General features: G+C 43.8%; 48 protein-coding genes (2 of these 48 cut by a window edge). 15 read left to right on the plus strand and 33 right to left on the minus strand.

The annotated features are described in order from the left end of the window. From D8791_RS03825 to D8791_RS03875, 10 genes are all read right to left on the minus strand, one after another. Positions 1 to 277, minus strand: the 5' portion of a protein-coding gene (locus D8791_RS03825) for a GNAT family N-acetyltransferase (RefSeq protein WP_125446335.1). 128 nt of this gene lie to the left of the window's left edge; only the first 277 of its 405 coding nucleotides appear in the window; its start codon is at positions 275 to 277; its stop codon lies beyond the left edge, outside the window. 48 nt (positions 278 to 325) lie between these two features. After that, a complete protein-coding gene (dnaJ, locus tag D8791_RS03830) occupies positions 326 to 1459 on the minus strand; it encodes a molecular chaperone DnaJ (protein ID WP_045497925.1) in 1134 nt (377 codons plus the stop codon). Between the two features lie 19 nt (positions 1460 to 1478). After that, positions 1479 to 2327 (minus strand): hypothetical protein, encoded by an 849-nt coding sequence (locus D8791_RS03835; protein ID WP_125446336.1) that lies wholly within the window; start codon positions 2325 to 2327, stop codon positions 1479 to 1481. A gap of 228 nt (positions 2328 to 2555) precedes the next feature. Next, positions 2556 to 4379 (minus strand): molecular chaperone DnaK, encoded by a 1824-nt coding sequence (gene dnaK / locus D8791_RS03840; protein WP_125446337.1) that lies wholly within the window; start codon positions 4377 to 4379, stop codon positions 2556 to 2558. Positions 4380 to 4718: 339 nt separating this feature from the next. After that, complete coding sequence (grpE, locus tag D8791_RS03845; RefSeq protein ID WP_185760549.1) at positions 4719 to 5285, minus strand: nucleotide exchange factor GrpE; 567 nt, start codon at positions 5283 to 5285, stop codon at positions 4719 to 4721. Between the two features lie 38 nt (positions 5286 to 5323). Further along, positions 5324 to 6358, minus strand: a complete 1035-nt coding sequence (hrcA, locus tag D8791_RS03850) for a heat-inducible transcriptional repressor HrcA (protein WP_125446339.1) — start codon at positions 6356 to 6358, stop codon at positions 5324 to 5326. Positions 6359 to 6550: 192 nt separating this feature from the next. Then, a complete protein-coding gene (locus D8791_RS03855) occupies positions 6551 to 7102 on the minus strand; it encodes a ClbS/DfsB family four-helix bundle protein (RefSeq protein WP_125446340.1) in 552 nt (183 codons plus the stop codon). A gap of 12 nt (positions 7103 to 7114) precedes the next feature. Then, positions 7115 to 7729 carry a GyrI-like domain-containing protein gene (locus D8791_RS03860; RefSeq protein ID WP_125446341.1) on the minus strand — a complete coding sequence of 205 codons (615 nt, stop codon included), beginning with the start codon at positions 7727 to 7729 and terminating at the stop codon, positions 7115 to 7117. Positions 7730 to 7789: 60 nt separating this feature from the next. Continuing rightward, entirely contained in the window at positions 7790 to 8689 is a 900-nt protein-coding gene (locus D8791_RS03865; RefSeq protein ID WP_125446342.1) for a helix-turn-helix transcriptional regulator, read from the minus strand. Positions 8690 to 9017: 328 nt separating this feature from the next. After that, positions 9018 to 9890 (minus strand): mechanosensitive ion channel family protein, encoded by an 873-nt coding sequence (locus D8791_RS03875; protein ID WP_125446343.1) that lies wholly within the window; start codon positions 9888 to 9890, stop codon positions 9018 to 9020. A gap of 227 nt (positions 9891 to 10117) precedes the next feature. Here D8791_RS03875 and sstT point away from each other — a divergent pair, with 227 nt between their 5' ends. From sstT to D8791_RS03900, 4 genes are all read left to right on the plus strand, one after another. Further along, positions 10118 to 11251 (plus strand): serine/threonine transporter SstT, encoded by a 1134-nt coding sequence (gene sstT / locus D8791_RS03880; RefSeq protein WP_223368424.1) that lies wholly within the window; start codon positions 10118 to 10120, stop codon positions 11249 to 11251. Positions 11252 to 11595: 344 nt separating this feature from the next. Continuing rightward, positions 11596 to 12645: a bifunctional glycosyltransferase family 2/GtrA family protein gene (locus D8791_RS03890; protein ID WP_125446344.1), complete on the plus strand. Its 1050-nt coding sequence runs from the start codon at positions 11596 to 11598 to the stop codon at positions 12643 to 12645. Next, the gene (locus tag D8791_RS03895; protein WP_125446345.1) at positions 12642 to 13550 is read left to right on the plus strand and encodes a phosphodiester glycosidase family protein; all 909 of its coding nucleotides are present in this window, start codon (positions 12642 to 12644) and stop codon (positions 13548 to 13550) included. The genes D8791_RS03890 and D8791_RS03895 overlap by 4 nt, the downstream gene beginning before the upstream one ends. Beyond that, positions 13531 to 13953 (plus strand): hypothetical protein, encoded by a 423-nt coding sequence (locus tag D8791_RS03900; RefSeq protein WP_185760557.1) that lies wholly within the window; start codon positions 13531 to 13533, stop codon positions 13951 to 13953. Before D8791_RS03895 ends, D8791_RS03900 begins: the two co-directional genes overlap by 20 nt. 134 nt (positions 13954 to 14087) lie before the next feature. Here D8791_RS03900 and hutI read toward each other — a convergent pair whose 3' ends face one another. Beyond that, positions 14088 to 15353, minus strand: a complete 1266-nt coding sequence (hutI, locus tag D8791_RS03905; RefSeq protein WP_002932190.1) for an imidazolonepropionase — start codon at positions 15351 to 15353, stop codon at positions 14088 to 14090. A gap of 199 nt (positions 15354 to 15552) precedes the next feature. On the opposite strand from hutI, the gene hutU reads away from it, so the two are divergent. The 8 genes from hutU (at position 15553) to hutG (ending at position 25696) form a co-directional block, all read left to right on the plus strand. After that, complete coding sequence (gene hutU / locus D8791_RS03910; RefSeq protein WP_125446347.1) at positions 15553 to 17583, plus strand: urocanate hydratase; 2031 nt, start codon at positions 15553 to 15555, stop codon at positions 17581 to 17583. 114 nt (positions 17584 to 17697) lie between these two features. After that, complete coding sequence (ftcD, locus tag D8791_RS03915; RefSeq protein WP_011836511.1) at positions 17698 to 18597, plus strand: glutamate formimidoyltransferase; 900 nt, start codon at positions 17698 to 17700, stop codon at positions 18595 to 18597. Between the two features lie 14 nt (positions 18598 to 18611). Further along, on the plus strand, positions 18612 to 19238 hold the full coding sequence (locus D8791_RS03920; RefSeq protein WP_125446348.1) for a cyclodeaminase/cyclohydrolase family protein: 627 nt from the start codon (positions 18612 to 18614) through the stop codon (positions 19236 to 19238). Positions 19239 to 19304: 66 nt separating this feature from the next. Next, entirely contained in the window at positions 19305 to 20978 is a 1674-nt protein-coding gene (locus D8791_RS03925) for a formate--tetrahydrofolate ligase (RefSeq protein WP_032915390.1), read from the plus strand. 12 nt (positions 20979 to 20990) lie between these two features. Then, positions 20991 to 21590, plus strand: a complete 600-nt coding sequence (locus D8791_RS03930) for a HutD/Ves family protein (protein WP_125446349.1) — start codon at positions 20991 to 20993, stop codon at positions 21588 to 21590. Positions 21591 to 21665: 75 nt separating this feature from the next. After that, on the plus strand, positions 21666 to 23018 hold the full coding sequence (locus D8791_RS03935) for an APC family permease (RefSeq protein WP_125446350.1): 1353 nt from the start codon (positions 21666 to 21668) through the stop codon (positions 23016 to 23018). A 5-nt stretch (positions 23019 to 23023) separates the two neighbouring features. Then, positions 23024 to 24565 (plus strand): histidine ammonia-lyase, encoded by a 1542-nt coding sequence (hutH, locus tag D8791_RS03940; protein ID WP_185760550.1) that lies wholly within the window; start codon positions 23024 to 23026, stop codon positions 24563 to 24565. 141 nt (positions 24566 to 24706) lie between these two features. Continuing rightward, positions 24707 to 25696 (plus strand): formimidoylglutamase, encoded by a 990-nt coding sequence (gene hutG, locus D8791_RS03945; RefSeq protein WP_125446415.1) that lies wholly within the window; start codon positions 24707 to 24709, stop codon positions 25694 to 25696. Between the two features lie 78 nt (positions 25697 to 25774). On the opposite strand, the gene D8791_RS03950 is transcribed toward hutG, so the two are convergent. From D8791_RS03950 to D8791_RS04005, 12 genes are all read right to left on the minus strand, one after another. Then, entirely contained in the window at positions 25775 to 28804 is a 3030-nt protein-coding gene (locus tag D8791_RS03950; RefSeq protein ID WP_125446352.1) for an ATP-binding protein, read from the minus strand. Between the two features lie 166 nt (positions 28805 to 28970). Further along, positions 28971 to 29849, minus strand: coding sequence for a methylenetetrahydrofolate reductase [NAD(P)H] (gene metF, locus D8791_RS03955; RefSeq protein WP_125446353.1), 879 nt, complete (start codon positions 29847 to 29849; stop codon positions 28971 to 28973). Positions 29850 to 29952: 103 nt separating this feature from the next. Next, positions 29953 to 32205: a 5-methyltetrahydropteroyltriglutamate--homocysteine S-methyltransferase gene (gene metE / locus D8791_RS03960; RefSeq protein ID WP_125446354.1), complete on the minus strand. Its 2253-nt coding sequence runs from the start codon at positions 32203 to 32205 to the stop codon at positions 29953 to 29955. A 377-nt stretch (positions 32206 to 32582) separates the two neighbouring features. Next, a complete protein-coding gene (locus D8791_RS03965) occupies positions 32583 to 33668 on the minus strand; it encodes a HigA family addiction module antitoxin (protein ID WP_125446355.1) in 1086 nt (361 codons plus the stop codon). After that, positions 33661 to 33999 carry a type II toxin-antitoxin system RelE/ParE family toxin gene (locus D8791_RS03970; protein WP_125446356.1) on the minus strand — a complete coding sequence of 113 codons (339 nt, stop codon included), beginning with the start codon at positions 33997 to 33999 and terminating at the stop codon, positions 33661 to 33663. Before D8791_RS03970 ends, D8791_RS03965 begins: the two co-directional genes overlap by 8 nt. 155 nt (positions 34000 to 34154) lie before the next feature. Then, positions 34155 to 34568 carry a hypothetical protein gene (locus D8791_RS03975; RefSeq protein WP_005591211.1) on the minus strand — a complete coding sequence of 138 codons (414 nt, stop codon included), beginning with the start codon at positions 34566 to 34568 and terminating at the stop codon, positions 34155 to 34157. Then, the gene (locus tag D8791_RS03980) at positions 34543 to 35376 is read right to left on the minus strand and encodes a hypothetical protein (protein WP_005591212.1); all 834 of its coding nucleotides are present in this window, start codon (positions 35374 to 35376) and stop codon (positions 34543 to 34545) included. The genes D8791_RS03975 and D8791_RS03980 overlap by 26 nt, the downstream gene beginning before the upstream one ends. A gap of 50 nt (positions 35377 to 35426) precedes the next feature. Beyond that, positions 35427 to 36644, minus strand: coding sequence for a restriction endonuclease subunit S (locus tag D8791_RS03985; protein WP_125446357.1), 1218 nt, complete (start codon positions 36642 to 36644; stop codon positions 35427 to 35429). Then, complete coding sequence (locus D8791_RS03990; protein ID WP_125446358.1) at positions 36637 to 38241, minus strand: HsdM family class I SAM-dependent methyltransferase; 1605 nt, start codon at positions 38239 to 38241, stop codon at positions 36637 to 36639. The genes D8791_RS03985 and D8791_RS03990 overlap by 8 nt, the downstream gene beginning before the upstream one ends. Continuing rightward, entirely contained in the window at positions 38241 to 41303 is a 3063-nt protein-coding gene (locus D8791_RS03995; protein WP_125446359.1) for a DEAD/DEAH box helicase family protein, read from the minus strand. The genes D8791_RS03990 and D8791_RS03995 overlap by 1 nt, the downstream gene beginning before the upstream one ends. A 576-nt stretch (positions 41304 to 41879) precedes the next feature. Beyond that, the gene (locus tag D8791_RS04000; RefSeq protein ID WP_125446360.1) at positions 41880 to 42980 is read right to left on the minus strand and encodes an AI-2E family transporter; all 1101 of its coding nucleotides are present in this window, start codon (positions 42978 to 42980) and stop codon (positions 41880 to 41882) included. Positions 42981 to 43087: 107 nt separating this feature from the next. Beyond that, entirely contained in the window at positions 43088 to 43429 is a 342-nt protein-coding gene (locus tag D8791_RS04005) for an insulin activator factor (protein WP_185760552.1), read from the minus strand. A gap of 131 nt (positions 43430 to 43560) precedes the next feature. Between D8791_RS04005 and pabB the strand changes: the two genes are divergently transcribed. The 3 genes from pabB (at position 43561) to D8791_RS04025 (ending at position 47306) form a co-directional block, all read left to right on the plus strand. Continuing rightward, positions 43561 to 45282 carry an aminodeoxychorismate synthase component I gene (gene pabB / locus D8791_RS04010; protein WP_125446362.1) on the plus strand — a complete coding sequence of 574 codons (1722 nt, stop codon included), beginning with the start codon at positions 43561 to 43563 and terminating at the stop codon, positions 45280 to 45282. 333 nt (positions 45283 to 45615) lie between these two features. Next, complete coding sequence (locus tag D8791_RS04020) at positions 45616 to 46545, plus strand: ATP-binding cassette domain-containing protein (RefSeq protein WP_125446363.1); 930 nt, start codon at positions 45616 to 45618, stop codon at positions 46543 to 46545. Next, positions 46542 to 47306 (plus strand): ABC-2 transporter permease family protein, encoded by a 765-nt coding sequence (locus D8791_RS04025; RefSeq protein ID WP_125446364.1) that lies wholly within the window; start codon positions 46542 to 46544, stop codon positions 47304 to 47306. The genes D8791_RS04020 and D8791_RS04025 overlap by 4 nt, the downstream gene beginning before the upstream one ends. Positions 47307 to 47347: 41 nt before the next feature. On the opposite strand, the gene D8791_RS04030 is transcribed toward D8791_RS04025, so the two are convergent. The 10 genes from D8791_RS04030 to D8791_RS04080 all read right to left on the minus strand — a co-directional run. Beyond that, positions 47348 to 48223 carry a sensor histidine kinase gene (locus D8791_RS04030; protein ID WP_125446365.1) on the minus strand — a complete coding sequence of 292 codons (876 nt, stop codon included), beginning with the start codon at positions 48221 to 48223 and terminating at the stop codon, positions 47348 to 47350. Positions 48224 to 48225: 2 nt separating this feature from the next. Further along, the gene (locus tag D8791_RS04035) at positions 48226 to 48906 is read right to left on the minus strand and encodes a response regulator transcription factor (protein ID WP_125446366.1); all 681 of its coding nucleotides are present in this window, start codon (positions 48904 to 48906) and stop codon (positions 48226 to 48228) included. A gap of 264 nt (positions 48907 to 49170) precedes the next feature. Beyond that, positions 49171 to 50610, minus strand: a complete 1440-nt coding sequence (locus D8791_RS04045) for a 6-phospho-beta-glucosidase (RefSeq protein WP_125446367.1) — start codon at positions 50608 to 50610, stop codon at positions 49171 to 49173. A 227-nt stretch (positions 50611 to 50837) separates the two neighbouring features. Further along, the gene (locus D8791_RS04050; RefSeq protein WP_001291471.1) at positions 50838 to 51098 is read right to left on the minus strand and encodes a SemiSWEET family transporter; all 261 of its coding nucleotides are present in this window, start codon (positions 51096 to 51098) and stop codon (positions 50838 to 50840) included. A gap of 168 nt (positions 51099 to 51266) precedes the next feature. Then, positions 51267 to 53042: a pyruvate oxidase gene (spxB, locus tag D8791_RS04055; RefSeq protein ID WP_000191806.1), complete on the minus strand. Its 1776-nt coding sequence runs from the start codon at positions 53040 to 53042 to the stop codon at positions 51267 to 51269. A gap of 350 nt (positions 53043 to 53392) precedes the next feature. Beyond that, the gene (locus tag D8791_RS04060) at positions 53393 to 55615 is read right to left on the minus strand and encodes a heavy metal translocating P-type ATPase (RefSeq protein WP_125446368.1); all 2223 of its coding nucleotides are present in this window, start codon (positions 55613 to 55615) and stop codon (positions 53393 to 53395) included. A 10-nt stretch (positions 55616 to 55625) separates the two neighbouring features. After that, complete coding sequence (locus tag D8791_RS04065) at positions 55626 to 55997, minus strand: cupredoxin domain-containing protein (protein ID WP_045498039.1); 372 nt, start codon at positions 55995 to 55997, stop codon at positions 55626 to 55628. An 18-nt stretch (positions 55998 to 56015) separates the two neighbouring features. Beyond that, positions 56016 to 56411 (minus strand): CopY/TcrY family copper transport repressor, encoded by a 396-nt coding sequence (locus tag D8791_RS04070; RefSeq protein WP_045498041.1) that lies wholly within the window; start codon positions 56409 to 56411, stop codon positions 56016 to 56018. Positions 56412 to 56558: 147 nt separating this feature from the next. Continuing rightward, complete coding sequence (locus D8791_RS04075; RefSeq protein WP_125446369.1) at positions 56559 to 57191, minus strand: SGNH/GDSL hydrolase family protein; 633 nt, start codon at positions 57189 to 57191, stop codon at positions 56559 to 56561. Beyond that, positions 57192 to 57671: the 3' portion of a Cof-type HAD-IIB family hydrolase gene (locus D8791_RS04080; RefSeq protein WP_125446370.1), read on the minus strand. 348 nt of this gene lie beyond the right edge of the window; 480 of the gene's 828 nt are visible here — the last part of the coding sequence; the start codon falls outside the window, past its right edge; it ends in the stop codon at positions 57192 to 57194.

Genomic DNA, 57671 nt, shown 5'->3' on the forward strand with positions numbered 1-57671 from the left:
TGATGCTGCTGACTCCCGCTTTCTCAGCCTTTTCTTCTAATTCTGCCAGCAGACTGGCTCCCAAACCTTTTTTCTGATGTTCTTTATCCACCACCAAAGCCTTGATATGGATGTTTTCCAACACCTGCTGAGCATGGAGCAAGGCGATTAAGTTTCCTTCCTCTTCCCGTGTCAGATAATAATCCTTGGGCTCCAGTTCTTCAAGCCTAGCTGACCCAAAAGAAGCCTCATATTGCTCCTTGAAAACTTGCTCGATAAAGTCTTGAAATTCTGTCATTTTTGCTCCTAACGAAAAAGCAGAATAATAACTCTGCTTTTTCCTTCTTTATTCCCCTTCAAAGACATCTTTCATCTTATCAAAGAAGCCTTTCTTCTTAGGGCTCACTGTGATGTCTCCAGCCGCCGCAAAATCCTTAAGAGCCGCCTTTTGACGGTCATTGAGGCCTGTTGGCGTTACGACATTGACAGTGACATATTGGTCACCTACACTTCCATCGCGCAGATTTGGTGCTCCCTTACCACGCAGACGGAAACGTTTGCCAGTCTGGGTTCCCTCTGGGATCGTCAATTCAACATTTCCATGCACAGTTGGGATTTCCACACTGTCACCCAGAGCTGCTTGCACAAAGTTGAGGTTGAGCTTGTAGTAAATGGTAGAACCGTCACGTTCAAATTTATCGCTTGGCTCAACGTTCACCACTACATATAGGTCTCCGTAGGGACCGCCATTAAAGCCTGCCTCACCTTGACCCGCCAAGCGAACTCGTTGACCTGTTTCCACGCCAGCAGGAATTTTTACATGAACGCTATGCGCTTGCTTTTCATGTCCCGTTCCATGGCAGGTTTCGCACGGACTTTTGATTTCTTGTCCGCGACCATGACAGACATCACAGGTTACTTGACGACGCATCATGCCTAGTGGTGTCTGAGTATCGACGTTAATAACACCAGAGCCATGACAGCGGCCACAAGTTACTGGGCTAGTTCCTGGCTTAGCACCTGAACCATGACAAGTCCGACAGCTAGCCTCACGATTGTATTTAACTTCTTTTTCTGTACCGAAAATAGCCTCTTCAAAGCGGAGATTTACCCGATACTGGAGATCGTCTCCTTGACGCGGAGCGTTTGGATTACGAGTCGCACCACCGCCAAAGAAGCTAGAAAAGATATCTTCGAAGCCACCAAAACCGGATCCATCAAAGCCTCCGAAACCGCCCGCACCGCCGCCAAAGCCACCATTGGCACCCGCTGCGCCGTATTGGTCATAGGCCGCCCGCTTTTGCTCATCGCTCAGCGTTTCATAAGCCTCCTGGACTTCCTTATATTTATCTTCCGCCCCAGGCTCTTTATTGATATCTGGGTGATATTTTTTAGATAATTTCCGATAGGCTCTCTTAATCTCATCCTGAGAAGCATTCTTAGAAACACCTAAACGGTCATAAAATTCTGTATTGTTCATGATTTAATACCTTGCTTTTTTACAATTTTTTAATATTATATTTCTGCAAATTAATCTTGGGTCTTCCTTCAAAAAACTTTCCTTTAGAATCTCCTCCAAAGAAAAAGTCATAGACTTCAACGTTTTCATCTCCACGTTTTTGTTCGCGAGGACTGCGCTCTTTAATAATAGCTTTCAAATCCTTCCCTAAAATTTGAAACTTAATATATTCACCATTAACAGAAGTTATAAAAATTTGTCTATCCTCATTTTTCAAATTGTCTATAGTATTCTTTTCGATAGTAAACCAAGTTGTCCACTTTAAATTGTCTCTCTTGGCATCATTTTCATAATTTTTACTATATCGAATATTCTTTTTATTAACATTTAGTTCTGTAGAAAGTTTTGTTTTAATAGCTGATATGTTGATACGCGATTCTGGATTTGGACTGACTTTATCACTTAGAAAACGATAATAGATATCTAAAAATCTATCTCTTGACTCCGAATCACTTCCTTTTCTATATTCTTTGTCTAATTCTTTTAGAAAGCTTCGTAATTCCCCACCAATTGCTCGTTCCTCACCTTTATTTCTATATACCTCTAAAAGTTCATCTATATTTTGTAATAAGTGCAAATCGCTGTTATATTTTGCATCTTTAATCTCTAAATCCGATATTTTCTTATGATGCATCCAAGAATAGACTGCAGCAACACCAACTATCATTGCCACAAAAAATTCAGCTGAAAATATTATAGACAATATCGTAACATTTTGTATTAGATGCCTATCAATACAAATAGAAAAACCAACGTATAGCACTATGAAAACTAATTCAAAAAGAAGGATTTTCCAATGATTTTTAAAAAGAAGTTTAATTTTTTCCATAATATCACATTCCCTAGTTTACCGAAAAACAGAGGCTGGGTTGCAACCTCTGGATTTCTTCCTATTATTACGACGTGAGATTTTCGAAACGATACTTTTTGAAAAACCTTTGACGCGGTAGCTGATTGGATTTTGGGTTCGTCTTTCAGACTCCCAAAAATCCTAATCATCCTCGCGGGGGTTCGACTACGAACTAAAAACTTTCAATTTTTAGTTCTGTCTCACCGCCTATTTCTCCGTAAACTCCCCGTCTACGACGTCATCGCCTGCGTTTCCTGTTGCTTGTGCGCCTTCTGCTCCTGCTTGAGCTTGTTGGGCTGCTGCGGCTTGTTCGTAGAGTTTCACTGCCAAAGCTTGAGCTTTTTCGTTCAACGCTTCGAGTTTTGCTTTCATGTCGTCCAAATTGTTGTCTTCTTGGGCTTTCTTAAGGTCATCAAGGGCAGCTTGGGCAGCATCACGTTCTGCATCAAAGCCTTTGCCTTCAGTTTCCTTGATAGTCTTTTCAGTTGCAAAGATAGCTTGGTCTACTTCGTTACGAAGGTCAACTTCTTCTTTACGTTTCTTATCTGCTTCAGCGTTTGCTTCTGCATCTTTCATCATGCGGTCGATTTCTTCGTCTGTCAAACCTGAGTTTGATTGGATAACAATTGTTTGTTCTTTTTGAGTTCCAAGATCTTTCGCTTTAACAGATACGATACCGTTCTTGTCGATGTCAAATGTTACTTCGATTTGAGGAATTCCACGAGGTGCAGCTGGGATATCAGTCAATTGGAAACGTCCAAGAGTCTTGTTATCCGCTGCCATTGGGCGTTCACCTTGAAGAACGTGGATATCAACGGCCGGTTGGTTGTCTGCTGCAGTTGAGAAGACTTGTGATTTAGATGTTGGAATCGTAGTGTTGCGATCGATAAGTTTTGTGAAGACACCACCCATTGTTTCGATACCAAGTGACAATGGCGTTACGTCAAGAAGGACAACGTCTTTCACATCACCAGTAATGACACCACCTTGGATCGCAGCACCCATGGCAACTACTTCATCAGGGTTTACTGATTTGTTTGGCTCTTTACCAGTTTCAGCCTTAACAGCTTCTACAACTGCTGGGATACGAGTTGAACCACCAACAAGGATAACTTCGTCGATTTCTGACAAGCTCAAACCTGCATCTGAAAGAGCTTGACGAACTGGAACTTTTGTACGTTCTACAAGATCACGAGTCAAATCGTCGAATTTGGCACGAGTTAAGGTCATTTCCAAGTGAAGAGGGCCAGCCTCACCAGCAGTGATAAATGGCAAGCTGATTTGAGTTGAAGTCACACCAGAAAGGTCTTTCTTAGCTTTTTCAGCTGCATCTTTCAAACGTTGCACCGCCATCTTGTCAGTTGACAAATCAATGCCATTTTCTTTCTTGAATTCTGCTACCAAGTGGTCGATAATCTTCTGGTCAAAGTCATCACCACCAAGTTTGTTGTCCCCTGCAGTTGACAATACATCGAAGACACCGTCACCCAATTCAAGGATAGATACGTCGAATGTACCACCACCAAGGTCGAATACCAAGATTTTTTCTTCTTTGTCAGTCTTGTCCAAACCGTAAGCAAGTGCTGCTGCAGTTGGTTCGTTAACGATACGTTCTACTTCAAGACCAGCGATTTTACCAGCGTCTTTTGTTGCTTGACGTTGAGCATCGTTGAAGTAAGCTGGAACTGTGATAACTGCTTTGGTTACTTTTTCACCAAGGTAGTCTTCAGCGTAGCCTTTCAAGTATTGAAGGATCATAGCTGAGATTTCTTGTGGAGTGTATTCTTTTCCGTTTGCAGAAACTTTTTCAGAAGTTCCCATCTTAGATTTGATAGAGATTACTGTATCTGGATTTGTCACTGCTTGACGTTTTGCTGCATCACCAACGATGATTTCACCGTTTTTGAATGACACTACAGATGGAGTTGTGCGGTTTCCTTCTGGGTTTGCGATGATTTTGCTTTCAGTTCCTTCAAGAACTGCAACTGCTGAGTTTGTTGTACCTAAGTCAATACCGATAATTTTAGACATGTGTTTTTCTCCTTAAATTTTATTTTCTGTTTTTCTTTTTAATACTCTTCTTAGGTGGCGGCGCCGTCAGAGCTTGACTTCGTCAATCTCTTTGACTAAACTTTGAGCCTAAGTCTCAAAGTTTGCGCAATTAGCGCCACGGCGAAGAGTATCTACTTTGGTTCGCTTCGCTCACTATTGCAAAGCTGAACACATTTTATCTTTCTTTCATAGTTTAGTGTCATTTCGGACAAGGTTTACGCAGTAGCTGATTGGCAGTTCACTTCGCAAACGCTCGTGACCAGCCTAATCACCCTTGCGGGGGTGCGTCAACGAAATCACAGATTTCTGACTTACCGCCTAGTTATACACCACTACCATTGCTGGTCTTAGAATGCGGTCATGGAGTTTGTAGCCTTTTTGGAAGACTTGTGCAATGGTATCTGCTGGATGTTCATCGTCTGCTGGGAGAGTTTGGATGGCCATATGATAGTTATGGTCAAATGCTCCGTCAGCTACGATTTCTTCAATTCCTTCTTCTTTAAGGGCATGAATCAAGCTTTCTTGTACCATCTCCAAGCCTTTTTTGACATCGTCTGTCAATCCTTCAACGGCAAGCGCACGCTCAAGGTTGTCCAAAGAAGGGAGAATCGCTTTTGCCAAATCTTGGCTACGATAGCGTTGCAAGAGTTGACGTTCTTCATTGGCACGACGTTGGATATTTTGCATTTCTGCATGAGCGCGAAGATATTTATTTTCAAAGTCTTCCGCACGCTCATTGGCTAGCTCTAGTTCTGATTTTTCGGGAGTAGTTTCATCCGCTTCTTTAGCGGTTTCTACCTTTTCTTCTGTAGTTTCTACAGCTTCTTCAGCAGCTTCTACCACTTCCTCTTCTTTTACTTCTTCGTTTTTTGTTTCCTCAGACATTTTTCGCCTCCTTTTTAGGAATTTATGTAATTTCATGTTCAACTCACCTCATAATGATTGCTACTCAGATATCGGTAGAAATCTGTGAGTTTCATCGTCAAGACTCGATTGACAACATTGAGCTGACTGACCACCTTTTGGTAATCCAGATTGACTGGACCGACCACCGCCAGCATACCAAATCCTCGATAGGGAATTAAAAACTTGCTGGAAATCAAGGTTAGATTGGCCAGGCAGTCCTCTTGACTAGCTGCGACACGGACATTTTGCATCTGATCCTCAGCTAGACTATCACGGATTTCAAAAGCCACCTTCTGACGATCATCAAAGAACTGATAAGCCTCAAGATCCGCAAAACGTAGCAACTGGACTTTACCAGCTACAGCTACTTTTTCCGAAAACATCTGAGCAAAAATATGCTCAAAGAGATCGAGAACATTGTCCGTCGTCGTAAAGTAACGCTGGATAATCTGCGGAATCTCCGTCCGAATCTTGTAGTGAATATCTAAGACCGTCTGTCCCAAAAAGCGCTCCTGAATCATATCCCTCAAGCGCAGTAGGTCATCCTGGAGAAAATTCCTAGGAATCATGAACTGACTGGTCAGGGTATTAGACTCATCCAGAGTAAAGACAGCTAAGGCTGCATGCTGGCTAATAATAACGATATCAAAAGCTGTCAGTCGCTGCCGACTAGGCTCGACATCAAGAGCTACAACCGTACAAGCACTCAACTCTGCCAAGACGTCCGCTGCCCGCTGCAGGATATCCTCCAGCTTGAAGAACTCTTGGTCGAAAGCTTTGACGACCTCGTAGAGCTCATTTTCCGCCAGCTGATCAAAGGTCAAGGAATGACGGACAAAATACTGGAAACCTGCTACACTGGGCTTGCGACCACTCGATGTATGAGCCTTTTCTAGCAACCCTTCCTTTTCCAAGGCTGCCATATCATTTCGAATGGTGGCACTCGAGGACTGGATAGACTCTTGCAAGGCTTTAGAACCGACAGGCTCCTGCGTCTTGGTAAAGATATCAATAATTAGATTTAAAATCTCATTTTGGCGTTCTGTTACCAAGGACCTCACCTCTCTTTAGAAAATTCCAGCCACTGGCGAGATTTTATTTTTTATATTTAGCACTCTGATACCTCGAGTGCTAAATCATGATTCTATTATACACTCTTGAAAATGAAAGTCAAGACAAAAATCCAAAAAATTAGCACTCTTTTTACAAGAGTGCTAAAAATCAGTCTCAAGTCCTAGAAAACTTTATTGGACAGGATTCCTTTTACAATTCTTTTGGTGAGCTTTAAGCTTTTTCATAGCCCAATCATAGTGACTGGATGTTGCGCTGACAAAGTAAGAACCCAAGGTCGTTCCGCCCGTCCATTTATAAACTCCTTTAGAAAATAATTCTTCATTGGTCAAGGTTGCGGCTAGGTCTAGGACAGCTCTATGTGAACTAGCCAGCAAAGAACTTGCCTCCTCAAGAGAGGTTTGCTGGTGCTTTTCCCAAAATGTGGCATTCATATCCCCATAGGTTCTCCAATTGTAGGGAGCAGGCAGGAAGGACTTCTCTTCTCCCCTTTGATTGGCCTCTACCCAGTTGAGCAGCAATTGGTGCCATTCATAAAGATGGATTAAGACGTCCCTCAGATTCCGATCGCGCTTCCAGTGGGCTTCTTTCTTTTTCTCATCCTTTGAAAAATCAAAGGGCCTCACCAACTCGTCCGCTGTCATGTTCGAAATAAGCAGATTGAGTTTTTCGAAATTTTCTGTAGCTGCAGCCAGTAAATCGTTTTTTGTTGCAGGTCTTGGCATGTTACATTCCTCCTATCTGACAGCATACCTTAAGATAGTTTTCAACTTTTCTTCTGGTGTTCTATTTTTGTTGCTTAAGTAAATCTCTCTGTGAACTTGGTCGCATCTCTCCAGTCCCAAGCTGATTGCTAGCTCGTCCATTTTCTCAAAAGAGGCCGGCTCACTATCATAACTTCCTATATGTAGGATCTGAATAGCCCGCTCCTCTGGAAAGCTCTGTAAACGGATGTCATCGTAGAGGGGACTGGGCTTTTTCTTACGGACCTTCTCAAGCGCCACCGCAAACATGTCCTGAGTGATGACATTGGGCTGCTGAATCATGAGTTGATAGCGAAGCTGACTTTTATCGAAGCCTTCCCCAGCAGCTTTTTCCCAGAACCCTTCCAAAGGATAAACCGTAAAATCCGTCACCTTATCCTCCGCCTCATCTTTCATCATGGATTTAAAGAGCATTTTTATGGAATAGGCCAGTGAATAAAGGGCAGATACCCGCTCAGAGAAATCCGCTTCATTGGGGTCACCCTCTCCTTCGATCACAATGAACTGTTGACTCGGCACCTCTACTAGCTCTGGCTTTTGCTTGGCTCCATAAAGGACTTTCTCGCTCTTTCTCCATTCATATTTCATCTTGCTGCCTCCTTTTCTCTTCTTACCATTAGTATACAAGAAGATACCTGACACCCTATGTCAAGTTTTATATTTTTCTGCTAGCTTATGAATCATTTCTTTCATTTTCACTCGGATTTCGGGCGGATCTAAGACCTCCACAGCGTCTGCAAAGGACAGGATATAACTATATAGACGCTGGTCGTTGGGAATGTCGATTTCTGTATATAAATTTCCTTCGGCATCTGTCCGAATGTCTCCGCCTAATTCATCATAAACCCTGAAAGCCACTTTGCGATTAAACTTGACTGCCAGCTTAATGGTATTTTCATAGGTCAGTTCCTTTTCCAAGACGATATCTTCAAAGCTGTCCTCAAACCTTTCATCCAGCCGCTCCAGATTTTTCATCCGAGATAGCTTAAAATACCTGAATTCCTGTCGCAAGAGACAAAAGGCATAGAGATACCAATTCTGATTTTTAAAGAACAAGCGTACAGGCTTGACACGACGGCTTGTCTCCCGCTCATTACTAGCAAAGTAAGAAAAAGAAACAAGGTGCTTGCCTAGAATCGCAGTTTTTAATTGATGAAAGGTGTCTTCATATGCTTTATCATTTTGCCAGTGATTAAAATCGATTTCGATCCAGTTGGAATTTTTGACTTGAAATAGCGCCGAAAGCTTTGTAAGCAGGTCATTCTGGTAAAGCTGACTGGTGCTTTCCAGACCTTGCAGGGCCGCCATGATCTGCTCTTTCTCCTCCGCTGTCAGCAAGGACTTCCGCAAGACAAAATCCTCTGCGATTTCTATGCCGCCACCCTTTCCTTGCGTGGTATAAATCGGAATCCCAGCGCTACTTAAAGAGTCTACGTCTCGATAAATGGTCCGGACCGAGATCTCAAATTTCTCAGCCAGCTCCGTTGCAGTCACTTTCCCTCTCTCCAAAATGTAGTACAATATCCGAAATAGTCGATTATTCTGCATGCTTACCCCTTCTCCTCTTCCTATTATACAATACTTGCCATAGCATGTCATATTTAGGCAGGTTAGACCTAGGATAAGCTGTAATGAAAAAGAGAGTGGGACAGAAATCGGTAATTCGTTAGAATTCGATTTCGTCGTCCCACCTCCGCACAGTTGAGTAGGGCTGTAAAAGCTGATGAAATCAGCGTAGTAGAGCCCACTCAACCACTGCGTCTTGCTCGACAATCCAAAGACAATTGAGAGGCTAGGACTTTCGTCCCAGCCTCTTTTAGTAATTAGAACCTTTATTTTCAATAGGTATTGTTTACCTTTGTTCCCCTGACCACTACTAAGCTTTACCATTATTTCCTGTGACAGGGGCAAATGTTGGCAAAGCCACTCCCTCTTTTAACAGTGCCTCATGGTAGAGCTTGTAGAAAATATGGTACAGGCTCGCCTGCATACCGCTTGTGACGATTAAACTAATCCGAAAGTAAAACTGCCCACTCGCAGTCATTTGCGGTCCCAGAATATCAGGTTCCTTCAAAACTTCTGGATGTTCTGGCACAGCTTCCTGATTGACAGCAGCAATAATCCGATAAATCTCATCCAAATCCGTCTCAGCATAGATAGGAATATCAATCAAAACCCGCATATCGCCACGAGAAAGGTTGCTGACGACGGTGATATTTCGATTGGGCACAAAGTGAAGCGTCCCGTCCGCATCGCGTACCTGCGTCGTCCGAATCCCGACACTGACAACTGTTCCTGCAATCTTGATAGCACCATTGGTCAAGCGAACATTGTCCCCTACATCCAACTGCCGCTCCAAGAGAATAAAGAAACCATTGACCAAGTCGGACAGAAAGCCCTGCGCCCCCATCCCAATGGCGACACCGGCAATACCTGCCCCAGCCAAAAGACTTGAGACCGGCATGCCCAAAATAGATAAAATCCAGTAGAACAAAAGAAAATAAAGGGCATAATTGAGTAAATTCTCAATCAGACGTGTAATGGTCTTTTGCCGAGCCTCATCCTGCCGAGATAATTTCAAAGATGGCGCAATCAGTCTAGTCACAAAGAGATGGAGAATTTTCTTAGCCACCCAAAATAGTAAACACAAAAAGAGCAAGGAGACGAATTTCGAAAACACATCATCCAGAATAGCTGACCAGTCAAATTGCTGGAAATAGCGCGTAAAAACATTCCCATTAGCTGTCATTCTTTCCCCCTATGAGATACAAAAATCTTATTCATTATACCACAAAGGGCGACAAATAGGCATCAAAGCAGCCTTATTCCGCATAGCGAATACTAAAAAACATTGATTTTATACGACTTCTAGCGTATAACGGAAAGCAGTTTATTTTAGAAAGGGATCTATTATGTTTCATCGAATTCCTTCTGCTTGGAATCGCGCCAATCTTATCAAACGGATTTCTATTGGGATTGTCACAGGCGCCCTGCTGGCTCTTATTTTCCCACAAGCCAGCGCCATTTAGCCTCCTTGGTCAAATCTTTGTCGGCGGTCTGAAAGCTATCGCACCACTACTCGTTTTTACCCTCGTTGCCAATGCCCTCTCTCAGCACCAAAAGGGGCAGAAGAGCAATATAAAAACCGTCATTATCCTTTATCTAATAGGGACTTTTGCGGCCGCCCTTGTCGCTGTCCTCGCCAACTATATCTTTCCTGTAACCATCGAGCTAACCGCAGCCAGCTCGGAGGTCCGTCCACCAGAAGGCATCGGCCAAGTTCTGAGCAATCTCCTCCTCAACCTTGTCGATAATCCGATCAACGCTTTGACCAAGGCCAATTATATCGGCATTCTGTCTTGGGCAGTTGTCTTTGGAGTGGCCATGCGAGAAGCAAGTCAGCAAAGTAAAGAACTCTTAAGAACACTGGCAGATATCACTTCGAAGATTGTCGAATGGATCATCAATCTAGCTCCCTTTGGTATTTTAGGACTGGTGTACACGACCATTTCTGGCAAAGGATTTGAAGCACTCAAAAGCTACGGCATGCTCCTTCTCCTATTACTAGGTTCCATGGCTCTTGTTGCGCTGGTCGTTAACCCCTTGATTGTCTTCATTATGCTTCGGAAGAATCCTTATCCACTGGTTTGGCGCTGCTTAAAAGTCAGTGGTGTCACTGCCTTTTTCACTCGCAGTTCGGCTGCCAATATCCCTGTTAATATGAAACTTTGTCGAGATTTGGGTCTTAATCCCGAAACCTACTCGGTCTCTATCCCACTCGGTTCTACTATCAACATGGCAGGAGCAGCGGTGACAATCAATACGCTCACCCTCGCAGCGGCCAATACACTGGGCATTCAGGTGGACTTTGGAACAGCACTGGTACTTAGCATCGTTGCGGCCATTTCCGCCTGCGGAGCTTCTGGAGTAGCTGGAGGCTCGCTTCTCTTGATCCCTGTGGCTTGTAGCCTCTTTGGTATCCCAAACGATCTGGCTATGCAAGTCGTCAGCGTTGGTTTTGTCATCGGTATCATCCAAGACTCTTGCGAAACCGCCCTCAACTCATCCACAGACGTGCTTTTTACAGCTGTTGCTGAAATGAGCACCTGACCCAAAGAAAAACGTTATTAAACAAAGCGCTGAGGCTGGGACGAAAGTCCTAGCCTCTCAATTGTCTTTGGATTGTCGAGCAAGACGCAGTGGTTGAGTGGGCTCTACTACGCTGATTTCATCAGCTTTTACAGCCCTACTCAACTGTGCGGAGGTGGGACGACGAAATCGAATTCTAACCAATTACCGATTTCTGTCCCACTCTCAGTTTTTTATTTTGTCCTACGAGATACTTTCCTCACTCTTTCCTTAAAGAAAATTTAACTTTTTCTTAAAGATAACTGATATCAGCTAGCTTTAAGCCGCAATCTGTATACTTTCTACAAATCATCTAAGAAAGAGGTATGGATATGGAATATCTAGTGATTCCGGCTTACGAGCCCGATTATAATTTGATTAAACTGATTCAAAAAATTCAGAGCAAGAGTGATTTTCATATCGTTGTTATCGATGACGGTAGCTCAGCCAAGCGCCAGACAGTCTTTGACAAGGCTGAACAATATGCGACTGTCCTCCATCACGAGAACAATCAAGGCAAAGGACAAGCATTGAAAACTGCCTTCACCTACATCCAGTCTCTGGGTCAATACGGAACCGTCATCACAGCAGATGCGGATGGCCAGCACAAGGTCTGGGATATTTTCCGTGTGGCGACCAAGGCTGCTGAGCATCCCAATCAGCTGATTCTGGGAGCACGCGCCTTTACTGGCAAGGTGCCTCTGCGCAGCCGCTTTGGCAACAGTCTGACGCGGTCTCTCTTCAAGCTCCAGACTGGGGTGGGTGTCTCTGATACGCAGACAGGCTTACGAGCCTTTACGACCAACATGATTCCCTTTATGCTGAAGGTTGACGGCCAGCGCTATGAGTACGAAATGAACATGCTCCTAGAAGCCAGCAAGGAATATCCCATTTCGGAAGTGCCCATTGAGACGGTCTATATCAATGATAATGAAGACTCGCACTTCCGACCTGTTAGAGATGGACTCATGATTTATAAAAATATCTTTAAATTCGCCCTGACTTCTCTCAGCAGCTTCATCGTCGACTACATGGTCTATGCACTGGCTCTCTTATTCTTAGCTGCTGCTCCGACCAGCCTGAGAATTCTCCTAGCCAACGGGATTGCCCGCGTGACCAGTTCGGTCTTCAACTACTCGACTAATAAAAAGCTGGTCTTTAAGAACGACGACAGTATACTCAAGACAGGAACTGGCTATTTCAGCCTAGCTGTAGTGCTCTTTATCCTAGACACACTGCTGATTCGCCTCTTCTACGCTGTCTTTGGACTCAATCTTCTGCTTGTCAAGATCATCGTCGGACTGCTGCTCTTTACCATCTCTTGGATGGTACAAAAGAGATTTATTTTTAAGGAAAGGACACACACTGCATCATGAAATTTTTAAAGAAAGGCTATGCCTACGCCTCGATTTTTGGCCTACTTCTGACAGCTTCTTTTAGCTACTCCATGCTGAAAACCTTCGTCATCGCAGAGACTATTTCCACAGTCTCAAGCACCACTTCATCATCCAATGCCGAGGCTGCCAGCAAGGCTGCCGAAACAGCCACAGTGACAGATACCAGCTATTCGGACGACAATATCTCGGTCACACTGACTGAAAAGACCGTCAACAATACCCAAGTCTACATCGCTGATGTGACCGTCAGCTCCGCTGAATATTTGAAAACAGCCCTTGCCAACAACACCTACGGAACCAATGTCACCGCCAAGACTTCAGAAACAGCGGCTAATAACAAGGCCATCCTAGCAGTTAACGGCGACTACTACGGTGCCAATTCTACCGGCTATGTCATCCGCAATGGCGTCGTCTACCGCGATACCGTCCGAGAAGACTCTAGCAATGGGGATTTGGCCATTTACAAAGATGGCTCTTTTAAAATCATTTACGAAAATGAAATCTCTGCTAATCAACTGGTCAAAGACGGCGTGGTCAATCTCTTGGCCTTCGGCCCAGCTCTTGTAGAAAATGGCGAAATTGTCGTGAATACCAAGTCCGAAGTTGGCCAGTCTATGGCTTCCAATCCACGGACAGCTATCGGTATCATTGACGAAAACCACTATATCATCATCGTTTCAGACGGACGCACTTCAGAAAGTCAGGGGCTTTCCCTCTATGAAATGGCTGAAGTCATGAAATCTTATAGAGTCAAGACTGCCTATAACCTTGACGGTGGCGGCTCATCCACTATGTACTTCAACGGTCAGGTCATCAACAAACCTACCACCAACGGAAATATTTCAGAAAGGGCGGTGAGTGACATTGTCTACATCGGTTACTAATCCCAGCAAAAAACGTTTCAAAAAAACAGCTCTTTCCTACATGCTGCTAACGATTTTCTTCTTTGCTTTCAGCAGAATCTATGAATCCTTCAGCTTCGGGGAAGCATCTGTCCATATGCACTATCTCTTTGCCCTTCCTCTAGTGGGGGGCATCCTCCTCCTGCTCTTCATGAGAATGATTCCCAACCTCTCTCGGCTCAGCCTTAATCTCTGGAACTCAGCTGTAGCCATTATGACAGCCGGCATGCTCTTTCGTGGAATTGTCAACCTATCTGGCCGCTCCACGACACTGGATATGCCCTACTGGTATGTAGGAGCAGCCTTTGCGTCTCTAGCTCTATTCTCCATGGTCTTTACGCGCAGTGTGTGGGTAGATAATAAAGAGACCAGCTCAATGTCTTAATCTCATAAAAAAATAAAGGTCGTGGTGTTTAAGCCACGGCCTTTATTGAACACAAATCTGCTTTTTCTATAATCAGCAATAAAACTTCTAAGAAAATCTTTGCCATCAAGTGGAAATGAGACCAACTTGTAAAATTAGACGATTCTACCCTGATCAACAACCAACTTGCCTGCTTTATAAACCTGATGGGTCAGGTTAGTCGCAAAGAAATAAAGTGGATAGTCGATATTCTTAGCATCTAGGATGGTAATGTCAGCCTGCTTGCCAGTATCAAAGCTGCCAATCTTATCTTGACGGTTAACTGAGTAAGCCGCATTGATGGTTACAGCGTTAAGAACTTCTACTGGCGTCAGACGCATCATAAAGCAGCCCAGCTGCATGACGAACTGCAGATTAGCTGTCGGACAAGAGCCTGGATTGCTGTCTGTGGTCAGAGTAATGGCCATGCCAGCTTTCAACATCTTGCGAGCTGGTGCATAGGTATCTTCCATCAGACTGAAGGTAGTTGCTGGTAGGAGATTGCCGATAACCTTAGCTTCTGCCATCTTGCGAATGCCCTCATCGGTCGCCATCATCAAGTGCTCTGCACTGGTTGCTCCTAGCTCAGCCGCTACATCCACCCCGCCGATAGACTCGATTTCATCAGCATGGATACGAAGCTTGAAGCCCATCTCCTTAGCTTTAGAAAGCAGGTAGCGCGACTCGTCAGCTGTAAAGACGCCTTTTTCACAGAAAATATCACAGAATTCAGCTAGATTTTCTGCTTTTACCCGAGGCAGCATTTCCTCGACGATGAGCTCCAGATATTCCTGAGAGCGTCCCTTGTATTCTGGTGGAACGGCGTGGGCAGCCATAAAGGTCGAAACCAAATCAATATCGTGGTCACGGTCCAGAGCCCCAACGACATCTAGCTGGCGCTTCTCTGTTTCCCAGTCCAAACCATAGCCACTCTTGGCCTCAACCGTTGTCACCCCATGCAGCAGCATATAGTCCAGCAGTCTCTTAGACTTATCGTAGAGAGTGTCAAAAGAAGCTTCTCGCGTCGCCCGGACTGTACTGAGAATACCGCCGCCTTGAGCAAGAATTTCCAGATAAGGGACACCAGCTAATTTCTTAGCAAATTCATGCTCCCGGCTGCCGCCATAGACCAAGTGAGTGTGGCAGTCAATCAAGCCAGGTGTGGCAATCTTGCCTTCATAAGACTGAATCTTAGTATCTGGTCCAACCAGACTGGCATCCGGCTCTCCGCTGCCGACTGCTAGGATTTTGCCGTCTTTGACTGCAATGTAGCCGTCCTCCAAGACCTGAGCTTCCTTCATCTCCTCACCAAAAAGTGGATGACCGAGATCCTTGGGACAGAAGACTTGATTAAAGTGAGTTAATAGTAAATCAGCAGTCATGCTTGTTCCTCCATTTCATTTTCCGACATATTTGCTTTTCATCATAATACACTATCGTCAAATTATAGTCAAAAGCTTGTAAAAGATAGGAGCCTCTCTTTTTTTACTGTTTCCGTCATTTTCTTGACTCTTTATGGACGGGAGTCTTATAGAATGTAAGAGAAAGATATTTTACACTTGACTAAAAGGAGGATTTTTCATGTCATACTTTAGCGAAAATGAAATTGCAGCAGCAATGACCGTCAAATTAGACGATGTACTGCCTGAAAAAACAGTTTTTCAAGAAGGCATCCGTCGAGCACCTGACCGGGGCTTCCGTTTGACTCAAGCTCAAACCGAAATTGCTTTAAAAAATGCCCTTCGCTATATTCCAAAGAGATTCCATGAGGAAGTAATTCCAGAATTCTTAGAAGAGTTGAAAACTCGCGGACGGATTTATGGCTACCGCTGGCGTCCAAAAGAACGCATCTACGGCAAACCAATTGATGAGTACAAAGGGAACTGTACCGCAGCCAAAGCTATGCAGGTCATGATTGACAACAACCTGAGCTTTGAAATCGCCCTCTATCCTTATGAATTGGTTACCTACGGAGAAACTGGATCTGTCTGTGCTAACTGGATGCAGTACAACCTGATCAAGAAATACTTGGAAGTCATGACCGACCATCAAACCTTGGTCGTGGAATCTGGCCATCCACTTGGACTCTTCAAGTCCAAACCAGAGGCACCTCGCGTGATTATCACCAATGGCCTCTTGGTCGGTGAATATGACAATATGAAGGACTGGGAAATTGCAGAAGAAATGGGCGTGACCAACTATGGTCAAATGACAGCCGGCGGCTGGATGTACATCGGCCCTCAAGGCATCGTCCACGGTACTTTCAACACCCTCCTCAATGCTGGACGTTTGAAGCTGGGTGTGGCTGACGACGGCGACCTGACTGGCAAACTCTTCATTTCTTCTGGTCTGGGCGGCATGAGTGGAGCTCAAGGGAAAGCAGCTGAAATTGCTAAAGCTGTGGCAATCGTAGCTGAAGTAGACCAATCTCGGATTGAAACTCGCCACTCCCAAGGATGGATTAGCCAATTAGCCGAAAGTCCGAAAGAAGCAATTGACTTGGCTCAAAAAGCTCTGGAAGCTGGCGAATCAACTTCTATCGCCTATCATGGTAACATCGTAGACCTCTTGGAATATGTCAACGAGAACAATATCCATGTAGATCTGCTGTCTGACCAAACTTCTTGCCACAATGTCTATGACGGCGGCTACTGCCCGGCTGGTATCAGCTTTGAAGAGCGGACTCGCCTCCTGGCTGAAGACAAGGAAACCTTTGCTAAGTTGGTTGATGAAACATTGGAACGTCACTTCAAGGCAATCAAGACCTTGACTAACAATGGCACCTACTTCTTTGACTATGGTAATGCCTTTATGAAGGCAGTTTATGACTCTGGCATCAAGGAAATTTCTAAGAATGGCTTTGATGACAAAGACGGCTTCATCTGGCCATCTTATGTAGAAGATATCATGGGCCCAATGCTCTTTGACTATGGTTATGGTCCTTTCCGTTGGGTATGTCTGAGCGGTAAGCATGAAGACTTGGTAGCTACAGACCATGCAGCTATGGAAGTCATCGACCCTAACCGCCGCTACCAAGACCGCGACAACTACAACTGGATTCGCGATGCAGAAAAGAACCAGTTGGTTGTTGGAACTCAAGCGCGAATTCTATACCAAGACTGTATGGGCCGTGTCAACATCGCCCTCAAGTTCAATGAATTAGTCCGCGAAGGCAAGATTGGCCCTGTCATGATCGGCCGTGACCACCACGATGTTTCTGGTACAGACTCTCCATTCCGTGAAACTTCTAATATCAAGGACGGATCTAATGTCACTTGCGACATGGCTGTGCAATGTTACGCTGGTAACGCAGCTCGTGGTATGAGTCTGGTAGCTCTCCACAATGGTGGAGGAACTGGTATCGGTAAGTCTATCAACGGTGGTTTTGGCTTGGTACTGGACGGCAGCGAACGCATCGATGAAATCATCAAATCTGCTATCGCTTGGGATACGATCGGCGGAGTTGCACGTCGGAACTGGGCTCGCAATGAGCATGCTATCGAAACAGCTATCGAGTACAACCGTCTCCATGAAGGAACAGACCACATCACTATTCCGTACTTAACTGATGAAGATTTGGTCAAAGAATCTGTTAAGAAATTGTTCGAATAGAAAAAACTTGTCCCCCGACTTCTGAACTGAGCTAGGTCTCACATCTAGCTCAGCTGGAAGTTCCACTTTATTCACTCTGTAATTTTAATAACATATAACACGAGGTAATATCTTATGGCAAAAATTGTTGAATGTATTCCTAACTTTTCTGAAGGCCGCAATCAAGCGGTTATTGACGGTCTAGTTGAAGTAGCTAAGAGCGTGCCAGGCGTAACACTTTTGGACCACTCTTCTGATGCCAGCCACAACCGCAGTGTCTTTACCTTGGTCGGTGATGACCAAAACATTCAGGAAGTTGCTTTCCGTTTGGTTAAATACGCTTCTGAAAATATTGACTTGACCAAGCACCAAGGTGAACACCCTCGTATGGGCGCAACTGATGTCCTGCCTTTTGTACCGATCAAGGACATCACAAGTGAGGAATGCGTAGAAATTGCGAAGACCGTATCTGAGCGGATCAATCGTGAGCTCGGTATTCCTATCTTCCTCTATGAAGATGCAGCGACTCGTCCAGAGCGTAAGAACTTGGCTAAGGTTCGTAAGGGACAATTTGAAGGCATGCCTGAAAAACTCTTGGAACCTGACTGGGCGCCTGACTACGGTGAAAGAAAGATTCACCCAACTGCTGGTGTCACTGCTGTCGGTGCTAGAATGCCACTCATCGCCTACAACATCAACTTGGATACAGACAATCTAGAAATTGCCAACAATATTGCCAAAGTCATCCGTGGATCAAGCGGTGGTTACAAGTACTGTAAAGCTATCGGCGTTATGCTGGAAGACCGCAACATTGCTCAGGTTTCCATCAACATGGTCAATCTGGAAAAATTCCCACTCTATCGCGTCTTTGAAACAGTTCGCTTTGAAGCTAAGCGCTACGGAGTTGGAATCCTCGGCTCAGAAGTCATCGGTTTAGCTCCAGCCAAGGCTTTGATTGACGCAGCAGAATACTATCTGCAAATCGAAGACTTTGACTATGGCAAGCAAGTTCTGGAAAACCATTTGCTAGGCTAGGAGGACTGAAACCTATGAAATTAGTAGATTTAAGTTTGACAGAATTTGCCCAAGTCCTAGGCTCAGATGCGCCTGCACCAGGAGGCGGCTCTGCCGCTGCTCTTTCCGCAGCGAACGGTATTTCCCTGACCAAGATGGTCTGTGAATTGACCCTTGGCAAGAAAAAATACGCAGAATTTGAAGCAGAAATTGCTCAAGTGCACGCAGAAAGCGCCCGCCTGCAAGAAAGCTTGCTCGCAGCTATTGACAAGGACACTGAAGCCTTCAATCTGGTCTCTGCCGTCTTTGATATGCCTAAGGAAACGGAGGAAGACAAGGCTGCCCGTCGAGAAGCGATGCAACAAGCCCTCAAGGAAGCGACCCAGTCACCTTATGGCATGATGGAAGACATCTTGACTGCCCTGCAAACAACTCAAAAGGCTGTTGGCAAGTCCAATACCAATGCTGCCAGCGACCTGGGAGTCGCAGCTCTCAACCTTAAGGCTGGTCTGCAAGGAGCTTGGCTCAATGTCCTCATCAACCTGTCAGGTGTCAAGGATGAAGCATTTGTCGCAGACTACCGCAGCAAGGGTGAAGATCTCCTACAAAAAGGCTGCGCTCTAGCAGATGAAATTTATCAAGAAATTTTGAAAGTTGTCTAATAGATAAATGGAAGATAAGTCCGCTCATTCCTATGAATGGACTTCCTCTTCTCAAGAGGTAACAATATGGTTTTATCAGATATTGAAATTGCGAATTCGGTTCAAATGAAGCCCATCAAAGAGGTGGCAGAAAAGCTAGGAATTGCTGAAGATGCCTTGTCTCTTTATGGAAATTACAAGGCAAAAATCAGTGCCGGCCAACTAGAAGCCTTAAAAGACAAGCCAGACGGCAAACTGATTCTCGTGACCGCTATTTCTCCGACACCAGCTGGAGAAGGCAAGACCACGACTTCTGTCGGATTGGTCGATGCTCTAGCTGCTATCGGTAAAAAAGCCGTTATCGCTTTGCGGGAGCCTTCTCTCGGACCTGTCTTTGGTATCAAGGGCGGAGCTGCTGGCGGTGGGCACGCTCAAGTTGTGCCGATGGAGGATATCAACCTCCACTTCACTGGTGACTTTCATGCCATCGGTGTTGCCAACAATCTGCTGGCGGCCCTCATTGATAACCACATCCACCATGGCAATGCCTTAGGCATCGACTCTCGCCGCATCACTTGGAAGCGGGCGGTGGATATGAATGACCGGCAACTGCGCCACATCGTAGACGGCTTGCAAGGCAAAGTCAACGGTGTTCCGCGTGAAGATGGTTTTGACATTACAGTTGCTTCTGAGGTTATGGCCATTCTCTGTCTGTCAGAAAATATCACTGACCTCAAGAACCGCTTGGAAAAAATCATCATTGGTTACAGCTTTGAAGGTAAGCCAGTAACTGCTAAGGATCTGAAAGCTGGTGGCGCTATGGCTGCTGTGCTCAAAGACGCCATCCATCCAAACTTGGTTCAAACTCTGGAACACACACCAGCCTTGATTCACGGTGGACCTTTTGCCAACATTGCCCATGGCTGTAACAGTGTCCTAGCTACCAAGCTGGCTCTCAAATATGCCGACTATGCAGTCACAGAAGCTGGTTTCGGTGCTGACCTCGGTGCTGAAAAATTCATCGATATCAAGTGTCGTACATCTGGACTTCGTCCATCGGCTGTAGTTCTAGTTGCTACCATCCGCGCTCTCAAGATGCACGGTGGTGTGGCTAAGAGCGACCTGGCTGAAGAAAATGTCCAAGCCGTTGTAGATGGTCTGCCAAACTTAGAAAAACATCTGGAAAACATTCAAGATGTTTATGGATTGCCAGCAGTCGTTGCCATCAATAAATTCCCGCTGGATACCGAAGCAGAATTGCAAGCAGTTTATGATGCATGCCAAAAACGTGGCGTTGACGTAGTGATTTCCGACGTCTGGGCGAATGGCGGAGCCGGCGGTAAAGAGTTGGCTGAAAAAGTCGTTGAACTGGCCGAAGGAGACAATCACTTCCAATTTGTATATAATGAAGAGGACTCCATTGAGACCAAGCTGAACAAAATTGTTACTAAGGTTTATGGAGGCAAGGGTGTTCGCCTGACTCCTGCTGCTAAACGCGAGCTCAAACAACTGGAAGAACTGGGCTTCTCCAACTATCCTATCTGTATGGCCAAGACTCAGTACTCCTTCTCAGACGATGCTAAAAAACTGGGCGCACCTAAAGACTTTGTTGTGACAATCAGCCAGCTCAAAGTTTCTGCTGGTGCAGGTTTTATCGTTGCTCTGACGGGTGCAATCATGACCATGCCAGGGCTGCCTAAAGTACCAGCCAGCGAAAAGATTGATGTTGACAAAGATGGCAATATCAGCGGTTTGTTCTAATAAATACCAAAAATGACAAATGTAACCCTTTTAAGAGTAAATGATTTTCAAGTTTCCGATTGGTCGGGGGGAAAGACAAAACAGCTTTATCTTTCCCCGCCAACTGGCCACTATGGCAAGCGGGAATTTGACTATCGGCTCTCAACAGCGACTGTGGAGTTGGCTGAAAGTCAGTTTTCTGACCTCAGCGGCTTTCACCGCATTCTCATGAGCCTGGACCACACACTTCATCTCCACAATGCCAGCCGGCAGGAGGAAACGGTCCTAGCTCCCTTTACCCCCTATTTTTTCGAAGGGAGTGATTCTATCACAAGTCGTGGGACTTGTACCGACTTTAACTTAATCTACAGCGACCATTATCAGGGACAGATGCTTGCCATCTCAGATAGAGAAGAGCTTAGTCAAGATGAAGCAATTCAATTTATCTATGCCTTGAGTGATTTGATGGTGACAGGAACAGGCATGCCATCGCTTAACCTAGAGACAGGGCAACTTCTGATAGTGGAAAAAGAGGCTCAGGAAACTGAGCTGCAAATAATGTTTTCGAGTAACCAGCCAACGGGTGCTCCCCTTGCTATATGGGCTGGTTTGACCCATATCCCTACTAAGTAAAGATACAAGGATGTCCTATCATCGTTCTATCTTTACTTGGAAAGGATCCCACATCTCTAAAGGAGAAACATTATTATGAATGCGACTAAACTCACTGCACAAGAACAAGAGCGAGAAAATGCGAAATTCAGCTTTTCTGGCGCTACTCTCTATGGTATCAATGCTGTTATCGGTTCAGGAATTTTCCTCCTACCTCAAAAAATTTATAAAGGACTGGGTCCTGCTTCTCTAGCTGTCATGCTGGGAACTGCCCTCCTCGTTATTCTCTTAGCCGTCTGCTTGGCAGAAACTGCTGGTTATTTTAATAAAAATGGCGGAGCCTTCCAATATTCCAAAGCAGCCTTTGGGGACTTTGTCGGATTTAATGTTGGCTTCCTAGGCTGGGCGGTTACCATCATCGCTTGGTCAGCAATGGCAGCAGGATTTGCGAGACTTTTTGTCATTACTTTTAAATCCTTTGCCCCCTATGAACTTTTACTCAGTGTGAGCCTGATTATCCTACTCAGTCTGATGAATATCTCAGGTCTTAAGACCTCCAAAATGTTCACCTTGACCGCAACTGTAGCCAAGCTCATCCCAATTGTCGCTTTCAGTCTATGCGCAATTTTCTTCATCAAAGGAGGAATTGACAAAGGAAACTTCACTCCGTTTCTTCAGCTAGAACCTGGCGTGGATATCATGAAAGCCATCTCTAGTACAGCTATCTATATCTTCTACGGTTTCATCGGTTTTGAAACCATGTCTATCGTTGCTGGTGAAATGCGCAACCCAGAAAAGAATGTGCCTCGGGCTATTTTGGGCTCTATCAGTATTGTATCTGTTCTCTATATGCTGATTATCGCAGGAACTATCGCCATGTTAGGCAGCCGTATCCTGCAAACAGATGCCTCTGTGCAAGACGCCTTTGTCGAAATGATTGGCCCTGCTGGAGCATGGATTGTTTCTATCGGAGCGCTGATCTCTATTGCTGGACTTAACATCGGGGAATCTATCATGGTTCCACGTTATGGTGCAGCCATTGCAGATGAAGGCTTGTTACCTAAAAAAATCGCTGAAACTAATGCTAAAAACGCCCCTGTAATTGCCATTATTATCTCCGGACTTTTAGCCATTGCCCTGCTCTTTACAGGAACATTTGAAGTATTAGCGGCTCTCAGCGTAGTCTTCCGCTTCTTCCAATACATCCCAACTGCTCTAGCCGTATTGGTATTGAGAAAGAAATATCCAGATAAGAAAGTGGTCTTCCGCGTTCCATTTGGTCCTGTCATCCCAATTTTAGCGGTTCTAGTCAGCCTCATCATGATTTGGGGTGAAAATCCAATGAACTATGTCTATGGTCTCATCGGTGTCCTTGTCGCCAGCGCAGTCTACTATATCTATATAGTACTGATTTGTAAAAATAAAGTTCTTGAACAAAAAGGAGAATGAATCTTATGACACATGTAATCAATTTGGATGGCGAACACCTTACTTTAGAAGATGTCATTGCAGTAGCTCGCCATGGAGCCACCTGTGAAATCGACCAAGAATCTAAGAAAGCTGTAGAAGCTTCCCGTAAAATCGTAGATGACATCGTCCGCGAAAAGCGGGTAGTCTACGGTGTTACGACTGGCTTTGGCTCCCTCTGCAATGTCAGCATCTCGCCAGAAGATACAACTCAACTGCAGGAAAACTTGATTCGCACCCATGCTTCAGGATTTGGCAATCCTCTTCCTGAAGATGCAGTCCGCGCGATCATGTTAATCCGGATTAATTCTCTGGTCAAGGGCTATTCTGGTATCCGTCTCTCTACCGTCGAAAAACTTCTAGAATTGCTCAACAAAGGCGTCGTACCTTACATTCCGGAAAAAGGCTCTTTGGGAGCTTCTGGTGACTTAGCACCGCTGGCTCACATGGTTCTGCCTATGCTAGGACTGGGGCGCGCTTACTATCAAGGCCAATTGCTCTCTGGACAAGAAGCTTTGGACAAGGCCGGCATCGAGAAAATTGCTCTAGCAGCCAAGGAAGGCCTGGCACTGATTAACGGAACGACTGTCCTGACAGGTATCGGAGCTCTGGCTACCTACGATGCCATCCAGCTTCTTAAACTGTCAGATGTCGCTGGTGCTCTTTCCATGGAAGTCCACAATGGTATTACCAGTCCATTTGAAGAAGACCTACATACCATCCGTCCTCAGAGCGGACAGCTGGCTACAGCCCGCAATATCCGCAACCTTCTAGAAGGCAGTGGCAATACGACTGTAGCAACCCAACAACGGGTCCAAGATCCATACACCCTGCGTTGTATTCCGCAGATTCATGGTGCTAGCAAGGACTCTATCGCTTATGTTAAGACCAAGGTTGAGATTGAGATCAACTCCGTTACAGACAACCCTATCATCACCAAGGAAGGTCATGTCATCTCAGGCGGTAACTTCCACGGAGAACCAATGGCTCAGCCATTTGACTTCCTCGGTATCGCTATTTCTGAAATCGGTAATGTATCCGAGCGTCGCGTGGAACGTCTGGTCAACAGCCAACTGAGCAAGCTCCCATCCTTCTTGGTCAAACATCCAGGACTCAACTCTGGCTTTATGATTACCCAGTATGCTTGTGCTTCGCTTGCTTCTGAAAACAAAGTCCTAGCTCATCCAGCCAGCGTAGACTCTATCCCATCTTGTGAAAATCAAGAAGACTTTGTCAGCATGGGAACTACTGCAGCACGCAAGGCAGCTGAAATTCTTAAGAATTCTCGCCGCATCGTAGCAACAGAAATCATGGCCGCCTGCCAGGCTCTGGATCTGAAACCAGAAAACCATGAACTTGGTAAAGGAACCAAGCCGGCCTACGACCTCTTCCGTCAGCATGTCCGCTTTATCGAGTTTGACAAGGATATCGAAATCTATGAAGAACTCAACAAGGCTTCTAAGCTGATTGAAAACGAAGAATTCCTAGCAGCCGTTGAAAAGGCTGTGGACTTGAGCATTCAGTTCTAAAGCTGATGCCTCTGTAAAAAGCTAACATAAGAAGCCCGCTCTCATGCAGCTGGGCTTCTTTTCCCGCCAAAAGTCATTGACAGGCTTAGCGGAAACTCTTATAATAAAGTCGCAAGTATCGTTATGGAAAAGGACAAAATTATGTTAGAAGATTACTATCAGCTAGACAACCGTTACTATCAGCGAGGTCCAGAGGACAATCTATATACTGCCAAATGGGGCATGGTCATTGAGTTTCTGGACTTAAATGATCCTAGCCTAACCCCTTTTGAAGGGGTAAACTTTGCCCTGATTGGCTTCAAGAGCGACAAGGGTGTCTATATCAATAATGGCCGAGTGGGCGCAGTTGAAGGTCCTCAAGCCATTCGAACTCAGCTGGCCAAGCTTCCTTGGCATCTAGGTAGAAACGTTCGAGTCTTTGACGTTGGCGATATTGACGGACCTAACCGCTCTCTGGAACAACTGCAGCAAAGCTTGGCGCTAGCAGTCAAACGCCTGCGAGAGCTTAATCTCCGTCCCATCGTTCTAGGCGGCGGCCATGAAACAGCCTACGGCAACTATCTAGGTCTCAAGTCGTCACTAAATCCTGACCAAAACTTAGCTGTGATCAATATGGATGCCCATTTTGACCTACGCCCCTACGATCAGACGGGCCCCAACTCCGGTACCGGTTTTCGTCAGATGTTTGATGATACCTTAGCTCAGAAACAGATCTTTAACTACCTCATCCTAGGGATTCAGGAGCACAATAACAATCTCTTTCTCTTTGACTTTGTAGCCAAATCTAAGGCTATCCAGTTCCTGACTGGAATGGATATCTACCAAATGGGTCACAAGGAAGTCTGCAAGGTAGTTGATGCTTTTCTAGCCGATAAAGAGCAGGTTTATTTAACCATTGATATTGACTGCTTTGCAGCTGGCGCTGCTCCTGGTGTCAGTGCCATCCAGTCGCTGGGGGTAGACCCCAATCTGGCTGTGCTGGTCTTCCAGCACATCGCTGCTTCAGGCAAGCTAATTGGCTTTGACATCGTCGAAGTCTCTCCCCCTCACGATATAGACAACCATACGGCTAATCTAGCGGCCAGTTTTGTCTTTTACCTGACCCAAATCTGGGCACAAGTACATGACTAATGGGGATTTAAAAACCTCATTAGAAACATCAAAAGAGGATGAATATAACTTTCATCCTCTTTTATTTGTGTTCAATTCTTAAGACAAGGTTCGACGTAAGTTTTCTAATTCCTTTAGTTGATGACGATCCCGGTAGGGATTGAGCTGGCTTTTGGCTGTTTCATAATAAGTTTCAAAGTCCTGAGCTAGTAAATTTTCAAAACCAGCTTCCTGCAAGCTACCAGCTAGCTGGCGATACTTGATCACAGCCATCAGATAGTAGATCAAGCCTTTGTCCCGCGGATTGCCATAGCGACTAATGAGACTATCCTTTTTCCGCAGCAGATCAAGCGCCGGCTGGTAATCCCCCTTCTCGCAGCCAATCAAGGCCAAATAAACTTCCAGCTGGGTCTCCTTCCAAGGAAAGCTGAGCGACCTCAGGGCTGCTTTCGCTTTCAGCAAGATTCGCTCCGCCTGTTCATAATCTTTTAGCTGATAATAAGTCAGCCCCAAGCCTATATAGAAAGCAAAAATCGAAGGCTCTGCTGTTTTATTTTCCGTCAGTTCAATCGCCTCTTTCTGATGAGCCAGCGCTGTCGTGAAATTCCCACGAATCTGCTCAATCTCTGCCAGATAATCTAGAGCCGCCGCAATCTGAATCGAATACTTTGAGCGCAACGAAGCCGTCAAACTAAAGCAATCGATAGACTGGTAAAGATGGCGGAGTGACTGCTCCTCATCTCCAATCATGAGATGATAAAGCCCCTTAAGTCGAAGATTCATCGCAATAGCTTCATGATTATTGGCCTGAACTGAAGCATCCAGGGCTAACTCCGTATAGTAGCGCATCTCAGGGATATTTTCCGTCTGGATGCAATAGTAAATCATCTGCCGATAGCCTTCTAGGAGAAACTCCATCTGTTGCAGCTCTTTAGCAGAAGCAATCACCTGCTGGATGTTGTCCATTCCCTGCTGGTAATTCCCCGTCCGGATAGCATAGCGCCCTTCCAGATAGAGAAAGCGGAGAACCAATAGCTGAAAATCTTTGTGATTCTGGTGTTTCCTCTCTAAGCCCTCTATCTCCCGACGGATACGGTCAAACTGGTCCAAAACTGCGGACTGGTCAGTATCATCCGTCTTTTCGATAAAGCCAAACTCCCGCGAATAAATGGGAAAGAGCTCATGATGAAACTGCAAGGTGGCCTCGAGATAATGCAGCTCATACTCCAGAGACTTAATCGGCTGCTTGGAGAGCTTGTAGTGATAGGCGATGTCATTGAGCAACTGAGCATGATAGAGAGAGGCTCCTAGCTGGTCTTCCATGCCTTGGGCAATCTGGTGATGTAGCATCCGCTTCTTGGCAAGCGGCAAGCGCTCATAAGCATAAATCCGCAAAAGCTCCTGGCTGAACCGTAAAACCAATTCCTCCTGCTCCTCTCCTATTAAAAGCTGTTTTTGCCCAAATCCTTCAGCAATTTCGACCACTTCTTCCACAGATAGGCCTAGCAACTTAGCTAAGAGCGCTACCGAAGCAGGGGAACTAAAGCAAGCCAGATAGTCAACCAATTCCTCCTCCTGGCTGCTCAAATAGCCTAATTTCAGAGATAGTTTTGCTTTAATAACTGAGGTTAATGGCTGGAATTTTTCACCTCGCAAAAGCTGCTCCGCATACTCCGACAGAAAGAAAGGGATGCCTTGACTAACCCGATAAATAGCCTCAAGCCGTTCTTCAGATATGACTAACTGTTCAGTCTGGGCCTGTAAATAAGCCACACTTGCCTTAAAATCTAGCGGCTGCAACTCAATGCAGTCTAGCTGACTACGAAGCAACAAGTGATTGAAAAAACGGCCAAGATAAGGTGGCGTACTCAGATGCTTGGTCAACACAAAGGCTACTGGATAATCCCTCAAATGGTTCATAACCTGCTCTAAAACAGCCACACTAGCCTCATCCATCCAGTGACAGTCCTCAACCAAGATCACCAAAGCCTTTTTCTTAGAAATCTTTTGCAAAATATCCAATACAAACCGAGCCAGATGATCTGTATTTAGCTCAAGACCCGAAGCTTCACTTGCCATCATCGGAAAATAACTATCCAAAATAACCTGCCACTGGCTAGTCGAAAGGATCTGATGCTGAATAACTAGGTCACCCAAGCCATCTAGCAGACTGCGCCAAGGCTGCAATCCGACCGTCATTTCTTCCTTGAAGCACTCTGCCATAACAATCTGGAAATACTTAGTCTGATTAGCCAGTACCTGTCGAGTCACTGTCCGTTTACCGATACCAGTACCACCGACTAAGAGCAGCGCACGAGGTTCTTGCCTCTCTAAAATCTTAGAAAAATAAGATTCCAAACGCTTGATTTCATCCACTCGGCCAAAAAAGTGGTCCGTATTACGTAAAAATTGCTTGATCTTACGCTCACTGCGATCCTTGGCCATCACTTCATGATACAGCTGTTGAATTGCTTCATTCGGGCTAATCCCCAATTCCTTGTCCAAGAGATTGACCAATTTGTAATAAGTCTCAATCACCTTACCAGGTCGATCATTCTCCTGATAAAGCTTCATCAGCAGATGATAATTCTTTTCATCAAACTCATCGATGCTGATCATACGACGCAGATTTCGCTCTGATTCCTCCAAATTCAACGGATCTTTTTCCAACTTTTGGTAGCAAGCCTGGATATAGAGCTGCTCATATCTCGTCCGCATCCTGGACACCCAATAGTCAAAGGCTTCACTGTCCTTGAGATAGAAGCCCTGCAGAAAATCACCTTGATAGAGCGACAGATGCTCCGCTGAATGGTCCGTGAAAAGTTCTACATCACTTTCAATCGCACACTCGGGATTAAGCGACAGCACAGTCCGGTTGGGAGCAATAATCCATTCTCCTCCCAATAGCTTATTAGCCTGATAAATGGTATTCCGCAGATTCTTTTTGGCAGTCTGATTGTCCTTATTTTCCCAGAGGATTCCCGCAATCTCCTCCCGATTGACTGCTCCATTGATATGGAGATAATAGAGCAAAGCATTGATTTTAGCAAAAGGAAAAAAGACCTCCTCTTGATTGAGAAAGACACTCGGACTTCCCAGCAATTTCAACTTCAAACGATCTTCGGTCATGTAAACGCCTCCAAGAAAGCTTATAAAACTAATATAAACAAAATAAGACATTTTAGCAAGCAAGAAAAGAACGACTCTATCATTTATCAGCTTCTAAATGATCAAAACCTATAAACAAAAACCACTAAACAGCAAATGAATCTGATTAGTGGTTTCTTCATTCATCTTAAAAAGATTGAACGGATGGGGTATGGTTAAAGAGCGCATGGGTCGCCTTATAGATATGGTAAGCTGTTGCCGCATTATTCATCGTATAGAGATGGATCCCTGCTACATCATGGGTCACCAAATCGACAATTTGATCCACCGCATAGGCTAAACCAGCTGTCCGCAATGATTCTGGATCATGTTCATACTTATCCAGAATAGCCTTGAATTTGCGCGGAAGATGAATATTCTCACACGTTTTCAAAAGACGAAGCGCTTGGTTTCGATTCAGAATAGGCATGATACCTGCATGAATCGGAACATCGATCCCAGCCAAGGTACACTTATCTTGGAAATCATAGAAGCGTTCATTGTCAAAGAAGAGCTGAGTGACAAGACTAGAGCAGCCCGCATCCACTTTCTTCTTCAGATTCTGAATATCTGAGATCTGGTTTGGTGAGTCTGGGTGCCCCTCTGGATAGCAAGCACCGATGATGTCAAAATGTGGTGCTTCTGTCTTGATATACTCAATCAAGTCAGTCGCATATTTAAAATCATCCTTAGGAGCCACATCTGGAAAAACATCGCCCCGCAAAGCCAAAATCTGATTGACCCCAACACGATCCAAAGCCTGCAAGATATTGGACACCATTTCCTTAGTTAGATAAACAGCTGGCAAATGGGCAATCGTTGGAATCTCAAGGTCATTGGAGATGAACTCAGCCAAACGAACCGTTGTCTCCTCAATATCAAATTTATTATTGCTGGCAGTCACACTGATAAAGTGGGGAGCCAGATCTTGCATCTCCCTCAACGCCTGAAAAATCTTATCATTGCCTACTGCCGGATTAGGAGGAAATACTTCAAATGAGAGACTAGGAGTTTGGCGATTCACCATAGAGATAAAATTCCTTTCAATCTACTAACTAGCAGCCTATAACAAACCTGCAAACAGCTTTGTTGCAGGTTTATCAGAGCTGAGTTTAAATGTAGAAATAATATTAATTCAGTTTTTGTCTAGCTGCTTTAGCCGCTTCGACAAGGCGGATCAAGCTTTCTTTTGTTTCTGGAATACCACGTGTTTTCAAACCACAGTCAGGGTTGATCCAAACTTTCTTGCTTGGTACTTTAGCAAGAATGGCTTCGATTGTGTGGTCGATTTCACCTTCATTTGGCACACGAGGAGAGTGGATATCGTAAACCCCAGGTCCCACTTCTGTTTGGAAGTTTTTCGCTTTGAGTTCGTCCAAGATTTCAAGGTTTGAACGGCTTGCCTCAAAGGAAATAACGTCCGCATCCATATTGTCAATAGCTGGGATGATATCTGTAAATTCTGAGTAACACATGTGAGTGTGGATTTGAGTATCTGGCGCAACTGTAGAGTGTACCAAGCGGAAGGCTGGAATAGCCCAGTCAAGGTAGTCTTCGTACCAGTCGCTACGACGGAGTGGCAATTTCTCACGAAGAGCAGCCTCGTCGATTTGGATGATCTTCACGCCGGCAGCTTCAAGGTCAAGCACTTCGTCCTTGATAGCAAGAGCGATTTGAAGAGTTGAGTCCTTGATAGAGATATCTTCACGTGGGAATGACCAGTTGAGGATGGTAACCGGTCCAGTCAACATACCTTTAACAGGTTTGTCAGTACGGCTTTGTGCGTAGCTAGACCATTTCACAGTGATTGGGTTGAGACGAGTCACATCACCCCAGATAATTGGTGGTTTCACCCCACGCATACCGTATGATTGTACCCAACCATTCTTAGAGAAGAGGTAACCTGACAAGTTTTGACCGAAGTACTCAACCATGTCATTACGCTCGAACTCACCGTGTACAAGGACGTCAAATCCAACTTCTTCTTGCCATTTAATCCATTCGTCGATAGTTTCAGCAAGAAAGGCATCGTATTCTTCTTGTGACAATTCACCCTTACGGAAGGCCAAACGTTTGGCACGGACTTCCTTAGTTTGAGGGAATGAACCGATTGTTGTTGTTGGAAGAGCTGGAAGTTTGAAGGCTTCTTCTTGGATCTCTTCACGTTCTGCGAAGGCTGGCAAACGAGTGTAGTCAGCGTCTGTCAATCCTGCAATGCGCGCACGAAGTTCAGCATTGACACCTACACGTTCAGTCGCAAAGAGTTCTTTGTTGGCTGCAAGAGCTTCCGCACCTTGACCATTGCGGATAGCATCCAAGTCACGAAGTTCGTCCAATTTTTCAACTGCAAAGGCAAAGTGGTTCAAGATAGCTGGCTCAAATTCTTCGTTAGCTGTTGTAAATGGCACATGAAGAAGGGAGCATGAGCTTGTCAAGACAATGTTTTCAGCTGGGATTTGCTCAAGAACAGCCAAGCTCTTTTCGTAGTTGTTTCGCCAGATGTTTTTACCATTGACAATCCCTGCATAGAGAGTCTTGTCAGCTGGGAAACCACCTTTAACGAGTTCAAGAGTTTTCTTACCTTCAACGAAGTCCAAACCAATGGCATCTACTGGCAAGTTCACAAGGTCAGCGTAGACGTCACGAACGTCACCGAAGTAAGTTTGAAGCAAGACTTCAAGACCTTTTTTGTCAGCCAAAAGTTTGTTGTAAAGGTTCAAGAAGAGAGCTTTTTCTTCAGCTGTCAAGTCTTTGACAAGAGCCGCTTCGTCGAGTTGGATGCGAGTTGCACCAAGCTCCGCCAATTTAGCAAAAACTTCTTGGTAAGCAGCCACTAAGCTGTCTACGAAGTCTTCTGCTTTCACGCCTTCTTCAAAGTCTGACAATTGAAGGAAAGTGAATGGACCTACAAGGACTGGACGAGTGTTCAATCCAAGTTCTTTTGCTTCTTGGAATTCATCAAAAATCTTGTGACCAGCCAATTTAACTTGAGTGTCTTTTTCAAATTTAGGCACGATGTAGTGGTAGTTGGTGTTGAACCATTTCTTCATCGGAAGGGCACGAACATCCCCTTTTTCTCCTTGGTAACCACGACCCAAAGCAAAGTAACGCTCAAGGTCTGACAATTCCAAGTTTTGAACAGATGCAGGAACTACGTTGAAAAGGAAAGCTGCATCGAGGAAGTTGTCATAGTGAGAAAAGTCATTTGATGGAATTTCAGTGATGCCCTTTTCTTTGACAATGTTCCAGTGCTTGGCACGCAAGTCTTTCGCCGCTGCCAAGAGTTCGTCTGCTGAGATTTCATTTCTAAAGTATTTTTCAGTTGTAAATTTTAATTCGCGGAATTCACCCAAACGAGGGAAACCAATGATAGTCGTTGACATAAACGTCCTCCAAAAATTGTTGTTGAAACTATCTTAACAGAAAATCCGCCCTCTGTATAATTGGAATTTCCCAGAGTTTGATATAGTTTAAAACTATATCACTATTATATACAAAAGAAAAAGATTTGAGACACATGTCTCAAATCCCTTTTTTTGCTTGTTTTTAAGTTACATACTAGTTTATAGATTAAAACAGGCTATCGCTAATTCTTATAAACAACTATGACTTGTTATTAGAAAAGACTATAGGTTATCTAAATTTTGATATTTTTGATTTCTCTTATCGCTTTTTAATAAAATGAGCGAATCAATTGGAGTCCACTGCTAACTATACTAAACTTTAAGCATCTTTTCATCTTCTAGGACTTCCAAAACAATCAAGAAACAAAATAATAATTGGTTTTTAGTTCTCGGAAACGATCAAAACTGAGAATGCCCTCGTTTTGTAATCTTCCTAGAACAATACTCGGGTGAGTATCTATTTCCTCAGCAAATTGAAGGATGTCTGACTTATCAAAGTTTCCTTTTTCTACAAAAGTTTGATAGTCTTCAGGTCTAATCAAGAAATCTTTTGCAAACTGGTCTGCCTGTTCCTCAGAACGTCGGTATGAGTCACTGTTTCCGTCTTCAGATGAAAAATCATTCTGTAAAATGTGTCCAATCTCATGGAAAAGTGAGAACCAGAAAATATCGGATGCCTTGTTTCGGTCTGTCAATAATAGCAAGGCACTACCATTGCTAAATTTTTTTGTAGCGCCATTCAGATTAGCATTTGCCAAAGCAGGTAGACCGACTAGAACAACACCACAGTCTAGCAAGATGTCAGACAAGCGTTGAGGAAAGACCTCTGGATCTTGTCTGGTCAACTTTCTCAAAGCAGGTAGGCTTCTCTCTAACTTTCTACGATTGAGCTTGGTAGTCGTTTTATCACGCGCTTTTTTAGATGCCAACTCCAGCATGATATTGGAGTTTACTATACTTTTAGGCGTAAACTCACGTGTATTACGGTAGCTAACTAGATGGTTGAAAGTCGTGAGGTTTTTTAAATTCGCCACACCTAAAATCTTGCGAAGCTCGACAATCTTTTCTTTCAAGGTATAGCGTTTGTCTGGAACGTAGCCTTCTTCCTTAAAATACTTGAAGTCAATCATCTCACAGATTTCTTTCTCGCTACCTTCTTCTAGCTCTCTTTGTTCTGCAATCTCTGCAACCTTTACATCGTAAGTATTCTGAAGATTGAGCCAGGTTTGCATGGAAACTCCGCTTAGCTTAGCTAACTTATGAGCAGTTTCCTTACTAATGGATTCCTCAGCATTGACGAGTTTGCTGACAGTCTTTGCAGAAACTCCCAAACGCTCCGCAAATTCTTTTTGCGTTACATTATAATCTTCAATCAACTCCTTAACATACTGACCTGGATGAAAAGCAATCAGGTCTTTGTATTCAACAATTTTATTACTCATAGTGATTGCTGACCTCCTCTATTTTTAGAATTTCGATTTCAATGGGACTAGGAAAAACCTTTTCTAGATCCTCCTCACGAAATTCTACAATCAAACGATAGGAACTCTTTCGACCGTCTATATCCAAAGCAAACTGTCCCTGTCTCTTTCCCTTGAGTTGGTGAAAGTGATATTTAGGAAAAGCGATCACACTAGCTAAAGAATCCGCCGCTTCCAAAAAGTTGATCAACTGATGCAACTTTACAGCAACCTTATCCGAAAAATATTTTTTCGCTCGCCTCAGCTCTGTGCACTGCTTTTTAACAGTTTTGTTTGTATAGATAAGCTTCATAAGTCCCTTTCTGTTAAATTAAATTACCTTTTAGGTAATTTAATTATAGCATCTTTAGACAANAAAAACCAGCCAAAAGTTAATTTGGCTGGGATGATGAATACAAAAATACGACATTAAATTTTGTAATATGATAAAAATTAAATTCAAAAAATTTAATCATTTATCTCAACTAAAAGCAATTTAAACAATCCTTGAGTAACTATAATTATTATAATTACAATACTTAGTAAAAAACCTACATTGATAAAATTTGGAATACAATTAATATTTAAAGATAACTCCATCATATAAAGTAAACTAACTACAAACGTATAGAAATATCTAACAATTATTTCTTCCCATTTTGATGAATAAATGTTTGATTTTTTATCATATAAAACAGACCTCATAGGAGAAGAATACAGTATAGCAATAGCAGAAAGTAAGAACCCCGTGATTACAGAAATAAAAGATACCGTATCACTATGATTTAGTAGCACATAGTCCCTTAATAAATATGATACAAACAGACTTACTACTAAAATACCACCAGAAACAATTCTATCTTTTCTTCGTAACTTTCTCATTTGCCAAACTCTCTATTTCTTTAAGCAAAATATCTTTTACCTCTGAACCTAAAAATTTCCCAGTTGCCTGTTGTTTCTCGACATTAATTGAAATCTTTTTGATAAAAGTACCACGGTTAAACACATGTTCAAATCCAGCATCATCGTTTCCTCTAATTAAAATACCAGAAAGTTGATGATTCTCAGACTCTTTTACAATTTTTCTGAGAAATGCTTTGATGTTATTTATTTTCATACTAGAGAGTTTTACGTTCAGAGTTATATCTTTTAAACCATCAGTTTCGAATAAATCATATAAAGCTTCGCGTTTTTGTGATAAAGTTGAAAAAATATCATCTTTTGAAGTAAACTGGATTTCATCAACACTAGATAATATTTTTAAAAATTCCTCTTTATCTTCGTAAAAACCTTTTATACTAAACTCAACCCCTGTCGTATCTTTAAGAATTTTTTCTAGCAAATTACGGTGTCTCACATCCGAAAAGTACAATAAATTATTATCTAAATCAAATAAGACAAAGAATTGCTTCAAAAACTCCAACTCCGTTTCTGATTTAGGATTTTCGCGTTTTTGATTTGTATAGTAGTCCGTTACAGTAGTATCTCTGGGCTCTAACTTTCCAGATTCTATAACTATAAAAACATAATGCTTATTTTTATCAACCTCTAGATGATATAACCCTTTTTCGTGTTTTAAATCACATGGGGTCAACTTATCAAAAGTCTTTAAAATAGGCTGTAACCACCGCTCCCCTCTTTTTTCACTTTTAATAAATGGTTTCCATATAGAAAAAGTAAGCTCTGACATTTATTTGCCCTCAAATTCTTTCGACTTTATAATTCTAACTGCTATTTCCTCTACTCCACCTTCACCTGTCCATTCATCAGCATTGGCAAGAGCCAATCGCGAAGTTGGGTGAGTTCTTGGATTTCAAAAATATTGTTCTTAATTTTTTCATAAATAACATTTGCCTGTGTTTCAAATTTTGACGATACTTCTTTATTAGGAACTATAACAATTTTCTCTTTTAGAAATTTGAAGTGTCTAGCATATCCATAATTTGATAAATCAAAATCTTCAATCATGTGATAAAGTAATACATTTGAAATATTCTCATTCTTTGAAATTAAGACTTGAGTGCCATCAGCTCCTCTGGCATAATCAAAATTTATATATTTTACTACCCTAGTGTGATCACCAAATATTACATGTCCATTTTGAGGTTGGATTAAGCCATTTTCATTATTCGTAAAACCTGCAATATATTTTTGACTCTGATCGATAACAGGTATTTCTCCTATAAATTCAATTGAATTATTTTCAATCTTTTCAGCTTTAGTAACTTTATCTAATAAGTTACCAACACTCTCCACTCCCCACCCTTCTGGGATTTCGCGTTTGAGGTCTGGGTTATAGACCATCTTTCCGCCTGATAATTTGTAGGGTTTGCCATTCTGGTCTGGAAAATCAAACTGCACAAACCAGTAGTCATAGAGGGTCTTAGCCATGGCTTCCAACTCTTGGTTGATTTGGTTGTTAATTTGGATTTTTTGGTCAATAGATTTAATATTAAAAATAATTTCTTTCTGTTCATCCAATGTTAATTGAGGAATACTAACAGTTTCTAAAATTGAAATTGGTAACTGAGGTTGAGCACTACCAGATATAAGTCTACTGATTTGTTTTTTGAAAAGATGAGATTGAAAAAACAAATAAACAAAATAGGGATGCCAGAAATTCTTGTTTACCCTAATTATTACCATTCCTGAATTAATCCTAATGTTACTGAACGGAACCTCTTGAGAATATAAGGCAACATTCCCTACTGTGCCTCTTGTGGTAAGAACTATATCATCTCTTTGTAACTTACCATTCCTTAGTAAATTATCCTTTTCTTTTGTAATAAAATCTAAATTAGAAAAATCAAAGCTATTTTGTCTAACATTACCTGTATTTAGAAAAACACAATCACCTTCTAGCAATAACTCTGATTTCTTAGGGTAATTAATTCCTCTATCTCCATCTATAAACTCTAGTTCTGCTTCTTTCAGAGTTAAAAACTTCCACTCACTCATACTTCAACCCCTTCATTTGCTCTTCAATCTCCTGCTCCAATGCATGCGATTTCTGGAAGAGGTCTGAGAGTTTGTCTTGAAAGGCGGTCATCTTGGCTTCAAACTCTTCTGCTGTGATATCCACATAGTCAATCTTGATGTCAAAGTATTGGCCAGCGCTAAGAGAGTAGTTTTTATCCTTGATATCCTCATAAGAAACTGTGACAGAAAAGTCCTCGACGGCTTCTTTCTTGATAAAAGTCTCGACAATCTTCTGCTCTTCCTCAGGAGAAAGCACAGTCTTTTGATTTTTGCCTTCCTTGACCTTGGTTCCAAGGTTTGAGGCATCGATGAGGACGACGTCGCCCTTGTTTTTCTTATCGATAAAGAGGATGGAGACGTTGGTACCTGTCGTCGCAAAGATATTAGACGGCATGGAAACGACACCAGCCAGCATTTGATTATCCACCAAGTGTTGGCGGATGGCCTTATCAATCCCAGACTGGGCTGTGATAAATCCTGTTGGCAAGACAACGGCTGCTTGACCATCTGACTTCAAGGAGTAGATGATATGCTGGACAAAGAGCTCGTAAATCGCCATCTTGTCCTTAGACTTAGCTGGAACCTTCGGCACACCTGCAAAGAAACGTTCACTGGCATCTGGCAAGGTCTCCACTTGGTCACGCCACTCTGAAAAGTCCAACTTGAAAGGCGGGTTGGAGACGATATAGTCCATTTTTTCAGGGTGACGATTGGCGATGATAGTATTTCCCTGTACGATATTATGGATAGAGTGTTGCAGTCCATTCAAGATCAGATTGAGACGGAGGAGATTAGATGATTTTTGTGAGATATCCTGACTATAGACAGTGGTCTTATCCACGCCGATACGACTAGCCAGGTTCATGAGCAAGGTTCCAGAACCAGCTGACGGGTCATAGATTCGCACGTTTGATGGTTGGTCATTTCCCACCAAGATATCAGCGATAATCTTAGCCACAGAGTGAGGTGTGTAGTACTCAGCATACTTACCACCGCCATCTTTGTTATAGTCCTTGATCATGTACTCAAAGAGGGTAGAGAAAAAGTCGAAACCTTGTGAAAAAATAGTCTCATCAAACTTGATACGAGCAAGTAGATTGATGATAGCTCTTGCGACTTGATTACGTTTGCTTGAATCTGAAATATTATCTGTAATTAAACGCTCATCAAAAAGACGAATAGCTGTGTCACCATCCGTATGAACAGAGAAAATATCGTTATTATCAATGGCGATTTGGTTGAGAATATTTTCAAAAATCTCATAGAAAGTCGCCTCGTTTTGCTGACGGTGGAGACTTTCGATCAACTGGTCTGGCTTGAGCCAGGCTGTGCTGGTACCGATATCCTCTAAGAGCCAGTCATAGTCTTCCTCACTCATGGTCAACAAGTTTTCATAGGTGTTCCCTGCATCTAGCACCTGTGCTAGATATAAAAACTTATCATTTAAAAATTTGTAGAGGAAGGACTGGGTGAGGAGTTTGTATTCCCCCGCTTCCCCTCCTAGTCCTGCGTGGGTAAAGACGGCTTTTAAATCATCTACCAAGTCTTGGACTTGAACCTTGTATGTTTCATTCATTAGTGTTGGTATTCCTCTTCATATCCTTCAAATAGTGATTCAACGATATAGTTAAAATCCTCTCTTGTCAAAACACTTGCAGATTGGTGGGTTTTCATTTCAATCCGAGCTTCTTCTCGAATCATTTTCTTGAGGAAGTCCTCGTTATCGAGCACTCCTTGGTTTTGACCGATTTTACGGTCTAGTCTGACTTTAGAACCCTTGATGACATGGTAGATAGCAGGGAAGTCACTGACCATGGTCGAGTGGGTCACATGCTTGTAGGAACGCGCTGCCATCTCATCTCCGTTAAAGTTCATGGTTAGGCGTCTCATACGAGTACGATAGTCCTCCACGGACTTAAAGAGTTCTTCGTAGTCTTTTTGGGTTTCCTTGATATTTTCCATGGTGAAGCCTTCTTGCCCATGGATCAAGTGTTTTTTCATGATGCGCTGGAATTCTTCGTAGAGAGAGACCCACTCGGGATCTTTTTCATCACGTTGGCCTTGGATTCCTCCAGCGACTCGGCGTTTTAAGTCGTCCAAGTCATTGGCAGCAAGACGGAGCTCTTCCTCAGCAATCTTGATAAAGCTAAAACTAGTTTCAGACATGGCTAAGTTTAGAAGGGTACGGCTTGAAAACTCGTCTGGTTTATCCATCAAGGACAGGGTCAGCAAGCGTCTAGAGATGATATTGAGCAGGGTTGCAATCTGTGCGATATCGATCTGCTGGAGCAATTGATCATAGCCCAGTAAGCGTGCAACGTTATAGTACTGCTTGACCGACTCTAGGGCTTTCCGTAGCTCATTTAACTGCTTTCTATCCTTGATGTCATTGATAGCCTGTGAAAAGAACTCCAGATTTTCCGTCGGATAGTCCAGGAGGACATGCTTGGTCTTGCTCAACTCTTGCGCAATCTCATCTGCTGGCACAAAGAGAGAACCAAAGATATCCTCGCCATTTTCTCCTGTCAGAGTGATATCGTATTCTTGGTTAAGTTCTTCCAAATAAGCACGATTGGTCTTGTCAAACTCTTTTGAGATATCTGCAAAGTCGATGACATAGCCAAAGAGATAGTCCTTGTAAGGACGATTGACCCGTGTCAAGGTTTGAAGGAGATTGTGGGCCTTGATCTTACGCCCCAGATAGAGCCGCTTGAGGCGTGGAGCATCAAAACCAGTCAATAACATGGAATAGACGATGATGAGATCAATCTTGCCCTCCTTGTAGGCATCTACCTTGTCTTTCTTTTCTTCCTTGTCTCCTTCGTCATGGAGGATAAGGACAGAAGTCAGCTGGGTACTGCCATTTTGTCTGCGTTCTTCCAACTGTCTTTCGAGCTCACGGGCTTGCTTGGAAGAGTCACAGACGATCATGCCACCAATCGTCTGATCATCAAAAATTACATCACGTGCACGATTAAAGTCCTCGATGATAAAGTCTAACATAGGTTCTACATAACGAGGGTGAGCAAAGATATCTTCCTTGGACAACCCGCCACGTTGGATCTCTTCATTGATGGATCTGAGATTGTCTTTATAAGAAGTCTCGATATCTTCTCGCATCAAGCGTAGGGTAAAGCCATCATCGATAGACTGGTTGTAGTAGTATTTATGGATGTAATCTCCAAAGATATCGCGTGTTGTCGCATGATTTTCTTTTGTTTTTCCGTCTTTCTTATAGGTGATGAGAGGCGTTCCCGTCAAAGCAATCTTGATAGCATTGGTATCTGCTTGATAGAGATTTGGTAGATAGGAACCATGCTCATTGTAGGAACGGTGGGCCTCGTCAATAAAGTATATGTTTTGGCGATTTAGATCATAACCAGAGCGGTCTGTCAGGTCAGAATCGTCTTTGAACTTCTGGATGTTAACAACGGCTATGTCATAGCCATCTTGTTTTTGATTGAGCTCTTGAGGGCTTTTGATTCGCTTAACCTTGAGCCCTCGTTTGGTAAATTCTTTAAAGGCTTGGTCTGCCAGATCCAAACGATCCACGACAAAGTAAAACTGAGGGACTATTCCTTGTTTTGAAAAATAGTTGGTTAGATAGCGGATATTGAAGAAAGCGAGGGCAGTCTTACCTGAACCTTGTGTATGCCAGATAACCCCTTTCTTGATACCCTTTGCGATCGTTTCCTCGATAGCTCTGGTCGCAAAATACTGAGGATAACGCATAACGTGCTTCTGTAGTTGCATCTGGCCATCCTTGCTCTCTTCTTCTACATAGACCAGACCAAAACGAAGTAGAAAGAGCAGGCGTTCTTTGGTATACAAAGATGAGAGAAAGGCATTACACGGTGTATCATGGTTTAGGTTTGTTGTAAACTCGGGTTGAGATTTGAGGGCAAAGCGCTTCATATCTTCAAGGACGAAGTCAATTTGTTCGTCTGTTAAAGGTCCAATTGAATGCAGAAAATCTACTTCTCTTTCTTCCTTGAAAGCATTAAATTTTGTTTTTGAATAGGCGTTTGAACCGTAATAGGAACCCTGTTTTTGCTGTCCCTGTCCATTGATATAAAGCAAATTATCAGAGAGCGCAATCAATTGAGTAATGTTATTGAAGCGACGGAACTTGCGATTCTCAAAACGATATCGGGTTCTATCCTGCTCTGACTGAATCCCCGTCTTGCCATCTCGGATAGCATTTGGCTGTTTGACTTCGATATAAGAAAGGGGGAGTCCGTTGATAAACACAACTACATCTGGACGGAACTCATCCTGACCATTGTGACAGGTCACTTCCAGTGCCAGATGGAAGGTGTTAGCTTCTGGATTTTCCCAGTCAATATATACGGTATTTTCCTGACCTTGCAATCGTTTAAAGAAAGAACGCCCCAAATCATTTTGATCTAGTTCCAACTTAATATTACTCAGTTCTCGGTCAACATCTTCATCAGTTGCATAATTGTTGAATTTTAAAAATTGGTCTCTAAAAACAGATACCAGAATATTTGTTTCAGGATCTCTTTCATTTAAAATCTTACCATTGTGAGGCAGGTAAGTATAACCCAGTCGCATCAAGTGCAGTGCTGCTGGGATTTGTACTCTCGTTAATTCAGAAAAATCTTTTCGTTTTGCCATTAAAAACCTTCTTATACTTTAATTAAAATATTCATATCATGATATTCCCAAATTCTATACTAATCTCATTGTAACACATTTAAAGTTAGAATCCCATCATCTACTTCCCCTTCTGTAGCAAGTCAAATCTTTCGTCTATTATTTATTTCTTCAATTCAGAAGAATAGTGAGAATTTCCCCATTCTTAACATTTTCTATTTCGTGACGTTTCATAAATCGGATTAAGTATCTAAGAGCCGATTCCTTGTTTTCGTAGACTATAGGTCGACCTTTGTCCTTATAAGATAAGTAAATGTCATAATAAAACACCCCAAAAAGTTAGATTTTTGTATCTAACTTTTTGGGGGCATTTATAAACTTTTTAAATATACCTAAATAGAAGTCTCCAGATAAAGAAAAGCAAACTGCAGAAACATTGTCAAAGATAATTTCTTTTCTCTTACAATCATTTAATAGTTGATGGAATTTGGAACAAACGGTTTTTATGACACTTTCTTTGAGGAGCTTGTTAAAAAGTAGCTAGTATAAGGCAAGAACAGAGCAGTCATCAAAATGAAGCCCATAAACTTCATTTTTTCATCTATCTGTCTCCCCTTCGGCATTCCTCTCCTCCTTCTCCACAACAAACTCTCTGACCAAGCGGTAGATAACTGCGAAGATAGGCGTGAAGAAAATCATGCCAACCAAGCCAAAGAGATTACCCCCAATCAGGGCTGCGGCTAAGGTAAAGAGAGTTGGGAGACCGACGGACTGGCCGACCACGCGCGGATAGATGATATTGCCCTCAATCAGCTGCACCAGCTGAAAGACTGCGATAGAAAGAAGGGCTTTCCAAGGGCTGTCGGTAAAGATAAAGATAGCGCCCAGAGCACAAGCCGAGAAAGGCCCAATGTAGGGGATGAAAGAGAGCACTCCGGCCAAAACCCCTGTCAAGGCCGCATAAGGAAGACCTGTCAGAGAGTAGGCGATAAAGACCAAAACACCGACAATGACAGCCTCAATCATCTGCCCCATCAGAAACTTATCATAGGTCTCAACAAGGACAGAACCGACATAGGATAGACGTTTCACGGCCTTCTCAGGAAGCAGAACCTGCAAGAGACGACTAGTGATCGTCTGCAAATGCTCCTTGCTGCTCAAGAAGGCAAACATGAGAAAAATAGACATGATGACCGAGAAGAAATTGCCAAAAATGGCAGAGATATTGCCTGTCAGACTGCCCAGAAGAGAGATGGCTCGGTTGACAATGTCGCTGTTTTGCAGTTGCTTGGTCAAATCTTGCAGCTGGCTAGAGGAAAGCAAGCCAGACTGCTGCAGCCACTTGGCTAGCTGAGGCGCTACCTTTCCGATGGTCGCGCTCAACTGATTGACCGCTGTGGTCAGGGTCGGCACGACAATAGAGACAATCCCCGTCATAATGAGAGCTAAAATCAGCACCTCCAAAACCAAGGCCAAACCGCGCTGCAAGTTCTGAGGGACACGGCATTTATCTAGAAGGTCTTCCAGCTTCTTCATCGGGACATTAAAGATAAAGGCTAGGACTCCACCCAAGATAATGGGTGAAAATACCGACGTCAGGCTTTGCAGGCCCGACCAGATGTTCCCGATATAGAGAACCAGAGCCAGAGCAAGCGCCGCAAAGACGATGAGTTTATAGGATTCATTGATTTTTTTCATAAGACTTCCTTTATAGTTTTGTCATTTCCTTATTTTATCATAATTTTCAAGGCCTTTCGAGCAGGAGGAAATATGGGTCAGTCAACTTTGCCATCACTCTTAAATTTTTAAAAATCTTGAAGATAGAGAACCCCAGCTCCTATGGATAGAAGGCCTGCAAATATAGCTAGAAAAGGAATAAATCCCATGACAGAGGCGCAGAATAGAAGCTCATGACTCGTCTTATTGACTCTTGGGTCGTTGCTATAGTGATACATTCCGACGATAGAAAGTCCCAAAAGCAGCCAGCTGGTCAATATAACCATATCGCCCCAGCCAGGGTTTTCTATTAGTTTAGGAACTAAATGGATAATTTCCCAGTGCCATCTATTAGAAGAAGCGTAAATGATCAGTAGGCCTCCTAAAATGCCAACAATTCCATTTATCCATAGCAATTTGTTTGATTTCATAAGCATATCATTCTTTCTTTTTTAAATTAGTATACCGACACACTTACTAATCTGTCAACTATTATAAAATAAACATTGTCTCATCCGATAAATTCGTTTTCATTCAAATTATCTTATGATACAATAAACTCATGCACAAGAAAACGATTATTGATTTTAAAGAACTGGGTAGGCGCTTGATTTTCAGCCACCCCATCAAAGAGCTCAAAACGCGCGAGTTGGCCGAAGTCAGAGCGATTCTGCAAGAAGTCGAGGACTGGCAGAAAAAGGGATTTTATGCAGTCGGCTATGTCAGCTACGAAGCGGCTCCTGCTTTTGAGGAAAAACTCCAGGTCCACAAAGCCCCTCTACTGGGCGAGTACCTGATTTACTTTACCATTCATGATAGAGCTGATGAAGCCCCTTTCCCATTGGCTTATGACGAGGTCGAAATGCCAGCGCAATGGCAGAGCCTGACGGCTGAGCAAGAGTATGAAAAGGCCATCGGGACCATTCACCATCATATCCGTCAGGGCGATACTTATCAGGTCAACTACACCCTGCAGCTAGGCGCAGAGCTTAATCCGCAAGACAGCTGGGCTATCTACAACCGTCTGGTCGTTGAGCAAAATGCCGCCTACAATGCCTATGTAGAGCATGACGAACAGGCAATCTTGTCCATCAGTCCTGAGCTCTTTTTCGAGGAGCACCGAGGTGAGCTGACAACTCGGCCGATGAAAGGGACTACCAATCGCGGCCTAACAGTCGCTGCGGACTTGGAACAGGCGGACTGGCTGCGTCAGGATCCTAAAAATCGAGCGGAAAATATGATGATCGTTGATCTGCTACGCAACGACATGAACCGCATTTCAGAGATTGGCAGCGAGCGAGTCGAGCAGCTGTGTCAGGTCGAGCAGTACTCTACAGTCTGGCAAATGACCTCCACCATCAAGAGCCAGCTGCGACCTGAGATTGGCCTAGAAGAAATTTTTGATGCGCTCTTTCCGTGTGGCTCTATCACAGGCGCTCCAAAGATTTCGACCATGGCTATCATCAAGGCGACAGAAAAAGCCGCCCGAGGTGTCTACTGCGGTACGGTTGGTATCTGTTTGCCAGACCAGAGACGGATTTTCAACGTGGCCATCCGCACCATTCAGCTTGAGGATGGCAAGGCTATCTATGGTGTCGGTGGCGGCATCACTTGGGATAGTACATGGGAATCCGAGTATATCGAAACTCAGCAAAAATCAGCTGTTCTTTATCGGAAAAATCCCCAATTTGACCTAGTTACGACAGGAAAGATTGAGCAAGGCAGCCTGACCTTCCAAGACCAACATCTGAAGCGTCTACGAGAATCTGCCCGTTACTTTGCTTATCCATTTGATGAGGAAAAACTGAAGGCAGAATTGAACCAAAGTCTAGCAAAACTGGATCCAAGCACAGACTACCGCCTGCGGATCTCCATCGCCAAATCTAGAAAAGTGACCTGCCAGCTAGAAAAGCTGCAAGCACTCCCAGAAGCTTTCTGCAAGGCTATTCTCGTTCCACAAAATGCCAACTTACAGCAGCCTTTCACCTACTTTAAAACCAGCTATCGGCCACACCTAAGCCTAGGCCAGCAAGAGCAAATCTACTACAATGCCCAAGGCCAGCTACTGGAAAGCTCCATCGGTAACCTAGTTCTCCAGCTGGATGGTCACCTCTACACGCCACCAGTCGAGCTAGGTCTCTTAAACGGTATCTACCGCCAGCATCTCTTGGCAACAGGTCAGGTCACAGAAAAAATTCTCAGCCTAGACGACTTAAAATCAGCAGAAAAAATCTACGCCTGCAACGCGCTACGAGGCCTTTATGAATTAGAAATAGATGATTGAGGCTGGGACAAAAGTCCTAGCCTCTCAATTGTCTTTGGATTGTCGAGCAAGACGCAGTGGTTGAGTGGGCTCTACTAGGCTGGTTTCATCAGCTTTTACAGCCCTACTCAACTGTGCGGAGGTGGGACGACGAAATCGAATTCTAACCAATTACCGATTTCTGTCCCACTCTCTTTTCTATAGGTTGCAGTCCACTGAGACAAGAAGTATGCCTGCTATTTCAAGATTTTAGAAATATTTTAGAAATGCTTGATGAATACTTAATAAGTGTCCGATATACTAGGTAGTGAGGAAAGGATTTCCAAAGATAATTCAAAAAGGAGAAGTAAAACCATGGAAAATATTTTAGTTTTACAAGGGGTCAGCAAAAAGTTCGGCCAGCAGCAAGCTCTGAGCGATGTCAATCTGACCATCAAAAAAGGAGATATCTACGGTCTCATCGGTAAAAACGGGGCTGGTAAAACCACTCTGATCAAAATCATGACCCAGCTGATGCATGCCAGCAACGGAACCGTGTCTCTCTTTGGTTCCAGCAACCAGGCCGAATGGACACAAGCCCTCAAGCGGGTCGGCTCGGTCATTGAAACGCCCGTTGCCCACAACCACTTGACCGCCTACGAAAATCTCAGCTACTACTGCAAACTCCGTCAGATTCCTAATGCCGATAAGGCCATCCAAGAAACGCTCAACTATGTAGACCTGACGGACACTGGCAAAAAGAAATTTCGTGACTTCTCCCTCGGGATGAAGCAACGTTTAGGCATCGCTATCGCCCTCCTATCCAAGCCAGATCTGATGATTTTAGACGAGCCTATCAACGGACTAGATCCTGTCGGCATCAAGGAATTCCGCCAGCTTGTCCAAAAGCTCAATGAAGAGCTGGGCATGACCTTTGTTATTTCCAGTCATATCCTATCCGAGCTCTATCTAGTCGCTACGCGCTTTGGCATCATTGACCAAGGACGCATGATTAAGGAAATTTCCAAGTCTGAATTTGAAGAGCAAAGCGAAGATTATATCGTCTTGAAAACGGATCATTTGGAGGAAGCCAGCCAACTGCTCCAAGATCAATTAGGCTACCGCATCAAGGTGGTCAATGCACAAAATGAAATCCATGTCTTTACCCATTCGCACAACATCAACAATATCGTAAAAGAGCTAGCCACAGCTGACTTAGTCATTCAAGAAATCTACTATGCACGGCAAAATCTCGAAAATTTCTTTACAGATTTACTTGATCAAAACAAGGGAGGTCTATCATGATTCAAACCGTTCGCGCTGACTTTTACCGTCTCTTCCACTCCAAGGGCTTTTGGATTACCGAGTTCGTTTTACTAGCCAATATCCTGCTCAGCGTCCTCTATAAGGTTACCAGCAGATTTGGAACATCCATCTCAACGGATGGACAAAACATCACTCAGCAAGTACCAGTAAAAATGACGGGTATCAAGGCTCTTGCCCATTTCTCTGGAAATTCTGACAGTATTATATTTTTCACTCTCATTGTCGTCTGCCTCTTATTAGGTGTGGACTTGTCCCGTAAGCTTTATAAAAACAGCCTCGCTCACGGTATTTCACGGACAGAGTTCTTCCTATCTAAAACTTTGGTCTCCTTTGTTGTCGCCATCTTCCAATTCATCCTCTTGCTAGGTCTATCCTTCATCATCGCTAGCTCTATCAATGGAATTGGGACAGCTCCGACAGGCTTCTTTGGCCAATTTTTACTAACCATTCTCGTCCAACTCATTGTGACCATCGCTTGGATTGGTATCGTGTCCTTCGTACTCTATCTTAGTCATTCTATTGCTGCGGTCTTTATTACCTATTTTGTCGGAAGCGCCCTGCTCATCTTTCCAGTCTTGCTCTATCCTCATATAGAATGGTTCCGCTATTTAACCTTACAATTTGGAATAGAGATGGCTGCAGATCCTGCTGTAGTTATGAAAGCTAGTTTGGTAGCGATTGCCATAGCAGTCTTCTTCCTAGGCAGCAGCCTCCTCATTTTCAAGAAAAAAGATCTCTAAAACCAAAGAATCAGCTAATCTTCTGACTAGCTGATTCTTTTTTATAAGGCCACAATCAATTCAAACCAATCGTCCTCTGCTTGAATGGTCAAGTCACCACCTAAGATTTCGACCAGCTGCTGGGTGATATAAAGGCCCAACCCAGACGATTCCTCACTACTGGAGAGATTTTCAGAATAAAAACGATTGGTTAGTTTATCCAGATGCAAAATAGGCTTCTGAACCTTATTTTTGACCTGAAAAATAACCTTTTGTCCTTCATTTTTCAGACTGATGCTGGCTGTTTCTCGACCATGTTTGAGGACATTGCTGAGCATATTCTGGACGATTCGATCAAAGATATCACTGTCCGTTTCCAGAAACAGATTTTCAGACAAATCCACCTCTAAATCTATCCCTGCTCGCTGAAAGGCATCATAGTAGGCAAAGAGTTGCTGGGTGACCAGCTGGGATAGATCTACCCGCTGCAACTTTGGTCGAATGGCTCCTTCCATCAAGCGACGGTATTCCATCAGAGCCTCCAAGCGTCTGGATACCATACTTAGATTATCCGCAATCTTTTGCAACTGCTGGTCCATCTGCTCCTTATCAGCGTCTTTGAGTAGCTGTTGCGTATAGCCACTAGCAATGGTCAGTGGCGTTCGGATATCGTGGGCAATATTGCTGATGGCCATGTCCAAGGTTTTCTTTTCCTGCTGGGTCACAAAGGACATCTTATCAATTTCCTGAAAAAGCTGCTCCACCTCGTCAGTCAGAGCCACTAGACTAGGAGCTTGATCTCTCAAGGTCAAGCGAACCTGACTTCCTGTACGACGTTTGTCACGGATCTGGCTGGTCAGACTACGAATCGTCAGATGATAGCGAACGAGAAATACTAGTAAGAACAGGATTATCAATACACATGGAATCCACCACATAGCTAATCCTCCTTGAGCCGCACGCCCAGACCCCAAATGGTCTCGATATAGTCTGTCGAACTATCCAACTGGGCTAATTTCTTACGGAGATTGCTGAGATGGGCATTGAGCGTATTATCGCCTGGCAGATAGGTCTCCTCCCAGACCGACTCATACAGCTCCTCCTTGGTAAAAATCTTTTTAGGATGAGCCAGTAAGGTCTGGAAGATCTGAAATTCCTTTTTCCCTAGCCGCATGGACTGGTTCCCAGAAGCAATTTCAAAGGTATCTGGCAAAAGACGGATGTTTTTGATCAAGGTCTCCCCAGTAGGCTTGGGCTGAGACTGCTGACTGCCTCGCAGTTGGACAGTGACACGCGCTGCCACTTCGTCTAGATTAAAAGGCTTGACAATATAATCATTGGCACCGTCCAGCAGATACTGGCTCACGAGACTCTTTTCGCCCAGAGCTGTCAGCATGACCACTGGCACCTGACTGGTCTTGCGAATTTCCCTCAGCACTTCATCGCCATTTTTGCCCGGCAGCATAATATCCAGCAGAACCAGATGAATCTCTTCTTCCGCAAAAATCCGCAGCCCCTCGGTCCCAGAATAAGCTGAAAACACGACATGCTCCTGCGTAAAGAGATTTTTCAAAATCTCATGAATATCATTGTTGTCTTCAATTAGTAAAAGATTGGCCATTATCATTCTCCAATAGCTTGATAAAACTAGTGTAGCAAGGATGAGCCAACAAGTCAATCAAATATAAACGATGCAAAAGAAAGAGAATGGGACAGAAATCGGTAATTCGTTAGAATTCGATTTCGTCGTCCCACCTCCGCACAGTTGAGTAGGGCTGTAAAAGCTGATGAAATCAGCGTAATAGAGCCCACTCAACCACTGCGTCTTGTTCGACAATCCAAAGACAATTGAGAGGCTAGGACTTTTGTCCCAGCCTCCTTGATGTTATTTGACAGATGCTCCGTTAGTTGCGATGACTTCCTTGTACCAGTCAAAGGATTTCTTCTTGGAGCGCTTGAGTGTTCCCCTGCCTTCATTGTCCCGGTCCACATAGATAAATCCATAGCGCTTCTTCATCTCGCCAGTGCCGGCTGATACCAGGTCAATACAGCCCCAAGTCGTGTAACCCCACAGCACCACGCCGTCTTCATTGATGGCTTCCCGCATGGCCTTGACATGGGTCGCCAGGTAGTCAATCCTGTAATCATCAGCCACATAGCCATTTTCATCCGGACTATCCACTGCACCCAGACCATTCTCTACGATAAACATAGGCTTTTGATAACGATCCCAGATGGTATGAAGCGTAATACGCAAGCCCAGAGGGTCGATCTGCCAGCCCCACTCAGAAGCTTCCAAATAAGGGTTCTTGAGAGAAGCAAAGATATTGCCCTCGGTCAACTCATTGACCTTAGGGTCGCCCGAAGCCACCCGGCTAGAGTAGTATGAGAAGGAAATGAAGTCCACCGTATGCTCCTTAAGCAGCTGCAGGTCTTCTTCTGTCATTTCGACAGTGATGCCCTCGCGCTCCCAAGCTTTCTTAGCATAGTTAGGATATTCACCACGCGCCTGCACGTCGATGAAGAAATAGTTTTTCCTATCTTCCTCCATACCAGCCCATACATCGCGTGGATGACAGGTGTTAGGATAATTTTGACCCGCCGCCAGCATACAGCCGACCTTATTTTCCGGATCAATCTCATGAGCCAGCTTGGTGGCAATGGCTGACGCGACCAGCTCATGATGGGCTGCTTGATACTTGACCTGCTCTTCATTTTCGCCTTCTTCAAAGCAGAGCCCCGCCCCCATAAAGGGTGCATGGAGGATCATGTTAATTTCATTGAAGGTCAGCCAGTACTTGACCAAGCCCTTGTAGCGGGTAAAGAGAGTGCGGCAGAGACGCTCGTAAAATTCCAGCATCTTACGGCTCCGCCACCCACCATATTGCTCAATCAAGTGCATGGGACAGTCAAAGTGAGTAATAGTCACCAAGGGCTCAATGCCGTACTTGTGGCATTCCTTAAAGAGATCTTCGTAAAATTTCAGGCCAGCTTCATTGGGCTCCAGCTCATCCCCCTTAGGGAAAATGCGGCTCCAAGCAATGGACAGCCGATAGGTCTTAAAACCCATCTCACCAAAGAGGGCAATGTCCTCCTTGAAGCGATGGTACATGTCAATAGCTTCCTTAGCTGGGTAGAAATAGCCTTCCTCAAAGTTAAACATCTTTTTCTTACCCGTGATGATGGCCAGACGGTCCTCACCAATCGGCACCACATCTACATTGGCCAGCCCGCGACCGTCCGCATCATAAGCGCCTTCGCACTGGTTGGCAGCTGTCGCTCCGCCCCACAAAAATCCATCCGGAAAAGTCAGTTTTTCAGTCATATCTCTACTCACTTTCTTATTTTACTACTTCATTTACTTATATTATACTCCAATATCCAGACCTTTACTTGTGAAATACTGCTAAATAATGATACTATTCTACTATTTTGTTTTATTCGACAAATTTTCAGGGTTCGGTTTTTTAAAGAAATCGGCTTCTCAAATGAAAGCAATGGTCTCTCTAAAAACAAAAAAGAAGACTGAAAACCAGTCTTCTCTTATTCCTCTTAAATCAAAGCCGTGATGGCCGTCACTAGTCCAAAAATGATTCCCGGTGCATTAGCAGCGGCAAGCGGAATATCTCTTTCTTTTTTGAACAAGCCGTAGTAGACCCAAAGGCTACAATTAATTGCTGCAACGAGCGGCTGGATAAAATTCCCTTTTTGGCCCGCTAGGTTGTTCATGATTTGTGGAAAATAGGACACATACATCATTACGGACATAAAGGTTGCAACCCATCCCAAAATTTTCATTTGTTTTTCAGACATTTTTAATACCTCTTTCATTTTTCGGTTATATTTTATAACGATAGTCCAAAACAATCAAGCCCTTTTATCCCTTTGTTATGAAGATGTAAACTATCACAATCTTGTGATAAGTAAGAGGACAAAGAAAAAGACCGGACTGCTCCGATCTTTTTAAGTTCCACAAAGGAATTATTTAATTGCGCGTGATTGCAACCCTTCTTCTTCCAAGAAGAGACGGAATGGTACGAGTTCTTCTGCTTCGTATTTTTCCTTGAAGGCTTTGATTGCTTCTTCTGAGTGAAGTTTTGGATCCAATTCAAGTACTTCTACTGGAAGTGGACGGTGTTGAGTAATGTGAGCATCGATGACAACAGTTTTACCTTCTTTGTTCAATTTAACAGCTTCTGCAACAACTGCATCGATGTCTTCGATACGGTCAACTGTAAATCCAACAGCACCTTGCGCTTCAGCGATTTTCGCATAGTCAGCATTAGGGAAGTCACAACCAAACAAGTGTTTGTTTGTGTCTTCGTATTTGTCCTTGATGAAGGCATATTTACCATTTGAGAAGACAACGTTGATAACTGGAAGGTCGTATTGAACGTTTGTGATAACGTCTGGGTAGCACATGTTGAATGCACCGTCACCCATGATGTTCCATACTTGGCGATCTGGATTGTCTTTCTTAGCAGCGATACCACCAGGAAGGGCAATACCCATTGTCGCAAAGAGTGGAGATGTACGCCACATGTTCTTAGGTGTCATGTGAAGGTGACGAGTAGATGTTTGAGTAGTGTCACCTACGTCGATTGAATAGATAGCGTCTTGATCAGCATGTTTGTTGATTGCATTGTAAACTTGATACAATTGCAATTCACCCTCAGTTTTACCTTCGAGTTTGTTCATGTAATCACGCCAGTTTTGGTTGTTCTTCACGTTTGCACGCCACCATGGAGTAGACTCAACTGGGTTTACTTTATCAAGGATTGCTTTAGCTGCTTGACCTGCATCACCAAGGATAGAAGCGTCAAGGGCATGGCGTTTACCAAGTTTGTAAGGGTCGATATCTACTTGGATGAATTTTTCAGTGTTCTTGAAGGCTTCGTAAACTTCAGCAAATGGGAAGTTTGAGCCAAGGAACAGAACAGTGTCTGCTTCAAAGACCACTTCGTTGGCTGGTTTCCAACCAACACGGTAAGCTGAACCTGTCAAACCTTCGTAGTTCCATTCGAAAGCTTCAAAGTTTTTACCCGTTGTGATGATTGGAGCTTTGATTTTACGTGACAATTCAGTGATCACTTCACCAGCTTTAACACCACCGTAACCAGCGTAGATAACTGGACGCTCAGCATTGTTCAAGATTTCAACCGCTTTGTCGATTTCAACTTCGTTCAAAGCAGGAGCGATAAATGAACGTTCGTATGAACCTGAACCGTAGTATGAATTTTCGTCGATTTCTTGGAAACCGAAGTTCACTGGAATTTCAACAACGGCTGGACCTTTTTTAGAAACTGCAGCACGGCAAGCTTCGTCAATAACTTTTGGCAATTGCTCAGCATAAGCTACACGTTTGTTGTATACAGCGATACCGTTGTACATTGGGTTTTGGTTAAGCTCTTGGAAGGCATCCATGTTGAGTTCGTTGACTGGACGTGATCCAAGGATAGCAAGGAATGGAGTGTTGTCCATAGCTGCATCGTAAACACCGTTAATCAAGTGAGTCGCACCTGGACCACCTGAACCAACTGCAACCCCGATTGAGCCGCCGAATTTAGCTTGCATCACCGCAGCAAGAGCACCTGTTTCTTCGTGGCGAACTTGCAAGAAGCGGATATCTTTGTCTTCAGCCAAAGCATCCATGAGTGAGCTGAGTGTTCCTGATGGGATACCGTAGATAGTATCTACGCCCCATGTCTTCAATACGTTGAGCATTGCTGCAGATGCAGTAATTTTCCCTTGAGTCATTCTAACTCTCCTTTAAATCTATATTGATCCTTTAAAAATGTAGCATAGCGCTTCTACTCCATCTTTGCGATCAGGTTTCGTTTTGAAAATGAGTTTTTTCTGACATTTCTCATGAAAACGATTTACAAAACGATTACAGTATTAATTTATCACAAAGAGATTCACATGTATAAGAATCTGCTCAGAGATACTCAATCCCTATTACATAACAGATGCTCTTTTTTGAGAAAATTTCACAAATTATAGTAGAATAGGATATTTTATTATAATTTGCATGCACCTCTAAGACTTGTAGCTGTAGGAAATTAAACAAAAAGCGATACAAAATTCTGTATCACTTTTTATTTCATTTAATCAATTTTCTCAACATTGAGAAGCAGCGAGCTAGTCAAAACAGACAAAGAACTAAGGGCCATAGCAAGACCTGCTAGTTCTGGATTGAGGGTCAATCCCAGTCCTACAAAGACTCCAGCAGCAATTGGAATCCCAAGGATATTGTAGATAGAGGCCCAGAAGAGATTGAGTAAGATCCTGCGGAAGGTCTTTTGACTCATGTCAAAGGCGCGCACAACGCCAAGTAAATCATTTTGCGTGAGCACGATGCCACCGGACTCGATCGCAATATCCGTTCCAGATCCCATAGCGATCCCCACATCCGCGATCGAGAGAGCTGGAGCATCATTGATCCCATCTCCAACAAAGGCGACCTTGCTAGCTTCTTGCAGTTTTTGGATGGCGCTAGCTTTTTCTTGAGGAAGGACATCAGCAATGACGGTGTCAATTCCCACTTGCTTAGCAATAGCTTGGGCCACCCGTTCATTATCCCCCGTTAACATGACCGTTTTCAAGCCCCGTTCTTTGAGCTTTTTGACCGCTTCTTTTGAGCTGGTCTTCGGAGCATCTTGAATGGCAATCAAGCCAATCACTTGCCCATCCACAGACAAACTGATCACTGTTTTGGCCTGCTCTTGCAACTCTACCATCCGTTTTTCAAGCTCCGGATCCATCGCTGTCCCGTCATGAAGTTTGCCATTTCCCAAGGTCACCAACTGCTGGTCGATCTGACCTTGGACCCCTTTTCCTTCAATCGCTTGGAAGTTTTCCACAGGGGATAACACCAAACCTTTTTCTTCTGCTTGGGATAACACCGCTTGGGCTAGTGGATGTTCTGAAAAAGTTTCAAGACTAGCAGCCAGTGTCAAGACACGCGCTTCATCTCCTACAACATCGGTTACAAGTGGTTGGCCAATGGTAATAGTCCCTGTCTTATCAAACACAACGGTTTGAATCTTTTGCACTTCTTGAAGAACTGTTCCATTTTTAATCAGAACCCCCATCTTGGCACTACGGCCGGTTCCGACCATCAGGGCTGTTGGGGTTGCTAAACCAAGGGCACAAGGACAGGCAATAATGAGGACAGAGACTGCATAGAGCATGGCCTCTTGAAGCGACGCGCCCAGAAGCACGGACCAAACCCAGAAGGTCGCAATGGCCAAAATCGTCACCACTGGAACAAAGATACCTGAAATCTTATCCGTCAAATCTTGAATAGGAGCACGACTGGATTGGGCCATTTTGACAAAGTCCACAATTTGAGATAAGAGGGTCTCACTACCGACTTTTTCAGCCTTAAAGAGAATGGTCCCATTGCTGTTGATAGTGGAGCCGATAACTGCATCACCAACTGATTTTTCCACAGGCAAGCTTTCACCTGTCACCATCGACTCATCAATGGTCGTACTTCCTTCTACAATCGTCCCATCAACCGCGATCTTTTCCCCAGGACGGACCCGAATCAAGTCATCAATTTGGATATCTTCTGCCGCCACCTCGACATAGTTCCCATCACGGAGAACTTGAGCCGTTTTTGCCTGCAAATCCAACAACTTTTCCACAGCCTCGGAGGCATTGTTACGCATCCGTTCCTCAAAGACTTGTCCTAAGAGGACAAAGAAGAGGATAAAGCCCGCACTTTCAAAGTATACCGGTTGACCAGTAAAGAGTGCAAATACACTATAGACATAGGCTACCAGGGTTCCAAGAGCTACCAAGGTATCCATATTGGAATGGTGCTTCTTAAATGAGGCCCAGGCACTCTTGATAAAAGGAACTCCTGCTACCAACATGATCGGCGTTGTCGCTAGAAAAGTCCCCCAGCGACTGACTGGATGGGATACAAATCCTGCCATCATCCCGATCATCAAGATCAATAAGGGAAGAGTAAAGATACTAGTAATCCAAAAGCGACCCAGTAAACTTAAGACACGACGGCGTTTTTCCACAACCGTGTAAGAACCCTTTTGCATCTTCATTCCACATGAAAACTCGAAGTCCCCTGTTTCTGTCGGGGTAAAGGATATCACCTTATCCACACCGACTTCCAAAGGCTCTAAAATCCCCTGATCTTCAAACAGAATTTCCTTGTAACAGCCGGAAGGATTGACCCGATGGAAGGTGATTTCAGCAGGGATCCCTTTTTGAAGTTGAAATTCCTTTGGACTATAGCCTTTTTCTGCTGTAATACGGATCTTTTGCACTCCGTTTTCCACAACTGCTTTTTGTTTTTCTACCATACCTACTCCTTTATTCCACAATCATGTGACCATGCATCATGTTCATTCCACATGAATACCCATATTCGCCCGCTTTTTCTGGCGTAATTTCAATGACATGTTTTTCACCTAAAGGCAAATCTTCATGAACGCCAAAATCTGGAAAGATCACTTGAGCCAGACATGAAGATGGATCCTTGCGATGAAAGATGATCCGGGCTGGAACATTCTTTTTCAGGACAATGGTTTCAGGCGAATAGCCCCCCATGACTTCGACTTCAATTTCTTGATAACCTGATTTCTGACGAGCGTGGCCGCTTACCTTTTCATGCTCTGCAAAGAACCACCAAGCAATAAAAGCAACCACAAGTAAACAAACAATACTAATCAACAATCCAAACATGGAATTTCCTTCTTTCTATTACATACAATTGCAAGGGACTGTTTCGACAGCCTCTGCTTTCTTTTCTTCCAGGACCTGCTGCAGCTGATTAAGATCTGCAAGCGTAAAGTCACTCGCCTGAATCAAGTTTTCAAGCACCTGGACAATCCTTTTGGAGCAAACCTTGTCTTTCACATCCTCAACGACCAAGTCTAAACTCTGGTCCTGCTTTAACAAAGCCGAGTAAACAAAGGCTTTGCCTGATTTTTCTCTAGTCAAACATCCTTTCTCCACCAAGCGGGTCAAGAGAGTCTTGATCGTCGACTTCGACCAGTCAAAGCGCTCGGACAAGACTGCGATCAAATCCGTGCTGGTCTGCTTGCCTTCCATCCAGATAATCTTCATGATGCGCCATTCCGCATTGGAAATTTGCATGACCTCTCCTTTCTAAATCTACATTTGTAAACCTTATGATGTTATTCTACTCCTAAGATTTACATTTGTCAACCAAAAGTTTAAAAAAAACAAATCTTCCTTTGAAGATTTGTCTGGTTGGGCTTTTTTCACTCCCTATTTTTATCTCTATAACGTTTCCTGCAGAGCTTGGGCTAGGATGCGATACCCGGCCACACTTAGATGGAGGCCATCTGTCGTATAGGCTTCTGCTAACTGCCCCACTTCATCCAATAAAGACGAATACACATCGACATAGCTGACCTGGTAGTAGGCTTGGGCCAATTCTTGGTAGGCACGATTGAGGGCTTGGATTTTCTCGTTCGTTCGGATATAAACCGTTCCTTTATACTGCTCCTGCTCATTCACAGGCAGGACGGACAGCAACTGGATCTGAGCCAGAGGATAGTCGCGGGAAATCTCCTGAACAACCGCTTCCAGATTGGCCAGCGTCTCAGCCTGAGGCATCTCCTTGCCAATGTCGTTGGTTCCAATCGAGAGAAAGACCTTGTCCAGAGCCTGCCCAAAGAGATGGGCATCCAAGTTTTCTAAAAGCAAATCAGTCTTGTAGCCACGAATGCCACGATTGACCAAGGTTTTAGGGCTTTGCATTAGCTCATGCAGTGGGAAATATTCCACAATCGAATCACCGATAAAAATAATCGCTGGCTCTTTGACCGCAAGCTGATTCAGGTCCCGATAATTTTTCTGGATCTTTGCCTGCTCATTCAAAAGCCACTGTTCTAATAGTTGAACTGCCATTTAGACTCCTTTTTCTAAGTATTGCTCAATCACCTGCAAAACACCAGCCTCTGCATTGGCTGGTGCCAAGCGACTGGCAATGCGCTTAATCTTCTCATCCCCATTTTCCATAGCATAGGAGAAATCCGCTAATTCTAGCATTTCTAAGTCATTCTCGCTGTCACCAAAAGCCATGATTTCCTTGCTTTTGATTTGCCACCGATCCATGAGCTGACGAAGCCCCCAAGCCTTGTGAAGACCTTCTTGGATAATGTCAATCGCGCCATAACCGCTGGTCACAGCACTCAATCGTCCAGCAAATGCTGTATTGATCTGCTGCGTAATCTCTGCTGCTTGCGCTTCATCGACCATAACGCTCATCTTCAGGACTTCTTCAAACGGATGCTCTTGCAGATTAGGCACGAAATTCATTCGTTTGTAGAAATGAACCGCCATTTCTTCTGTCATAATCTTGCTAATCATCGGAAAATCCGTACCGTC

Origin of the sequence: Streptococcus cristatus (assembly GCF_003943515.1) — a bacterium.
GTDB classification, from domain to species: domain Bacteria; phylum Bacillota; class Bacilli; order Lactobacillales; family Streptococcaceae; genus Streptococcus; species Streptococcus cristatus_D.

What these genes read in the sequence shown, in the direction of transcription:
- metF (WP_125446353.1), bottom strand. Translation starts at nt 29,849, where the DNA reads ATGGTGAATCGCCAAACTCCTAGTCTCTCATTTGAAGTATTTCCTCCT.
- dnaJ (WP_045497925.1), bottom strand. Translation starts at nt 1,459, where the DNA reads ATGAACAATACAGAATTTTATGACCGTTTAGGTGTTTCTAAGAATGCT.
- D8791_RS04030 (WP_125446365.1), bottom strand. Translation starts at nt 48,223, where the DNA reads ATGTGGTGGATTCCATGTGTATTGATAATCCTGTTCTTACTAGTATTT.
- D8791_RS03930 (WP_125446349.1), top strand. Translation starts at nt 20,991, where the DNA reads ATGACAAATGTAACCCTTTTAAGAGTAAATGATTTTCAAGTTTCCGAT.
- D8791_RS03965 (WP_125446355.1), bottom strand. Translation starts at nt 33,668, where the DNA reads ATGAGTAATAAAATTGTTGAATACAAAGACCTGATTGCTTTTCATCCA.
- D8791_RS04000 (WP_125446360.1), bottom strand. Translation starts at nt 42,980, where the DNA reads ATGAAAAAAATCAATGAATCCTATAAACTCATCGTCTTTGCGGCGCTT.
- ftcD (WP_011836511.1), top strand. Translation starts at nt 17,698, where the DNA reads ATGGCAAAAATTGTTGAATGTATTCCTAACTTTTCTGAAGGCCGCAAT.
- pabB (WP_125446362.1), top strand. Translation starts at nt 43,561, where the DNA reads ATGCACAAGAAAACGATTATTGATTTTAAAGAACTGGGTAGGCGCTTG.
- D8791_RS04070 (WP_045498041.1), bottom strand. Translation starts at nt 56,411, where the DNA reads ATGCAAATTTCCAATGCGGAATGGCGCATCATGAAGATTATCTGGATG.
- hutG (WP_125446415.1), top strand. Translation starts at nt 24,707, where the DNA reads ATGTTAGAAGATTACTATCAGCTAGACAACCGTTACTATCAGCGAGGT.
- hutU (WP_125446347.1), top strand. Translation starts at nt 15,553, where the DNA reads ATGTCATACTTTAGCGAAAATGAAATTGCAGCAGCAATGACCGTCAAA.
- D8791_RS03920 (WP_125446348.1), top strand. Translation starts at nt 18,612, where the DNA reads ATGAAATTAGTAGATTTAAGTTTGACAGAATTTGCCCAAGTCCTAGGC.
- D8791_RS03935 (WP_125446350.1), top strand. Translation starts at nt 21,666, where the DNA reads ATGAATGCGACTAAACTCACTGCACAAGAACAAGAGCGAGAAAATGCG.
- D8791_RS03990 (WP_125446358.1), bottom strand. Translation starts at nt 38,241, where the DNA reads ATGAATGAAACATACAAGGTTCAAGTCCAAGACTTGGTAGATGATTTA.
- D8791_RS03970 (WP_125446356.1), bottom strand. Translation starts at nt 33,999, where the DNA reads ATGAAGCTTATCTATACAAACAAAACTGTTAAAAAGCAGTGCACAGAG.
- D8791_RS03835 (WP_125446336.1), bottom strand. Translation starts at nt 2,327, where the DNA reads ATGGAAAAAATTAAACTTCTTTTTAAAAATCATTGGAAAATCCTTCTT.
- spxB (WP_000191806.1), bottom strand. Translation starts at nt 53,042, where the DNA reads ATGACTCAAGGGAAAATTACTGCATCTGCAGCAATGCTCAACGTATTG.
- grpE (WP_185760549.1), bottom strand. Translation starts at nt 5,285, where the DNA reads ATGTCTGAGGAAACAAAAAACGAAGAAGTAAAAGAAGAGGAAGTGGTA.
- metE (WP_125446354.1), bottom strand. Translation starts at nt 32,205, where the DNA reads ATGTCAACGACTATCATTGGTTTCCCTCGTTTGGGTGAATTCCGCGAA.
- D8791_RS03925 (WP_032915390.1), top strand. Translation starts at nt 19,305, where the DNA reads ATGGTTTTATCAGATATTGAAATTGCGAATTCGGTTCAAATGAAGCCC.
- hutI (WP_002932190.1), bottom strand. Translation starts at nt 15,353, where the DNA reads ATGACTGCTGATTTACTATTAACTCACTTTAATCAAGTCTTCTGTCCC.
- dnaK (WP_125446337.1), bottom strand. Translation starts at nt 4,379, where the DNA reads ATGTCTAAAATTATCGGTATTGACTTAGGTACAACAAACTCAGCAGTT.
- hutH (WP_185760550.1), top strand. Translation starts at nt 23,024, where the DNA reads ATGACACATGTAATCAATTTGGATGGCGAACACCTTACTTTAGAAGAT.
- D8791_RS03875 (WP_125446343.1), bottom strand. Translation starts at nt 9,890, where the DNA reads ATGACAGCTAATGGGAATGTTTTTACGCGCTATTTCCAGCAATTTGAC.
- D8791_RS04065 (WP_045498039.1), bottom strand. Translation starts at nt 55,997, where the DNA reads ATGTTTGGATTGTTGATTAGTATTGTTTGTTTACTTGTGGTTGCTTTT.
- D8791_RS03860 (WP_125446341.1), bottom strand. Translation starts at nt 7,729, where the DNA reads ATGAAATATGAATGGAGAAAGAGCGAGAAAGTCCTTTATGGAGCCAAG.
- D8791_RS04050 (WP_001291471.1), bottom strand. Translation starts at nt 51,098, where the DNA reads ATGTCTGAAAAACAAATGAAAATTTTGGGATGGGTTGCAACCTTTATG.
- D8791_RS04060 (WP_125446368.1), bottom strand. Translation starts at nt 55,615, where the DNA reads ATGGTAGAAAAACAAAAAGCAGTTGTGGAAAACGGAGTGCAAAAGATC.
- D8791_RS03890 (WP_125446344.1), top strand. Translation starts at nt 11,596, where the DNA reads ATGGATATGGAATATCTAGTGATTCCGGCTTACGAGCCCGATTATAAT.
- D8791_RS04025 (WP_125446364.1), top strand. Translation starts at nt 46,542, where the DNA reads ATGATTCAAACCGTTCGCGCTGACTTTTACCGTCTCTTCCACTCCAAG.
- D8791_RS04035 (WP_125446366.1), bottom strand. Translation starts at nt 48,906, where the DNA reads ATGGCCAATCTTTTACTAATTGAAGACAACAATGATATTCATGAGATT.
- D8791_RS03865 (WP_125446342.1), bottom strand. Translation starts at nt 8,689, where the DNA reads ATGCAGAATAATCGACTATTTCGGATATTGTACTACATTTTGGAGAGA.
- D8791_RS03975 (WP_005591211.1), bottom strand. Translation starts at nt 34,568, where the DNA reads ATGAGAAAGTTACGAAGAAAAGATAGAATTGTTTCTGGTGGTATTTTA.
- D8791_RS03985 (WP_125446357.1), bottom strand. Translation starts at nt 36,644, where the DNA reads ATGAGTGAGTGGAAGTTTTTAACTCTGAAAGAAGCAGAACTAGAGTTT.
- D8791_RS03950 (WP_125446352.1), bottom strand. Translation starts at nt 28,804, where the DNA reads ATGACCGAAGATCGTTTGAAGTTGAAATTGCTGGGAAGTCCGAGTGTC.
- D8791_RS04075 (WP_125446369.1), bottom strand. Translation starts at nt 57,191, where the DNA reads ATGGCAGTTCAACTATTAGAACAGTGGCTTTTGAATGAGCAGGCAAAG.
- D8791_RS04005 (WP_185760552.1), bottom strand. Translation starts at nt 43,429, where the DNA reads ATGAAATCAAACAAATTGCTATGGATAAATGGAATTGTTGGCATTTTA.
- D8791_RS03995 (WP_125446359.1), bottom strand. Translation starts at nt 41,303, where the DNA reads ATGGCAAAACGAAAAGATTTTTCTGAATTAACGAGAGTACAAATCCCA.
- D8791_RS03980 (WP_005591212.1), bottom strand. Translation starts at nt 35,376, where the DNA reads ATGTCAGAGCTTACTTTTTCTATATGGAAACCATTTATTAAAAGTGAA.
- D8791_RS03895 (WP_125446345.1), top strand. Translation starts at nt 12,642, where the DNA reads ATGAAATTTTTAAAGAAAGGCTATGCCTACGCCTCGATTTTTGGCCTA.
- D8791_RS03855 (WP_125446340.1), bottom strand. Translation starts at nt 7,102, where the DNA reads ATGCCAAGACCTGCAACAAAAAACGATTTACTGGCTGCAGCTACAGAA.
- D8791_RS04020 (WP_125446363.1), top strand. Translation starts at nt 45,616, where the DNA reads ATGGAAAATATTTTAGTTTTACAAGGGGTCAGCAAAAAGTTCGGCCAG.
- D8791_RS04045 (WP_125446367.1), bottom strand. Translation starts at nt 50,610, where the DNA reads ATGACTGAAAAACTGACTTTTCCGGATGGATTTTTGTGGGGCGGAGCG.